Raw genomic sequence first — 53,228 nt, forward strand, 5'->3', positions numbered from 1 at the left:
TAGCGGACATGCTAACTCGTATCCGTAATGCCCAGATGGCTGAAAAGTCCGTCGTAAGCATGCCGTCTTCCACGTTGAAGGTGGCTGTAGCCAAAGTTTTGAAAGACGAAGGTTATATTGCGGGTTATCAGATCAGCGGCGAAGTTAAGCCGCAGCTGTCCATCGAGCTGAAGTACTTCGAAGGCCGTCCGGTTATCGAAGAAGTTAAGCGCGTAAGCCGTCCAGGCCTTCGCCAATACAAATCCGTCGATGATCTGCCGAAAGTTCGTGGCGGTCTCGGTGTATCCATCGTCTCCACCAACAAGGGTGTGATGACGGACCGCGCTGCGCGCGCTGCCGGTGTCGGCGGCGAAGTGCTCTGCACAGTGTTCTAAGGGGGGATAAGCATGTCTCGCGTTGCTAAGAACCCCGTAAAGCTGCCCGCTGGTGTTGAGATCAATCTCGCCGGCCAACAGCTTTCGGTGAAGGGTGCCAAGGGCACTCTCGAACTGAATGTTCACTCGTCCGTTGAAGTCCTGCAAGAAGCTGGTGAGCTGCGTTTCGCTGCTCGCAATGGCGATCAGCAGACTCGTGCAATGGCCGGTACCACTCGCGCCCTGGTCAACAATATGGTGATCGGTGTTAGCACTGGCTTTGAGCGTAAGCTGCAGCTGGTTGGTGTTGGTTACAAAGCGCAAGCCAAAGGTCAGGTGCTAAACCTCGCTCTCGGCTTCTCCCATCCGATCGACTATGAGTTGCCGGACGGTGTAGTAGCTGAAACCCCTACCCAGACCGAGATCCTGATTAAGGGTGTCGACAAACAACTGGTTGGTCAGGTGGCTGCGGAGATTCGTGACTTCCGTCGTCCTGAACCTTACAAGGGCAAAGGTGTTCGTTACGCTGACGAAGTCGTCCGCCGTAAAGAAGCCAAGAAGAATGCGTCGCGCTCGCAAAGCACGCCTGAAAATGCACGAGCTCGAAGCCGTGCGTCTCTGCGTGTATCGCTCTTCGCAGCACATCTATGCCCAGGTCATTTCGGCCGACGGCAGCAAGGTTCTGGCCAGCGCCTCTACCTTGGACAAAGCACTGCGTGACGGCGCCACTGGCAACGTCGACGCGGCCAAGAAAGTTGGTGAGCTGGTTGCCGAGCGCGCGAAAGCCGCTGGTGTAACTCAGGTTGCATTCGACCGTTCTGGCTTCAAGTACCACGGCCGCGTTAAGGCGCTGGCTGATGCTGCTCGTGAAGGCGGGCTGGAGTTCTAAGTTATGGCAAATAACGACCAAAAGCGCGACGAAGGCTATATCGAGAAGCTGGTACAGGTTAACCGCGTTGCCAAGACCGTTAAAGGCGGCCGTATCTTCACTTTCACCGCGTTGACCGTGGTAGGTGATGGTAAGGGTCGTGTTGGTTTCGGCCGTGGTAAATCCCGTGAAGTGCCTGCTGCCATCCAAAAGGCGATGGAGGCTGCTCGTCGCAACATGATTCAGGTAGACCTGAACGGCACCACGCTCCAGTACGCAATGAAGTCTGCTCATGGCGCCTCCAAGGTGTACATGCAGCCTGCTTCTGAAGGTACCGGCATCATCGCTGGCGGCGCAATGCGTGCTGTTCTGGAAGTTGCTGGCGTGCAAAACGTTCTGGCTAAGTGCTACGGCTCGACTAACCCTGTGAACGTGGTTTACGCCACTTTCAAAGGTTTGAAAGCTATGCAGTCGCCTAGTTCTGTTGCGGCCAAGCGTGGCAAGAGCGTCGAGGAGATTCTCTAATCATGGCTAACACCGTAAAAGTTACGCTGGTAAAAAGCATGACCGGTCGTATTCCAAACCACAAACTCTGCGTCAAGGGTTTGGGTCTGCGTCGTATCGGTCACACCGTAGAAGTGCTGGATACTCCTGAGAATCGCGGGATGATCAACAAGGCTTACTACATGCTGCGAGTCGAGGGTTAATTCATGTACCTGAACGATTTGAGTCCTGCGCCGGGTTCCCGTCGCGAGAAGCACCGTCCGGGCCGTGGTATCGGTAGCGGTTTGGGTAAGACTGGTGGCCGGCACTATTGCTCCGGGTTTTGAAGGCGGCCAGCAGCCTCTGCACCGCCGTCTGCCTAAGTTCGGCTTCGTTTCTTTGAAAGCTATGGATCGCGCCCAAGTGCGTACGTCCGAGCTGAATAAAATCGAAGGCGGCATTGTCACTCTGCAGTCGCTGAAGGATGCCAACCTGATTAACCAAAACGTACAGCGCGTGAAAGTCATGCTGTCCGGTGAGGTTACTCAAGCGGTCACCCTTAAAGGTATCGCCGTCACCAAAGGTGCGCGCGCGGCTATCGAAGCAGCTGGCGGTAAGTTCGAGGAATAAATGGCTAAGCAAGGTGCTCTCTCAGCGCTCAGCAATGGCGGGTTATCCGAGCTCTGGGCTCGTCGGATAGGTGCACACATCCCGGTTCCCGGTATCAACCCCGATCGGCTGGCAGACCTGTTTCGACAGAATGAGGGGACCATTCTTAGCTTGTTCAACATGTTTTCCGGTGGCGCGCTGGAGCGCATGAGTATTTTTGCATTGGGGATCATGCCGTACATTTCGGCGTCGATCATCATGCAGCTCATGACCGCTGTCAGCCCGCAGCTGGAGCAGTTGAAGAAGGAAGGTGAAGCTGGCCGTCGTAAGATTAGCCAGTACACCCGTATCGGTATGTCCGTTGGTTTGGCCAGTCAGGGCGTAGCGTTTTCAGTCGATTTTGGCTTCCACTTCGTTGCGATCACCACATTTGTGTCGGGCGCGATGTTCATGATGTGGCTTGGCGAACAAATCACTGAGCGCGGTGTTGGCAACGGTATTTCGATGCTGATTTTTGCAGGCATCGTGGCCGGTCTGCCGTCGGCAATTGGGCAGTCTTTTGAGTCTGCTCGACAGGGCGATATCAATATTTTTGCCCTGATTGCCATCGGTTTGCTGGCAGTAGCGATTATCGGTTTTGTGGTCTTCATTGAGCGTGGCCAGCGTCGCATTGCTGTGCATTACGCCAAGCGTCAGCAGGGCCGTAAGGTCTTCGCTGCGCAAACAAGCCACTTGCCGTTGAAGGTGAATATGGCGGGTGTTATCCCGGCCATTTTTGCCAGCAGCCTTCTGTTATTCCCGGCTTCGCTGGGTGCCTGGTTTGGTCAGTCTGAGGGTATGGGCTGGCTGCAGGATATTTCGCAGGCTATCGCTCCTGGTCAGCCGTTGAACATTTTGCTGTTTAGTGCAGGGATTATCTTTTTCTGCTTCTTCTACACAGCGTTGATGTTTAACCCGAAAGACGTAGCGGAAAACCTGAAGAAGTCCGGTGCCTTTATTCCGGGTATCCGTCCCGGTGAGCAATCGGCGCGCTATATCGATGGCGTGTTGCTTGTTGCCCCAGTTCTTGGTGGTGGCTGCCAACGTACCGTTCTATCTTGGCGGGACCTCGTTGCTGATCGTGGTCGTGGTTGTGATGGACTTTATGTCGCAAGTACAATCGCACCTCGTTTCGCACCAGTACGAATCCCTGATGAAGAAAGCCAACCTGAAGGGCTACGGCAGCGGCATGCTGCGCTGAAGTCCATAAGGTTCGAGGAGTTGGTGATGAAAGTTCGTGCATCGGTGAAAAAGCTGTGCCGTAACTGCAAAATTATTCGTCGCGAAGGTGTTGTGCGAGTGATTTGCAGCGCGGAACCGCGTCACAAGCAGCGCCAAGGCTGAGTGTGATTGAGCGTTACAAGCCCGGCAGCTAGTGCGCTGCCGGGTTGATTATTTGTTATTACAGCGTTAATATCTCGCGCCCTATTTCTTGGCTTCCGGGGCGTAGGTAGCTGTCAATTGGAGTTCCACTGAATGGCCCGTATTGCAGGCGTTAACATTCCGGATAACAAGCACACTGTTATCTCGTTGACCTACATCTTTGGTGTTGGTCGCACCACTGCACAGAAAATCTGTGCTGCTACCGGTGTTAATCCGGCAGCTAAAATCAAAGATCTCTCTGACGAGCAGATCGAGCAGCTGCGTGGCGAAGTGGCCAAGGTTAATACCGAAGGCGACCTGCGTCGTGAAGTGAACATGAAAATCAAGCGCTTGATGGACCTGGGTTGCTATCGCGGCCTGCGTCATCGTCGTGGTCTTCCGGTCCGCGGTCAGCGTACCAAGACCAACGCGCGTACCCGTAAGGGCCCGCGTAAGCCGATCCGCAAGTAATCGCATTCGCGCATCGACAGGAATCTAGTCATGGCAAAACCTGCTGCTCGTACTCGTAAAAAAGTAAAAAAGACGGTGGTTGATGGCATCGCCCACATCCACGCTTCTTTCAACAACACAATCGTGACCATTACTGACCGTCAGGGCAACGCCCTATCCTGGGCTACCTCTGGTGGTTCGGGTTTCCGCGGCTCGCGTAAAAGCACCCCGTTCGCTGCCCAGGTGGCTGCTGAGCGTGCTGGTCAAGCTGCGCTGGAATACGGTCTGAAGAACCTCGACGTTAACGTCAAGGGTCCAGGTCCGGGTCGTGAGTCCGCTGTCCGTGCTTTGAACGGCTGTGGCTATAAGATCGCCAGCATCACCGATGTGACGCCAATCCCGCATAACGGGTGCCGTCCTTCGAAGAAGCGTCGCGTGTAATCAGGAGACAGTGAGAAATGGCTCGTTACATTGGTCCCAAATGCAAACTGTCTCGTCGTGAAGGCACAGATCTTTTCCTGAAAAGGTATTCACGGTCAGCGCCGTGGCCGTCAGTCTGACTACGGCACCCAGCTGCGTGAGAAGCAAAAAGTTCGCCGCATCTATGGCGTACTTGAGCGTCAGTTCAGCGGTTATTACAAAGAAGCTGCCGGTAAGAAAGGCGCTACTGGTGAGAACCTTCTGCAACTGCTCGAGTGCCGTCTGGATAACGTGGTTTACCGCATGGGTTACGGCGCAACTCGCGCTGAATCCCGTCAGCTGGTATCGCACAAGTCGATCAGCGTAAACGGTAAAACTGTTAACGTTCCGTCCTACCAGGTTAAAGCTGGTGACGTTGTTGCAGTTCGCGAGAAATCGAAGAATCAGCTGCGCATTGTTCAAGCTCTTGAGCTGTGTGCCCAGCGTGGCCGCGTTGAATGGGTAGAAGTAGACACTGAGAAGAAATCCGGCGTGTTCAAAAGCGTTCCGGCTCGCAGTGATCTCTCCGCCGACATCAACGAAAGCCTGATTGTCGAGCTCTACTCCAAGTAAGGGCTAGAAAATAGGTGCATCCATGCAGATTTCGGTAAATGAGTTCCTGACCCCCCGTCACATTGATGTGCAGGTGGTCAGTTCGACCCGCGCCAAGATCACTCTCGAGCCTCTCGAGCGTGGCTTTGGCCATACGCTGGGCAACGCGCTGCGTCGCATCCTATTGACGGTGTACTCCATGAGTACAGCGCCATCGAAGGTGTTCAGGAAGACGTAATTGAAATCCTGCTCAACCTTAAAGGTCTGGCTTTCAAACTGCACGGTCGTGACGAAGTGACGTTGACTCTGGCGAAGAAGGGCTCGGGCGTAGTTACCGCTGCCGATATTCAGCTGGATCACGATGTCGAAATCGTCAATGGCGACCACGTAATCGCCAACCTGGCTTCCACTGGCGCGCTGAACATGAAGCTCACCATAGCTCGTGGTCGCGGCTATGAGCCGGCTGACGCTCGTCAGAGCGATGAAGACGAAAGCCGCAGCATTGGTCGCTTGCAGCTGGATGCTTCGTTCAGCCCGGTACGCCGTGTGTCGTACGTGGTGGAAAATGCTCGTGTTGAGCAGCGTACCAACTTGGACAAACTGGTTATCGACCTGGAAACCAACGGTACTCTGGATCCGGAAGAGGCTATTCGCCGTGCTGCAACCATCCTGCAACAGCAGTTGGCTGCATTCGTCGACCTCAAAGGTGACAGTGAGCCTGTTGTTATCGAGCAGGAAGATGAGATCGATCCGATCCTCCTCCGTCCGGTTGATGACCTGGAACTGACTGTACGTTCGGCTAACTGCCTCAAAGCAGAGAACATTTACTACATCGGCGATCTGATTCAGCGCACCGAAGTAGAACTGTTGAAAACGCCGAACTTGGGCAAGAAATCCCTGACTGAAATCAAGGATGTTCTGGCTTCTCGCGGTCTGTCCCTCGGTATGCGCCTCGACAACTGGCCGCCGGCAAGTCTGAAGAAAGACGATAAGGCGACTGCCTGATCGTCATCATCACCGAACGTGAGTTTGGTAAGGAATTGAACCATGCGTCATCGTAAAAGTGGCCGTCACCTCAGCCGCACCAGCGCACACCGCAAGGCCATGTTCCAGAACATGGCGGTATCGCTGTTCGAGCATGAGCTGATCAAAACTACTCTGCCGAAAGCCAAAGAGCTGCGTCGCGTTGCCGAGCCGCTTATCACTCTGGCTAAAGAAGACAGCGTTGCAAACCGTCGTCTGGCCTTCGACCGTACGCGTTCGAAAGCCATCGTTGGTAAGCTGTTTAACGATCTGGGCAAGCGCTACGCCACCCGTCAGGGCGGTTACCTGCGTATTCTCAAGTGCGGTTTCCGTACTGGCGACAATGCTCCAATGGCTTATGTTGAGCTGGTTGACCGTCCGGTCGCTGGTGCAGCGGTAGACGCTGAGTAAGTTGCAGGTTGTATGAAAAACCGGGCCTTGGCCCGGTTTTTTGTTATCTGGGCGTTGGTAATTAGTTCTGCTGGTGTTTTATGTGGCGGCCTGTAATTGGTTGCCCTGCTAATCTGCTTGGAGGCAATTGTTGGTTAGGTGCACTTAATGCAGCTCGATCAATGGTCACGTGCGCAGGTTGCAGGGTGGGTTGCCCCTTTTATTGTTGATATGCCCGATTTCGTGCCTGCAACGCTGTTTGGTTTTTAGCTTGACCGTTTTGCAGGCGCGCCACAGCATAGCCCCATGAATGATGTGTTTTTGTGAGGATTTGAGCCATGAAAGGTCATGCAGAAGTTATCGATTACTTGAAAATGCTGCTCAAGGGTGAGCTTGCGGCTCGTGATCAATATTTCGTGCACTCACGTCTGTATGAAGACTGGGGTTTCGCAAAGCTGTATGAGCGTATCAATCATGAAATGGAGGAAGAGACTCAGCACGCTGACGCCATCCTCAAGCGCATTCTGTTTCTTGAGGGTGCGCCGGATATGGTGCCTGACAGCTTCCATTTTGGTCAGACAGTCCCCGAGATGCTCAAGCTCGACCTAGCGCTTGAGTACCATGTGCGCGCCGCGCTGAGTAAGGGTATTGCGCTGTGCGAGCAGCACCAGGATTATCAAACCCGCGATATTTTGTTGGTTCAGCTCAAAGACACTGAAGAAGATCATGCTTATTGGCTGGAAGCCCAATTGGGATTGATCGAGAGAGTGGGTCTGGAGAATTATTTGCAAAGTCAGATGTAAGCGTTAAAGCGCGTGGCCGTGCTTACAGGTCTTACTCGGCAAAAAGTGTGCAAGTGAAAAAGCCAGAGCGGAGGTGATCCGCTCTGGCTTTTTTGTGGCGTGCTGCTTGAGTTTTTTTCTGTAGTTAGTCTCGATCGCGCTCTAGCAATGGCTTGAGGAAGAAGCCTGTGTGCGATTGCGGCATTTCGGCGACTTCTTCTGGCGTGCCGACGGCGATGATCTGGCCGCCTTTTGATCCACCCTCGGGGCCGAGATCCACCAGCCAGTCGGCTGTTTTGATCACGTCCAGGTTGTGCTCAATAACCACGACCGTGTTGCCGTGATCACGCAGGCGATGCAAGACGTCGAGCAGTTGCTGGATATCGGCAAAGTGCAGGCCCGTTGTCGGCTCGTCGAGGATGTACAGGGTCTTGCCGGTATCGCGCTTGCTCAGCTCACGGCTCAGCTTGACCCGCTGTGCCTCGCCGCCGGACAGAGTGGTCGCACTCTGGCCCAGCTTGATATAAGACAGGCCGACATCCATCAGCGTTTGCAGCTTGCGCGCCAGGGCGGGCACGGCATCGAAGAACACGCGCGCTTCTTCGATGGTCATGTCGAGTACTTCGGTGATGCTCTTGCCCTTGTACTTAACCTCTAGGGTTTCGCGGTTGTAGCGTTTGCTTTTGCACACATCGCAGGGCACGTAGATGTCCGGCAGAAAGTGCATTTCCACCTTGATCAGGCCATCGCCTTGGCAGGCTTCGCAGCGTCCGCCTTTGACGTTGAAGGAGAAGCGTCCAGGGCCGTATCCGCGCGAGCGCGACTCCGGCACCCCGGCGAACAGCTCGCGGATTGGCGTGAAAAGCCCGGTGTAGGTCGCAGGGTTGGAGCGCGGCGTGCGGCCAATTGGGCTTTGATCGATGTCCACTACCTTATCCAGGTGCTGAAGGCCGTCGATGCTGTCGTGGGCAGCCGCTTCCAAGGTGGTTGCGCCATTCAGTGCCGTGGCGCTCAGCGGGAATAGGGTGTTGTTGATCAGCGTCGACTTGCCGGAGCCGGAAACACCGGTGACACACGTGAGCAGGCCGATCGGGATTTCCAGGTCGACATTGCGCAGGTTATTGCCGCGCGCGCCCTTGATCTTCAGCAAGAGTTTTTTATCGCGCGGGTGACGCTTGGCAGGTACGGCGATTTTCACGCGCCCGGACAAGTACTTGCCCGTAAGCGAGTCCGGATGAGCCATGACTTCGGCTGCGGTGCCTTGGGCGACGATTTGTCCGCCATGCACGCCGGCACCAGGGCCGATATCCACCACGTAGTCGGCCATGCGGATGGCGTCTTCGTCGTGTTCGACCACGATCACCGTGTTGCCGATGTCGCGCAAGTGGCGCAGGGTGCCGAGCAGGCGTTCGTTGTCGCGCTGATGCAGGCCGATGCTCGGTTCGTCGAGGATGTACATCACACCGACGAGGCCGGCGCCGATCTGGCTGGCCAAGCGAATACGCTGCGCTTCACCACCAGAAAGGGTGTCCGCGCTGCGGTCGAGGGTCAGGTAATCGAGGCCGACGTTGACCAAGAATTGCAGGCGTTCGCGGATTTCCTTGAGGATCTTTTCCGCAATTTCACCGCGACGTCCCGGCAAAGCCAAGCTGCCGAAGTACTCGGTAGCGTCGCCAATGGGCATGCCGCTGACTGCCGGCAGCGTCTTCTCGCCAACCCATACGTGGCGCGCTTCGCGGCGCAGGCGGGTGCCGCGGCAGTCCTGGCAGGCTTGGGTGCTGAGAAACTTGGCCAGTTCTTCACGTACGCTGGACGATTCGGTTTCGCGGTAGCGCCGCTCCAGATTCGGCACGATGCCTTCGAAGGGATGCGAGCGCTTAACGATGTCGCCACGGTCGTTGAGGTATTTGAAATCGACGTTTTGCGTACCGCTGCCAAACAGAATGCATTTCTGGTGTTCGGCGCTGAGTTCGTCAAACGGCACTTCTAGGCTGAATCCGTAATGTGCAGCCAAAGAGCCGAGCATCTGGAAGTAATAAACGTTGCGCCTGTCCCAGCCGCGGATCGCGCCTTCGGCCAGGGTCAGTTCGCCGTTGACCAGGCGCTTGGTGTCGAAGAACTGCTTAACGCCGAGGCCGTCGCAGGTCGGGCAGGCACCGGCCGGATTGTTGAAGGAGAACAGCTTGGGTTCAAGTTCACTGATCGAGTGGCCGCACACCGGGCAGGCAAAGCGGGCAGAGAAGATGATCTCTTCACCGATTTCCCCCTCCATTGGTGCGATCAGGGCCAGGCCGTCGGCGAGCTTTAGTGCTGTTTCGAAAGATTCAGCCAGGCGCTGCTGCATATCGCCGCGCGCCTTGAAGCGGTCAACCACGGCATCAATGCTGTGCTTCTTCTGCTTGTCGAGCTTCGGCAGTTCGTCCAGTTCGTAAATCTTGCCGTTGATCCGCACGCGGACAAAACCCTGCGCGCGCAGTTCATCAAAGACCGCAAGGTGTTCACCTTTGCGTTCGCGAATTACCGGGGCGAGCAGCATCAGTTTGCTGCCTTCGGGCAGGGCCAGCACCTGATCGACCATCTGGCTGACGGTCTGCGCTTCCAGCGGCAGATCGTGGTCCGGGCAGCGCGGAATGCCAGCGCGGGCATATAGCAGGCGCAGGTAGTCGTAAATTTCGGTGATGGTGCCGACGGTGGAGCGTGGGTTGTGTGAGGTGGACTTCTGCTCGATGGAAATCGCCGGCGAAAGGCCTTCGATGGTATCGACGTCAGGCTTTTCCATCATCGAGAGAAACTGCCGGGCGTAGGCCGACAGCGACTCAACGTAGCGGCGCTGTCCTTCCGCATAAAGGGTGTCGAAGGCCAGCGATGATTTGCCCGAGCCAGATAAGCCAGTGATGACAATCAGCTTGACGCGCGGCAGGGTCAGGTCGATGTTTTTCAGGTTGTGGGTGCGAGCACCCCGAATCAGTATCTTGTCCACAAACAACAGCCTCGCATGGCGGGCGGAAAACCACCGAGTATACGGCTCCGAGGACCAGCGCGGCAAAGCGTCACTGCTGTGCCAGGTGCGATCAGGCTGCTAGAATCGCCGCCTGTTTTTAATAGAGCGTTTTCCATGCACGATCAGCACAGTGAGCGCATGAGTGGCGGCGAAGCCCGAGCAGCCAGCGGTTTGGCGTTGGTGTTTGCGTTCCGCATGCTTGGCCTGTTTATGGTGCTGCCGGTGATGGCAACCTACGGCATGGAGTTGCAAGGCAGCACGCCGGCTTTGATTGGATTAGCCATTGGCGCTTACGGCCTGACTCAGGCCGTGCTGCAGATTCCCTTCGGTATGCTCAGTGATCGTATTGGCCGGCGTCCGGTGATTTATGTCGGGCTGCTGATTTTTGCCGCTGGCAGTTTGTTGGCGGCGAATGCGGACAGCATTTGGGGTGTAATTGCCGGCCGAGTCTTGCAGGGGGCGGGTGCTATTTCGGCTGCAGTGATGGCCCTGCTGTCCGACCTCACCCGTGAGCAGCATCGCACCAAGGCGATGGCCATGATCGGCATGAGCATTGGTCTGTCGTTTGCCGTGGCGATGGTGGTGGGGCCATTGCTGACGCGTGCCTTTGGTCTTTCCGGTTTATTTCTCGCAACGGCGGCGATGGCGCTGCTGGGTATCGTTGTCGTAGCCGGCTGGGTGCCGCGTGCATCCAGCGCGCTGCAGCATCGGGAGTCGGGCGTGGCCAGTCAGGCCCTTTTACCCACCTTGAAAAATTTTGATTTGCTGCGGCTGGATTTTGCCATCCTGGCTCTGCACGCCATCTTGATGGCCAGCTTTATTGCCCTGCCTTTGGCGTTAGTTGAGCAGGGCAGCTTGGCCAAGGAAGAGCACTGGTGGGTTTATCTGACGGCCTTGCTGGTGGGCTTTTTCGCCATGGTGCCGTTCATCATCTACGGTGAGAAAAAACGCCGGATGAAGCAAGTGTTGATCGGCGCTGTGCTGGTGTTGCTGGTCTGTGAGTTGTTCTTTGTGATGGTCGAGCAAAACCTGCGCACGTTGGTGCTGGGTATGGTGGTCTTTTTCACGGCCTTTAATCTGCTTGAGGCATCGCTGCCTTCTTTGGTTAGCAAGGTCGCGCCGGCGGGCGGCAAGGGCACTGCCATGGGGGTTTACGCCACCAGTCAGTTCCTTGGTGCGGCCATTGGCGGCATTCTCGGCGGCTGGCTGTATCAGCATTACAGCTTGTCGGGCGTGTTTCTTGGTTGCGCGGGCATGGCTCTTCTTTGGTTGGGCTTTGCTGTTACTATGCGCGAACCGCCTTATGTCACCAGCTTGCGCCTGCCGCTTTCGTCTGCGGCCTTGGAGGATGCAAGCCTAGCCGAGCGTTTACAGGCTGTGCCCGGAGTGGCGGACGCCGTAGTGGTGCGTGATGAAGCCGCCATTTATATCAAAGTCGATACCCAACAATTGGACCGCACGTCCCTTGAGCGCCTCATAGAGCCGGCGCCGGTGACGTGCTGATAGCCTAGGAGAACGTTATGGCCCGTGGGGTTAACAAAGTCATTCTGGTAGGTACCTGCGGACAGGATCCGGAAACCCGCTACCTGCCAAGCGGCAATGCGGTTACCAACCTGAGCCTGGCGACCAGCGAGCAGTGGACCGACAAACAAACCGGTCAGAAGGTCGAGAAAACCGAGTGGCACCGTGTGTCGCTGTTCGGCAAGGTCGCCGAGATTGCTGGCGAGTACCTGCGTAAAGGTTCGCAGGTCTATATCGAAGGCAAACTGCAAACCCGCGAGTGGGAAAAAGATGGTGTGAAGCGTTACACCACTGAAATCATCGTCGATATGCAAGGCACCATGCAGTTGCTCGGTGGTCGTCCGGATAACGCCGGTGGTGATTCTGCGCCACGTCAGCAGCGCCCGGCACCGCAGCGCGAAGCGCAGCAGTCAGCGCCACGCCCGGCGCCTCAGCAAGCCCCGCAACCGGCTGCTGATTTTGACAGCTTTGATGACGACATCCCGTTTTGATCGCCTGAGTTAGCGTTCGATTATGCGTATGCGGCTTATGCTGCTGGGCGGTGGCAATGCGTTGGGGCAAGCGCTTATTCGGCTGGGTGCTGAAGAAGATATTGGCTTCCTCGCACCCAAGCCGCCTGAAGCTGGCTGGGAACCCGCCAGCCTGACCCAGTTGCTGGATGACACCCGTCCTGATGCCCTGATCAACCTCGCTTACTACTTCGACTGGTTTCAGGCCGAGACGGTGAGTGAGGCGTCTTTTGCTGCGCAGGCGCGGTCTGTCGAACGATTGGCCGAGTTGTGTCAGCACCATCAGATCCGTTTGGTGCAACCATCCAGCTACCGCGTATTTGATGGTGCCCGCGCCACCGCCTACAGCGAAAAAGAAGATCCTGTACCGCTTGGTGTGCGAGGGCAGGCGTTGTTGCGGTTTGAGCAGTGTGTCCGCGCCACCTGTCCGCGGCATGTCCTGCTGCGCTTCGGCTGGTTACTCGACGACAGCGCCAAAGGCCTGCTGGGCCGCTTTTTAAGTCGTGCGGAACAAGCATCGCCGCTGTTACTGGCCGATGATCGGCGGGGCAATCCAACACCTGTCGATGATGCTGCGCGGGTGATTCTGGCCGTGCTCAAGCAGCTGGATTGCCAAACCCCGTTGTGGGGCACCTATCACTACGGCGGGCACGAGGCAACGACGTCCCTGGCATTGGGGCAGGCGGTGCTGAATGAGGCTCGTCAGTTCCGCAGCAATTTGCTCGATGAGCTATCGCCGCAGGCGCACAGTGCGCGCTCGGATGCGGCTGAAGAGCCGCAGCATGCCGTACTGTCCTGCAAGAAAATTCTTCACACCTTCGGCATCAAGCCGCGTGCTTGGCGTTCGGGGCTGCCGGCCTTATTGGATCGTTATTACCGCCATGTCTGATTCTCGTCCTGTGCTGGTGACTGGTGGCGCCGGTTTTATTGGCTCTCACTTGGTGGATGCCTTGCTGGCGCAGGGGCACGCCGTGCGCGTGCTGGACAACCTGTCCATGGGCTCGTTGGCCAACTTGCCGTTGGCTAATCCGCAATTGCAGTTTATCCAAGGCGATGTGGCCGATGCCGCCGTGGTCGCGCAGGCGGTTGCCGGTTGCTCGGCTGTTGCGCATCTGGCGGCGGTGGCTTCGGTGCAAGCGTCGGTGGATGACCCGGTGGCCACTCATCAGAGTAACTTTGTTGGCACCCTAAATGTCTGTGAAGCCATGCGCCTGAATGGCCTTTCGCGCGTCGTATTTGCTTCCAGTGCGGCTGTTTATGGCAACAACGGCGAAGGCACCTCAATTGATGAGCAAACGCCAAAGGCGCCATTAACGCCTTATGCGGCCGATAAATTATCCAGCGAGCATTACCTGGATTTTTATCGCCGCCAGCATGGGCTTACGCCGGCTATCTTTCGGTTTTTTAATGTTTTTGGGCCGCGCCAGGATCCGTCTTCGCCGTACTCCGGGGTGATCAGCATTTTCACCCAGCGTGCGCAGCAGGGCTTGCCGATTACTGTGTTTGGTGACGGCGAGCAGACGCGCGACTTTTTCTATGTGGCGGATCTGGTGCAGTTGCTGGTGCAGGCGCTGCAGATGCCGCAGGTGGTAGAGGGCGCGGTCAATGTGGGCTGGAATCAGGCCGTGAGCCTTAACCAGTTGCTGGCGGCTGTCGGCCAGCTCTGCGGCGGCTTGCCGGAGGTTGCTTACTTGGCGTCGCGCCCTGGCGATATCCGCCATTCGCGTGCATCAATTGAACGATTGCAGGCCGCCTACTCATTGCCTGCACCAACGCCTTTGGTTGAAGGGCTGCGCCGCTTACTGCAGGTGTGAGTGTGCGCTGCAGGCTATGCCAGTAAATGGGCGGATAACAGGCACAAAAAAGCCGGCTGCAAGCGCCGGCTTTTTTGCAGGTGTCGGGCTTAGAACTTGTAGCCCAGGCCAACCATGTAAACGAACGGGTCTACGTCGACGTCTACTTTGACTTTGTCGCCAAGGATGTTGGTAGTGCCGGTGGTTTCAATATCGATGTAACGCACTTGGGCGTTCAGCATGATGTTGTCGGTCAGCATGTAATCCATACCGACCTGAGCAGCCAGGCCCCAAGAATCTTTCATGTCTAAGCCACTGAAACCATTGTCTTTAGCGGTGCTGCTCAACTCTGTATCAAAGAACCATGTGTAGTTGATGCCAGCGCCGACATAAGGCTGGAAGGCCGAGCTGGCGTCAAGAGGGTAGTACACCACGCTCAGGGTCGGCGGCAGGTGTTTGAGTTCGCCCAGGTTTCCGTCTAGACCGCCCAGACCTTTGACGCCCACGTTATGGCTAAACGGTGTGACAGCCAGCAATTCGATACCGATGTTGTTAGTCAGCATGTAGGCGAAGTTCAGGCCCAGCTGTGTGTCGCTGTCTAGGGTCGCCTTGGTGCCGGCTACATCGCCGCCGAGCGCTCCAACCCAGATATCGCTGCTGCTTTCCTGCGGATCAACGGTGATTGCACCGGCACGCACGATGATGTCGCCAGCTTGGTGTGCCTGCGCCAGTGGGGCGGCAATTGCCAGGGCCAGCAGTGAAGCGGTAAAGAGTGAAGTACGCATGATGTGCTCCCTAAAGCATCGGTTCGTATTAGCTGGGTACGATGTTAGGGGGCGCTGAAAAAATGACTGTTGATCCAGCTCAATAAAGTAGTGAGCTAACAAAATTTAGCGCCAGCTGTTTTTGGGGGGGGGTAGACAGACCTCCCCGCGATTGCCCGAGGGTGTTGGCAGTCCTAGAGTTGCGCGACAAAGACGCATTCCCGTCCCCATTCGTTGATTGGCTAGCTGCTTTATATGAGTGAGCTGCTCAACCAGTTTGTCTATGGTTTATCGCCGCTGCGCTCACGCGGCGTTCATCACTGCGCTAAATTCTGACGACTGTTTACTCGTGACCTGCCGTTGCAGTGCTTAGGCATGCATTTATAAGGTTGCTTGGTGATGGTGGTGCAGTTGATAATAGTTCTCTTTATGTACGTTCTGCTCACAAGGAATGCCCTCATGATCCCTCTGCCGAAGCGCCTGCTGGCAGTCGCTCTGGTTCTGGCCAGCGCGCCGCTCGCGGCGACCCCTTTGGATGCTGCGCTGGATGAAAGCCAGCAACTGGCGGCCGATGCCAAGGCTTCGCAAGCACGAATCGAACAGCTGGATGACGCCAGCCGGGAAATGCTCACCGAGTACCGCAATGCGCTGCAGCAGGCGGAGGCCTTGCAAGGTTATAACGCCCAGTTGCGCGAGTTGGTCGCCGCGCAGCGTAAAGAGCTGACGGGCTATCAAGAGCAGCTGGAGGGTATTGAGCGCACTCAGGAAGCCGTGACGCCACAGATGCGCCGCATGGTCGAAGTGTTGGGCGAGTTTATCGCGGCCGATTTACCCTTCCTGCCGGATGAGCGCAGTGACCGTTTGGCGCAGTTGCAGGATCTGCTGCCGCGCGCCGATGTCAGCTTGGCAGAGAAGTACCGGCGCATCTTGGAGGCCTATCAGGTCGAGAGCGACTACGGCCGCACTGTGGAAGCCTGGCGTGGCGAACTACCTGCTGAAGGAGGTTCGCGCAGTGTCGAGTTTCTCCGTTTGGGTCGCGTGATGCTGTATTACCAAACCCTGGATGGCCATGAAAGTGGCTGGTGGAACCCGCAAATCCGCAGCTGGCAGCTGCTCGACAGCAATGCACGGCGACCACTGCACCAGGCTATTGCCATTGCTCGCCAAGAGCAGGCTCCGGCCTTGCTTGACCTGCCCGTGAAGACCCTGGCGCTGGAGGCCAAGCCATGAATCGTCGCGTTCTTGCTTTTACCCTGGCGCTGCTGCCTGCCTTGGCTGGCGCTGCCGAACCATTGAGCCCAGATCAACTGCTGCAACGTATTCGCAGCGAGCGTGCTGCTGAAGTTAGCGCCATGCAAAGCCGTGAGCAGGCTTTTATTGCCGAGCGTGGCGAGCGTGCTCAGTTGCTGGCCAGTGCGCGCAGTGCCCTGGCTACGCAGAAGGCTGAAGCTGAACAGCTAAAGGCCGAATTTGATCGTCAGGAAAGCCAGTTGGCCGAACAGGAAAAACTCCTAACCCAGCGGGCGGGTCATCTGGGCGAGTTGTTCGGCGTCGTCCGTCAGAGCGCCGGCGATGTCGCCGGGCAATGGCAGGACAGTCTGCTCAATGCGCAATTTCCCGAGCGTCTGACTCGCCTTAACACGCTTGCTGAAAGCCGCACCCTGCCGTCTGCCGCTGACCTTGATGGCTATTGGATGCTGCTGCTTGAAGACCTCACCGCCAGTGGTCGGGTTGAGCAATTGCAGTTGCCAGTGGTCGCCGCGGATGGCCAGCGCAGCAACGCAAACGTATTGCGCGTGGGCACTTTCTCCGCCTACAGCGATGACGCCTTTCTCCGCTACGACGCCGATGCCGGTGAGTTGCTGGCTCCGCCACGCCAGCCTTCCGGTCTGGGCGACGTGGCCGACTTTCTGAGCAGCACGGCGGCGGTTAGCCAACTGCCCGTGGACCCGAGCCGTGGCACGTGGCTGGCGCAATTGCAGCGCCAGCCACAGCTGTGGGATCGCGTGCAGCAGGGCGGTCTGGTCGGCTGGGTGATTCTCGCCTTGGGCGCGTTTGGTTTGCTTTTGGCGTTGTGGCGCATGGTCTACCTGACCCGCGTAGGGCGCAGCGTGAATGCGCAGATGCATGACCTGAGTGCGCCGCGCGCGGATAACCCGCTAGGGCGGATCATCGGCGTGCTGGGTCCTAAACCGCAGTTGGCGGATCTGGAAACCCTCGAGCTGAGACTCGACGAAGCCATTCTGCAGGAGACGCCGCCGTTGGAAAAAGGCCAGGGTCTGCTCAAGTTGCTCAGCGCGGTCGCGCCGCTGCTCGGTCTGCTCGGCACCGTGACTGGCATGATCGTCACCTTCCAGGCGATTACCCAGGGCGGTGGTGGCGATTCGCGACTGATGGCTGATGGTATCTCGCAAGCACTGGTCACTACGGTGCAGGGCTTGGTGGTGGCGATTCCGCTGCTGTTCCTGCACACCCTGCTGGCCAGCCGCAGCAAGAGCCTGATCCAGTTGCTGGAGCAACAAAGCGCCGGTCTGATCGCCTTGCATCTATCCGGGGCGCCGCGCCGTGACTGATTGGGCGGTGCTGTGGTGGCGCGTGGTCGACAGTGGCCATGCGCTGTTCGATTTTATGAGCGCTGGCGGCGTGGTGATGTGGGCGCTGGCGGTGTTGTGCGTGGTGTTCTGGACCCTGGTCTTCGAGCGCTTCTGGTACATGCGCCGCGTGTTCCCAGAGTGGGTCAGCGAGCGTCGCCAGGCCTGGCAGCAAGTGCTCAGCGATGACCCCGGCAACTGGCAGCGTGCCGTACGCAGCGCTTGGTTGGCGCAAGCACAGCAGCGCCTGCTGGGGCCATTGCGGGTGAGCAAAAGCCTGGTGGCGATGTACCCGCTGCTGGGGTTGTTGGGCACCGTCACTGGCATGGTCGCCGTGTTCGATGTGTTGGCCATCAGCGGTACCGGCAACCCGCGCGGTATGGCTGCTGGCGTTTGGCAAGCGACCCTGCCGACCATGGCCGGCATGGTGCTGGCAATTACTGGATTGTTCAGCCTGGCGCGTCTTGAACGTGACGCCCGTCGGGCTTTAGAGCGGCTGGCTGATCAGCTGCGACACGACTGAGATAACCCCCATGAGAATGCGCCGTCACCATCAGCAAGACGAAGACACCGGTATCGACCTGACGCCGATGCTCGACGTGGTCTTTATCATGCTGATCTTCTTTATCGTCACCAGCTCGTTTATCAAAGAGTCGGGTGTCGACGTGCAGCGGCCTCAGGCAGAAACCGCCAGCCCGCAGGACAAAGGCAACATCCTGATCGCAATTACCGCAGACGGTCAGGTCTGGATGGATAAAAAAGTGGTGGATGTACGCAGCGTGCGTGCCCATGTCGAGCGCATGCGTGTCGACCAGCCGGACGGTGCGGTGGTGGTGCAGGCCGATCAAGATGCGCGCACCGGTCTGGTGGTGCAGGTGATGGATCAGGCGCGCCTGGCCGGCGTGCAGGATGTGGCCCTGGCCGCCACGGCGGGAGCGCTTTAATGCGTCTGCCCCTGTCCTTTGCGGCGGCCTGTTTAATGGCGCTGGCGCTGTTCGGCCTGATGCTTTACATGGTCGCGCCGCCCAGCAGCAAGCCCAGCGATGAACCGCTGACGGTGGCGAACTTTGTCCGTCTGGATGGCGATACCAGCGACACCGCCACGCGCACCCGTCAGCAAGCACCGCAGCCGCCGCAAGCGCAAACGCCACAGACGCCAACCCCGCCGACACCGATGACCGCAACGCCAAGCGCTAATCTGCCAGCACTGGACCTGCCTGTGCCGAGCCTGAGCAGTGGTATTGCCGTCAACAGTGCGCCGACCCCGAGTTTAAGTGGGCTGGCTGCAGGCGCATCAGCTCCAAGCGTACCTGCGCCCAGTGACGCCGGTGGTGGCCAGCCGGGCGGCCCGGAAAGTGAAGTGATGCCGCTCAACGATGTCAGCCCGGAATACCCGCGTTATGCCTTGCAGCGTGGTATTGAAGGGCACGTCAAATTGGCCTTCACCATCAACCGCGCCGGCTCGGTGGAAAACGTGCGCGTGATTGAAGCCAGCCCGCAAAACGTATTTGAACGTGAAGCCCGTCGTGCCGCCGTGCGCTGGCGTTTTGCCCCGCGTACCGAAGGTGGGTTGGCTGTTTCGCGTGAAGCGGTGAAAACCCTGTACTTCCGCCTGGAAGGAGCTCGCTGATATGTATCGCCTGGTTTTACTGATCGCGCTGTGTGCTGCTGGTGCTGTGCAGGCAGCAGACTTGACGGTTGACCCCGCGGTTTTCCGCGCGCTGGACAGCGCGCAGGCCGCGCAGAAAAACGGCGATTATTCGGCCGCCCAGCGTGCGCTCGACAGCGTTACCGGTGCCCCTGGCAGCCTTGAAGAGAGCTTGTTATGGCGCAGTCGGGCGTATCTGGCCTGGGCGCAGGGGCAGAATGCGCAGGCCATCGCGCTACTCGATAAGGTCATCCAAGGCGGCAAACTGGATGCCGGGTTGCAGGCCGAAGAAAGCCTCAATTTGGCGCGCCTGAACCTTATCGAACAGCGTTATGCCCGCGTTGTAGCCTTGCTTGCACCCCAGCAGGCCAGTGCTGGCGAAGAGGTGCTGCAGATGCTGGTGCAGGCCTATCAAGGGCTTGGTCAGCCCGCCAAAGCGCTGCCATTGGCCGAGCGCTATGTGCAGGCCAACCCCCGTGCTGCCGACAGTTGGCTGCAGTTTTTGGTGGCGATGAATGCTGATCTTAAGCGTTATGCCATGGCCGAACGTTGGCAGCGCCAGTTGCTGGCGCGCCAGCCCAACGAGGTCAAGGGCTGGCGTCAGCTGGCGGCGCTGCAGCAACTGAGTGGTCAGCACGACAAAGCCCTGGCTACGCTGCGTGCGGCTTACCAGAAAGGCCTGCGCTTCAGCGAAGGCGAGTTGGATAATCTGGTGCTGCTGGCTGGGTCGGCCGACCAGCCTTGGCAGGGGGCTAAGTTGCTCTCCGGCATGCTGGAGCAAGGGTTGTTGCCACGCACCAGTGCCCGTGAAGAGCGCTTGGGCCTGCTGTGGTGGCAGGCGCGGGAACGGCAACAGGCCGCGCAGATCTACCGCGAATTAGCCGCGCGCTCGGGCAGTGCCAAACATTGGTTGCAGTTGGCGCAGCTGGAGCTGGAACAGGCGCGCTGGCAGGCCGGGCTGGATGCGTTACGTCAGGCCGAGCGTGCCGGTGCCGAGCGCAGCAAAGTGCGCGCCTGGCGCAACTGGGCAGAAAGCGAGATGAGTTTTCAGCGCGAAAAGCGCGTGGCCAGCGCGGGCTAATCGACTTCCAGCTTGTTGCAGCCAAGTGGCTTTGTAGCCCGGATGCAATCCGGGAAAGGCTGCTTATGCGCTAACGTGCCCCTGGATTTCATCCAGGCTACGAAAGGCCGTTCACCTGTTTTGGCTGAACGGCTTCGACCTTAAGGCCTTACTCAACTATCCGGCAGCTCATAGGCGTAAATCTTTTGCGCTTCCATCTGGTAGCCGGCTTCGGCCAACTCGCTGCTGGTCTGTTCGACTTTCATCGGGCCTTCGATCCAGAACGGTTGATACAGCGCATCCAGCATCACGCCGAGTTCACTGGTGACATGCACAATCTGATTGGACGGTGGTGGTGGCACGTGGATGCACGCGCCGAAGAAGGGCACCAGCAGAAATTCAGTCACGCGACCTTCGTCAGTCACATCCAACGGGACGATGTAGCCGGGTAGCTTCACCGATTGGCCATTCAAGGCCTGCACCACTGGGGCGTTGGGCGACTGTTGCATGGCTGCCGGGCCGGACTCGGACAAGGCGTCGGCCAACTGTGCGAGATCATGGATGGGGGCGGGTTCGACGATCTGCGGCGGCGCGTCAGGTGGAACCATTTCTGACCAGGTCAGCTCGCGCACCTCGCCTGCGAACAATGGCAGGCTGAAGGTCAGCAGTAGGGTGGCAAGCAGTGAGCGTTGCATGGGCAGCCTCATAAACGAATCGATAAGCCATCAGCCAGAGATTGGCGGTATGCCCGCCAGGCCGGTACACAGCCCATCATCAGGGCGGCGCTCAGGATAGCGCCGAGCAGAGTCCACTCATAGCGGCTTGGCATGTTCAACGGCAGGTACAGGCCGTAGTTGGCTTGGACGAAGCCTTGCGCGCCAGCAATCCCGACATAAAGCAGCAGCACGCCCAGCAATACGCCCGCCAGGGCCAAGGCGAAGGCTTCGACAATCAGCAGGCTGGCGATATGCCAGGGGCGGGCGCCCACCGAGCGCAATATGGCCATTTCCCGACGGCGTTCGTTGAGGCTGGTGAGAATCGCCGTAAGCATGCCGATCAGGCCGGTTAGCACGACGAATAGCGAGACCACAAACAGTGCTTTCTCGGCTGTGCCCATCAGGCTCCAGAGTTCTTGCAGGGCGACGCCGGGGAGGATGGCCAGCAACGGCTCGCCGCGAAATTCATTGATTTCACGTTGCAGGCTGAAGGTGGCAATTTTGCTGTTCAGGCCCAATAGCACAGCCGTAATTTGCGTGGGCTGCAGGTCCATGGCCCGCGCCTGCTCAGCGCTGACCTTGGCAGCGCCGCGCGCGGGCATGCCGTTTTGCCAGTCGACGTGCAGGGCTTCCATCCCCGCGAGTGAGATGTGCAGGGTGCGGTCCACCGGCGTGCCGGTGCGATCAAGAATGCCCACGACCTTGAACGGTTTGTCGTCATGTTTAAGCAGGCTGATGGCAGCCACGCCATGGGCCAGCACCAGTTCATCGCCGAGTTTGTAAGCGAGCGCCTGCGCCACTTCCGCGCCGAGCACCACCTCAAAAGGGTCATCGGCAAAGGCGCGACCGCTGCTCAGCTGCAACTGTTGAGTACGTGAGTAGCGGTAGTGCTCGAAATAGGCGGTGTTGGTGCCCATGACCCGGTAGCCACGGTGTGAGTCACCGAGCGAAATCGGGATCGCCCATTTCACCTGGCGGTGCTTGGCCAGTTGCTCGTAGCTTTCCCAGCGGATGTTGTTGGTGGCGTTGCCGATGCGGAACACCGAGTACAGCAGCAAATTGACGCTGCCCGAGCGCGCCCCGACGATCAGGTCGGTGCCGCTGATGGTGTTGGCAAAGCTGGCGCGCGCTTCGGTGCGCACCCGCTCCACGGCGAGCAGCAGGCAGACAGAAAGGGCAATGGCGAACACGGTCAGCCAGGCGGTGAATCGACGGTTGCCCAGGCTGGCGAGAGCGAGACGAAGTAGGTACATCGTTAAATCTCCGCCAGTCGGGTGGCTTTGTTGAGTTCGGCCAACGACAGGCTGCGGTCGAACAGGTGCGCCAGGCTCTGGTCGTGGCTGACAAACAACAAGCTGGAACCGGCCGCACGGCATTCGGCGAACAGCAGCTCAAGAAAGGCTTCGCGGGCGTCGGCATCCAGTGCGGAGGTGGGTTCGTCCGCGATTACCAACTCCGGCTGGCCGATCAGCGCGCGGGCGGCCGCCACCCGTTGCTGCTGACCGATGGACAGTTCGCCTGCACGGCGCTGCAGCAGTTCTGCTTGCTGCAAGCCCAGGTGGGCGAGCAGGGCGCGGGTGGCTTCGGCTACGCTGCCGTGTCGCTGCACTGCACGGCTGGCGCGCAGCTTTGAGAAGTGACAGGGCAGCTCGACGTTCTCGCGTACTGAAAGAAACGGCAGCAGGTTGAACTGCTGAAAAACATAGCCGGTGTGATCGACGCGAAAGCGGTCACGTGCGCCGGCACTCAACTGGCTTAAATCCTGCCCCAGCAATTCGATACGGCCGCGGTCAGGCTTTTGTACGCCGCCGAGCAGGCCGAGCAGAGTGGTCTTGCCGCTGCCGCTCGGGCCTTTGAGGAATAGGCTTTCGCCGCGTTGCAGGGTGAAGGCGTCAATGTCCAGCAACTCGGGATGGCCGGGCCAGGCAAAGCCGAGGTTGGACAGTTGGATCAGGGCTGAACTCATGGGGAAACTCGTTTGTGGCGTAGGGTGGTGTGGCGCACCTAACTGATGCGCCTTTTATCCACCGCAAAACTGCAAGGGTGGATGGGTGAAGCGTCGGCTGCGCGCCCCGAGCCACCCTACGTTAAATCAGTAAATCAGAAGCTCAGGGTCGGCTGAGCGGGCGTCAACTCTAGCCCTTGCTGGCCATTGGGGCCGATCAGTTGTACCTGAATTTTCTCGGTGCTGGGGAAGCGCTTGAACAGTTCAGCCAGGTCAAGTTGTTTCAAATCGTCAGGCTGTTGGCATTCCAGCATGTAGTGGGCCTCAATGTCGCTGTGTTCGCCGTCGTGGGCTTTCTTGTGGTCGTGGTCATGGTCGTGCTTTTCGGCAGGCGCTGAGGCGCTGAACAGCGGGCTTTCCAGTGATTTCTTAGTCAGCGCGCAGTCCCCCGTGGTGAGCCCAAAGAGTGCGTGCGGCTTTTCCAGTTCGCTGCGCGCAGCGCTGACCTTGGCTTTGTCGGCGTCACTCTTGGCGGCATGCTCGAAGCCGACCAGGTTCATGGCTGGGCTGTCCAGTTGCAGCTCCAACGCCTTGCCATCGAGTACAACGTTGAGCTGGGCAGCGCCGTGTTCATGGGCATCCAGGCTGCCGTGTTCGGCATGGTCGTGCTCGTGGTGATGGTCTTTGTGTTCGTGTTCGTTCGCGGTAACAGGGCTGGTCAGGGGCAGCAGAGCAAACGGCAGGGCAAGGAGCAGGCGGCGCATGGTGATCTCCGGGGCTGGAAAAGTAGTCGTTACGTTATAACAATTTTCGGCTGTGCAAGGCCAGCCTTGCTTGGCGCGCATGCGTGCTCGTGGGAGCATGGGTGCTGTTTTACGTGAGGATGATCAGATGGTGCGAATTCGGGGGCAAATCGGTGACTGGCCGGTGGATTTGACGGTTGAGCTGGATGCGCAGGATTGGGCGCAACTCGCTCAGCATGTGCGCGCCGAAGCGCTGCCCGCGACAGCCGTTGAGCCCCCCAAACCGGCCGATGCGCCGGCGGCCAGTGACGCACTGTGGCAAACCACGTTGCAGTTGGTGCGCCAAGCCGGACAGGTGGAAGGGCCACAGTTGCTCGCCCAACTGGCCGGGCTAGCTGGTAGCGAAGCCGCAGGTAAACGCCTGCTGGTGCGCCTGCGGCATTGCGCGCAGGTGCGCATGGAGGCGGGCGTGGATGCGCCGATTTATCACTGGGTTGTTCAATAAGTGCCAACGCGGCGCAGAGGCAAGTGATCGATCATTTGACCTGTCGCGGCTAAAGCGAAGTACCGCCAGCCCCTTCCACGGGGCGAGCAGCACCCGTGGGAGGGGCTTTAGCCGCAGGGAGTTGCCTAGTAAATGGCTTGATACAACTTGCGCCGGTAGGTCGTGACCAGTGGATGGTCGTTGCCCAGCAGGTCGAAGACTTGCAACAAGGTTTTGTGCGGCAGGCCGTCGGCGTAGCTGCGGTTGCGGACAAACAGCTTAAGCAGCGCATCCAGTGCCGGCTCATAGTGCTGGCGGGACAGTTGCTGAATGGCCAGTTGGTAGCTGGCTTCATCGTCATCGGCGTTTTGCGCTAGGCGGGTTTTCAGGCTGGCCACGTCAGGCATCTCGGCGGCCTGACGCAGGAACGTCAATTGCGCCCGCGCGCCGGCCAGGGCCTGCTTGTGTTCGTCACCTTTCACGGCGTTCAGCACCAATTCGGCTTCGCCCAGTTCACCGCGTTCGGCCAGGCAGCGGGCATACAGAATCAGCGCGGCGGCGTGTTCGTTGTTTTCCGTCAGCAGCACCTTGAGCAGGGCTTCGGCATCGGCAAAGCGCCCTTCGCTGAACAGTGCCTGCGCCGCCTCCATTGGATCAGCCGCTTCTGGTGCGGGTTCTGCCACGTGGGGCTTGAGCATTTCACGGATGGCCGATTCAGGCTGTGCGCCGGCAAAACCGTCCACAGGCTGACCATCTTTGAACAGCACCACGGTCGGCAGGCTGCGAATGCCGAAGCGGGCGACGATCTCTTGCTCGATGTCGCAGTTGACCTTGGCCAGCAGCAGTTCGCCGCGATACTCCTCGGTGATTTTCGCCAGCAGTGGCATCAGTGCTTTGCACGGCGCGCACCATTCGGCCCAGAAATCCACCAGCACGGGTGTCTCGAATGAGTTTTCAATCACCAGTTGTTCGAAGTTGCTACTGCCAGCGATATCAAAAATGTAAGGCGTGTCGCTCATGGTCGGTCTCGTCTGGGCGAAGAATGGAATGGACTATAAATGCGGGCGCGGCGCGGCGGATACAAGGGCGTTTAGGTGCGTTCGGCGAAGTACAGGCTGACATGGCGAAACTCAGCCGGCTCGGCCAGGTCTGGCCAGGTACAGGCCTCCAGCATGCCCAGGCGCTGATACAGCGGATGCTGAAAATCACGCACCCGTGAGTCGGCCACTAACGCTTGGCGGCCTCGACTGAGGAACTGGTCGAGCAGCGGCAGGTTGGCACGGTCGTAGAGCACGTCGGCGACGATGATCAGATCAAAGCGGTCGGCTTCGGCAAAGAAATCGGCCGAGTAGCTGAGCGTGACCTCATTCAGTGCTGCATTGGCTTTGCAGGCTTCCAGCGCCAGTGGGTCGAGGTCGCAGGCCACCACTTCGAGTGCGCCGGCCTTGGCCGCCGCAATGGCCGCCACGCCCGAACCCGCACCGAAATCCAGCACGCGTTTGCCGTGCACCCATTGCGGGTTTTGCGCCAACCAGCGCGCGAGCACCAAGCCGCTGGCCCAACAGAAACACCAGTAGGGCGGCTCTTCAAGAATGCGCCGGGTTTCTTCTGGGCTGAAGGCACGGTGCATGTTGTTGGCGTCGATCAGCCACAGTTTGATGTCGGTGCCAGGCAGGGTTTCTGCCGACAGTTGCGCATCACCCAGCAGCGCGCTCAGCGCCTGTTGCAGTGCGGCTGGGGCACTCATGGCGCGGGCACCAGGTGCAGCGCGCCGAGGGTTTGGCTGTTTGCCTGAATAATGGGCTGAGGTGGCAGGCGCAGGATCAATTTGCCCGCTTGATTGGCGCGGCCGTGCAGCTCCACACGGCTGTGTTTGGAGAAGGTTTGAGGGTCGAAGACCAGGCGAAAATCCAGCGGCGTGCCGTTGCTGCGCAGTTGGGCGGTGCCGAGTGTGGCGTGCGGTCGACCGCGTTGATCGACCGCCAGCAAGGCCAGTTCCACCTCGGCGGCGAGCGGTATGTTTAGCAGGCTGCCGGTTAATTCACGTTGGTGCGCCTGCAGCGGAGTCGGGGCGGCTTGCACGGGTGGCGCGGCTACCGCCACCGGCTGCTCTGGGGTGTCACGCGTGCAGGCGCTCAGCACAGCAAGCAGGCTAAGCAGGATCAATGGGCGAAACGGCGTAGGCGCTTTCATCAGGGCAATCACTGGGCTGCGTTGGATGGGCGCTTGTATACCGCAAAGGCCTTGGCTTGTCTTGCCTGCGGGATGCGCTACCATGCCCTCTTTGGGTCTAAGGCTGACATTATCTATGCACTGTCCCTTCTGCGGTGCCAATGACACTAAAGTGATCGACTCGCGCCTGGTGGCTGAAGGCGAGCAAGTGCGTCGCCGTCGCGAATGCCTGGCGTGCGAGGAGCGCTTCACCACCTTTGAAACCGCCGAATTGGTCATGCCGCGGCTGATCAAGCAAGACGGCAGCCGTCAGCCTTTCGATGAAGACAAGCTGCGTGCCGGCATGCAGCGCGCCCTGGAAAAACGCCCAGTTAGCATTGAGCGGCTGGAAGCGGCCATTGCCCACATCAAGCACAAGCTGCGGGCGACCGGTGAGCGCGAAATCAAATCGCTGGTGCTGGGTGAGCTGGTCATGGCCGAGCTGCAAAAGCTCGATGAAGTGGCCTATATCCGTTTTGCTTCCGTGTATAAGCGCTTTCAGGACCTCAACGAGTTCCGCGAGGAAATCGACCGCTTATCCCGCGAGCCCGCCAAAGGCTGATGATGAATTCCGATCACGCCTTCATGGCGCGCGCTCTAGAGTTGGCTCGCAAAGGCCTGTACTCGACTCATCCCAATCCCCGTGTCGGCTGTGTGATTGTGCGCGACGGCGAAGTTGTCGGCGAAGGCTGGCATGCGCGCGCCGGTGAGCCGCATGCCGAAGTGCACGCGTTGCGCCAAGCCGGCGAGCGGGCGCGCGGCGCGACGGCTTACGTCACGCTCGAACCCTGCAGTCACCACGGGCGCACACCGCCCTGTGCGGACGCGCTGATCAATGCTGGTGTCGCCCGCGTAGTGGCGGCCATGCAAGACCCTAATCCGCAGGTCAGCGGCAATGGTTTACTGCGTTTGATGCATGCGGGTATCGCCGTGCAGAGCGGTGTGCTGGAGGCCGAGGCGCGGGTGCTGAATGCCGGCTTTATCAAACGCATGGAGCATGGCTTGCCGTTCGTGCGGGTTAAGTTGGCGATGAGCCTCGATGGTCGCACCGCCATGGCCAGCGGCGAGAGCCAATGGATCACCGGTGCAGCGGCGCGTTCGGCGGTGCAACGGTTACGCGCTCGTTCCAGCGTAGTGGTGACGGGGGCTGACACAGTACTGGCTGATGGTGCGCGCCTGACCCTGCGCGAAAGTGAATTGGGTCTAAACCCGGAACAAACCTTTATGGCCCTGTCGCGCCAGCCGCAACGCTTGCTGATCGATGGTCGTTTGCGCGTGCCGCTGCATGTGCCGTTTTTTCAAGCGGGCGCGGCCATGGTGGCAACCTGTGCGGCGGCGTCGGCGCGTTTTCGCTATCTGGACGATGGCCACGAACTATTGGCCTTGCCCGGTAGTAACGGGCATGTTGATCTGCGCCGCTTGCTTATGGAACTGGCGTCGCGCGGTGCCAATGAAGTGCTGGTGGAAGCCGGGCCGCGGTTGGCTGGCGCATTCGCTCGCCAAGGGTTGGTGGATGAGTACCAGCTGTTCGTGGCGGCCAAGTTTCTCGGCTCCAGCGCTCGTCCGTTACTGGACATGCCGCTGGCGCGCATGGCCGATGCCCCGGCGCTGAAGATCGTCGATATGCGGGCGGTGGGTGAAGATTGGTTGATTGTCGCGGTGCCGCAGCCGTCGGAATAACGGCGTGCAACGGCAATAACCGGCCATTCAGCGTGTTGTTCGTCGGTACAGGCACAGTGCAATCTGTGGTAAAACGCGTCTCGGTCTGCAAATGGCCGCAACGTTCTCAGGGCGGGGTGTAATTCCCCACCGGCGGTAATGGCTGCTTAGCCTAGCCCGCGAGCGCTTGGCACTGGGTGTAAACCGGGTGGCAAGGTCAGCAGACCCGGTGTGATTCCGGGGCCGACGGTTAAAGTCCGGATAAAGAGAGAGCGGGATTGCCTCAGCAAGGCGCGCTCAGGCGTGCCTGTAAATCCCTATCGATCAAACGTGCCCTGTTTTTCTATAAAACAGGAGTTGTTGTGCATGTCTGAATTTAATTTTGCACCCCGTGCGGTTGGCATCGTTTGCCAAGGCATCGCGGTGGGTGCGGCACAGGGGGATCTATGTTTACCGGCATAATCGAAGCCATTGGCAGCATTCGCGCGTTGACGCCCAAGGGCGGCGATGTGCGGGTCTATGTAGAAACCGGCAAGCTGGATTTGGCTGACGTCAAACTGGGCGACAGTATCGCCGTAAATGGCGTGTGTCTGACGGCGGTGGAATTACCTGGCGACGGCTTTTGGGCCGATGTCAGCCGTGAAACCCTGGCGCATACCGCGTTTATCAGCTTGAAAGCGGGCAGCAAGGTCAACCTAGAAAAGGCGCTAACGCCTACCAGTCGTCTGGGTGGTCATTTGGTCAGCGGCCATGTCGATGGCGTCGGTGAAATCATCGCCATGGCGGAAAACGCCCGGGCTTGGCAGTTCACCATTCGTGCGCCGCGTGAGTTGGCTAAGTACATCGCCCACAAAGGCTCTATCACGGTGGATGGCACCAGCCTGACCGTCAACTCGGTGAATGGCGCTGAGTTCGAATTGACCATCGTCCCCCACACCCTGGCTGAAACCATCATGCTGGATTACCGCCCAGGTCGGCAGGTCAACCTGGAAGTGGACCTTCTGGCGCGTTACCTGGAGCGTTTGCTGCTCGGTGACAAAGCCGCCGAGCCGAAAGCCTCGGGCATGACGGAAAGTTTTTTGGCCGAACACGGCTACATGAAGAATTAAGGAATCGCCAGCATGGCTCTTAACAGCATCGAAGAACTGATCGAAGACATCCGCGCCGGCAAAATGGTCATCCTCATGGATGACGAAGACCGCGAGAACGAAGGCGATCTGATCATCGCCTCCGAATGCGTCACCGCTGAACACATCAACTTCATGGCGCGCTTTGCCCGTGGCCTGATTTGCATGCCGATGACTCGCGAGCGCTGCGAAACCCTCAAGCTGCCGTTGATGGCACCGCGCAACGGTTCCGGTTTCGGCACCAAGTTCACCGTCTCTATTGAAGCGGCTGAAGGCGTGACCACCGGTATTTCCGCTGCCGACCGCGCGCGCACCGTGCAAGCGGCGGCCGCCAAAAACGCCAAGGCTGATGACATCGTCAGTCCCGGACACATCTTCCCGCTGATGGCCCAGCCCGGCGGTGTGCTGGCCCGGGCCGGTCACACCGAAGCGGCCTGCGACCTGGCGCGCATGGGCGGTTTTGAGGCGAGCGGGGTGATCTGCGAAATCATGAATGATGACGGCACCATGGCCCGTCGCCCTGAGCTTGAGGTGTTTGCCGCTGAGCATGGCATCAAGATCGGCACCATCGCCGACCTGATCCATTATCGCCTGATCCACGAGCGCACCGTTGAGCGCGTCAGCGAGCAGGTGCTGGACAGCGAGTTGGGCACGTTCAATCTGGTGACCTACCGCGATTCCCTGGAAAACGATGTGCACATCGCCCTGACTCTCGGTGCGATCTGCGCCGACGAGCCGACGCTGGTGCGCGTGCACAACATGGACCCGCTGCGCGACCTGTTTATGGTCAATCAGCCGGGTCGTTGGAGTATGCGTGCGGCTATGGCGCAGGTGGCCAAAGATGGCAGCGGCGTGGTTTTGCTGTTGGGCAATCCGCTGACCGGGCCAGATCTGCTGGCGCACTTGGAGCGGCAGTTGGGCGGGGATGCCAAACCGGCGAATCCGACCACCTACAGCACCGTCGGCGCCGGTTCGCAGATTTTGCGTGACCTGGGCGTGCGTAAAATGCGCCTGATGAGTTCGCCGATGAAGTTCAATGCAATATCCGGTTTCGACCTGGAAGTTGTAGAATACCTGCCCGCTGAATAACCATCGCCGAGCTTATGCTCGTTTGCAGGCCGTGATGCACCCTGTTTGGCGCAGCCGTTTACTGGTGTAGGCGGCTCTAGCCGGCAGGTTTGCCACTGATCTGTACGATGCTCGCTCCGCGCTGTTTTGTTGGGCTATACATTGCTTGCCCGCAGGCTCTTTAACGCTATATGAGAATTGTTCCATGACCCTGAAGACCATCGAAGGTACGTTCATCGCCCCCAAGGGCCGTTTTGCCCTGGTTGTCGGCCGCTTTAACAGCTTTGTTGTCGAAAGCCTGGTAAGCGGTGCCGTTGACGCGCTGGTTCGCCATGGCGTGAGCGAAAACGACATCACCATCATCCGCGCACCGGGTGCCTTCGAAATTCCGTTGGTCGCACAGAAAGTCGCTCAGCGTGGTGATTTCGACGCGATCATCGCCCTTGGCGCAGTGATCCGTGGCGGCACCCCGCACTTTGAATATGTGGCTGGTGAATGCACCAAGGGCCTGGCCCAGGTGTCCATGGAGTTCGGCGTGCCGGTAGCATTTGGCGTCCTGACCGTTGATTCTATCGAACAAGCCATTGAGCGTTCCGGCACCAAGGCTGGCAACAAAGGCGCCGAAGCAGCACTGTCTGCTCTGGAAATGATCAGCCTGCTGGCGCAGTTGGAGGCCAAGTGAGCCAGAACGACAGCACCGGGCAGCCGCCGCAAGCGCCGAAAAAAGGCCCTAGCACCAAAACTCTGGCGCGTCGTCAAGCACGCTCGCTGGCCATGCAGGCGCTGTATTCCTGGCACATGGCCGGGCAGGCTCTGAACGAAATCGAAGCGCAGTTTCGCGTAGACAACGATTTCACCTCGGTGGACGGTGCTTACTTCCACGAGATCCTGCACGGTGTACCGCGTCAGAAAACCGAAATCGACGGCGCGTTCGAGTCGCTGCTAGACCGTCCGCTGCATGAGATTGACCCGGTTGAACTGTCGATTCTGCGGCTGTCGACCTTCGAACTGAAAAACCGCATCGATATCCCGTATCGCGTGGTGATCAACGAAGGCATTGAGCTGGCTAAAGTGTTTGGCGCCACTGACGGGCACAAGTTCGTCAACGGTGTGCTGGACAAGCTGGCACCGCGTTTGCGCGCGGATGAAGTTCGCGCCAACAAGCGTTAAGGCCTGTCGTGGTGCTTGACTTACGATCTTGCGAGCTAGAGTCCTGCAAGGCAAAAACAGGCGAGGACGCGGAGTTTACTGGTGTAAATGAGCAGTCCGAGCCTGTTTTGACTTGCTCCGCTCGCCCTTCGGGCCAGCCTTCGGCTGTTACTCCCGCTGGTCGTTGCAACGCAGCAGGGCCGACGCGCAGCAGATCGTTGCTATCTCATGGGTGAGTTTGAGCTGATCCGCCAATACTTCGCCGCTGCGCCCTGTGCGCAGGCTGGCGAAGGCGTGGCCTTGGGCATCGGCGACGATTGTGCCTTGCTGCAATTGCCGGTTGGCGAGCAACTGGCCATTTCTACCGACACCCTGGTGGCTGGGGTGCATTTCCCCGATGCTGCTGATCCATTTTTGCTAGGCCAGCGCGCGCTGGCAGTTTCTGTTAGCGACCTGGCTGCCATGGGCGCTACGCCGCTCGGTTTCACCTTAGCCTTGACCCTGCCCCAAGCCGAAGCGCATTGGCTGCAAGCGTTCGCCCGTGGTTTGGATCACATGGCGCAGCACTGCGCGATCCGCTTGATCGGTGGCGATACCACGCGCGGCCCCCTGAGCTTGACCCTGACCGTCTTTGGTCGCCTCCCCGCGGGCATGGCATTGACGCGTCACGGCGCACGCGTGGGCGATCTGCTGTGTGTCGGTGGCGAGTTGGGTGACGCGGCGGGCGCGTTGCCGCTGGTGCTGCAGCAGCGCCGCGCTGAACCGGCCATCGCCGAGGCATTGCTGTCGCGTTATTGGTCACCACTGCCGCAGCTTGATTTGGGGCTGGCGCTGCGAGGCAAGGCCAGTGCGGCGCTGGACATCTCTGATGGCTTATTGGCGGACTGCGGGCATATTGCGCGCGCTTCATCGGTGCAACTGATTATCGAGCAAGCGCAGGTGCCCGTTTCGTCGGCCCTGCGCGCTTTTGCCGGCGAGGCCGGTGCGCTGCAGTGCGCGCTAAGCGGCGGCGATGATTATCGGCTGGCCTTTACTCTGCCCCCCCAATACCTCGACGATTTGCTGCAGGCTGGTTGGCCGCTGCGGGTGATCGGGCGCGTAGCCGTTGGGCAAGGCGTGCTGTTGGTGGAGGAGCAGGGCCGTCCGGTCTCGCTCCCGCAACATGGATATCAACACTTTGGATAACCCCCGTGACTAAGCAACCTGAACACGCTGCAACCTTGCGCGTAGCGCCGTCTGTTTGGCGCAACCCCTGGCATTTCCTGGCATTTGGCTTTGGTACGGGCACTCTATCCAAAACCCCTGGCACCTGGGGTTCACTGGCGGCCCTGCCGTTTATTCCGTTGCTGCAGTTGTTACCCGACTGGGGTTACTGGCTGATGCTGTGCGCAACCATGCTGTTTGGCTTCTGGTTGTGCGGCAAAGTGGCTGATGACCTGCGCGTACACGACCACGAAGGCATTGTCTGGGATGAAATGGTCGGCATGTGGATCACCCTTTGGCTGGTGCCAGAGGGTTGGGGTTGGTTAGTGCTAGGCTTTGTATTGTTTCGACTGTTCGACATCCTCAAGCCTTGGCCGATCAGTTGGATCGACCGGCATGTACATGGCGGTGTCGGCATCATGCTCGACGATGTGTTGGCAGGGGTACTTGCTTGGATATCCCTGCAGCTGGTCGTCTGGGGTTGGGCCAACGGCCTGGCGGCAACGCTGGGGTTCTAGCGGGGAGTGTGTCGATGGGGCGCTGCTGTCGCTGGTTGTTTGTTGCCGTACTGAGCCTGTTTAGCGCAGCGGGCAGCGCCGTTGAGTTGCAGCATGTGCGCATCGCTGGCGAGGCTTGGCCGGGTCATACCGCCGCCGACGGCAGCGGCCTGGCCTGGGATATCTTCCGGCTGGTGTTTGAGCCAGCCGGCGTGCGCGTGCAAATAGAAAGCGTGCCTTATATGCGCTCTATTGGCTTGGTGCAGCGCGGCGAGGCGGATGCCTGGGTCGGCTCCTACCTGAATGAAGTGGACCAGCACGTGATCTATCCGCGCTGGCACTATGACGCTGACAAAATCGTCGCGCTTGGACTGAAAGGCGCTCCGTCACCCAGCGTGGACACCTTGGGGCAGTTTCGTCTGGCCTGGGTGCGTGGTTATGAATATCAGCGTTATTTACCCAACGTGCGCCATTACCGTGAAGTGATGCGCCGCGACGGCATTCTGCGCATGCTTGATCTTAACCATGCAGATTTCTATCTGGATGCACAGACCGAAGTGAACGACGTGCTTGAAACCAGCGCTGACCGATCGCGCTATCGTGTTACCCCGTTGACCACGCTGCCGCTTTACCTCGGCTTTGCCGATAACGCCCGTGGCCGCGCGCTGGCAGAATTGTTTGATAAGCGCATGGGTGAGGTGGTCGCCAATGGCAGTCTGCGGCCACTCTTCAAGCACTGGCAAGAACCCTATCCGTTTGACTGATGACGTCGAGAGTGAACATGCGTGTATCTAGCCTGTGTGTGGCCCTGAGTGTGGCGCTGGCTGCCAGCTTTTTATTCGCTGCACCCCATGTGCGCGTTGTCGGGTTGTTCCCAGGCGCAGCCGTTTTGAACGTGGACGGCCAGCGCAAACTGGTCAAGGTTGGGCAGGTCGGGCCCGCTGGCGTGGTTGTGGTCAGTGCGGATAGCCGTGCTGCTGTGTTGCGCGTGGATGGCGTGGAGCGCACCTACACCCTTAGCCGCGAATACAGCGAGGGTTTTGCCGAACCGCAGAAGAAACAACTAAGTGTGGCTAAAGGCAGTGGCGGGCATTACTGGATCACCGGCTCGGTAAACGGGCAAAACGTGCAGTTTCTCGTCGATACCGGAGCCACCTCCATCGCGCTTAATGATGGCCATGCCCGCATCCTTGGCATTGATTACCGTTCCGTTGGTTCTCCCTTGCAGGTCAGCACCGCCAGCGGCACCGCACGCGGCTGGCGGGTGACGCTGGATCGGGTCAAGGTCGGTGAGTTGGAAGTCCTGGGCGTTGAGGCGGTGGTGTTGGAAGGTAGCTCGCCGACCGAAGCGCTGCTGGGCATGAGCTTTCTTAATCGGGTTGGCTGGAAAGTCGAACGGGACATGCTGGTGCTGGAATCCAAGTACTGACGGTGCCACCCGCCCAACGATCAGCTTGATCATTATCATCAGTCATTCAAGCTGACCGCCTCATCGGCCCTGCTGTTACAATGCGGCCACTTTCTTACTGCCTTATTCTTTAGGAGCCTCCGGTGTCCGTCGTGTTTGTCGCCGCCTCCCAGCTGCCTACGCCCTTTGGCGTGTTCACCATGCATGGTTTTCTTGAGCAAGCCACCGGCAAGGAGCATGTAGCCCTGACCTTTGGTGATGTGGCCGATGGCGCCCCTGTGCTGGGCCGCCTGCATTCCGAATGCCTGACCGGTGATGCCCTGTTCAGCCTGCGCTGTGATTGCGGTTTTCAGCTCGAAGCTGCCCTGCGCGCCATCGCCGCTGAAGGCCGTGGCGTGCTGCTGTACCTTCGCCAGGAAGGCCGTGGCATTGGCTTGCTGAATAAAATCCGCGCCTATGAGTTGCAGGACGGCGGCGCCGATACCGTGGAAGCCAATGAGCGTCTGGGGTTTGGGGCTGACCAGCGCGACTACGCGATCTGCCTGCCGATGCTCGAGCACCTCGGCATCAGCCAGCTCAAGCTGATGACCAATAACCCACGCAAGGTCAAAGCGCTGGGCGACATGGGCATCAATGTGGCCACCCGTGTACCGCTGCAGATTGATCACAACCCGCATAACCAAAAGTACCTCGCGACCAAAGCCGGCAAGCTTGGGCACATGCTCGGCAGCCTGCATCAGGGCGAGGCCGAGGAGAGCCTGTGACCCGTGCTCAAGTGCGCCGCCGACTGGCGCTGGAGTGGTGGCGGCATCTGGGCGTGGCCCTGGCACCACTGTTTATCCTCAATCTGCTGTTTGGTGCTGATCAACAGACTGGCCTGCTGACCATGCCGCTGTTTATTGCCGGGCTGGCCGCCATGTTCGTCAGCCTGCCGCTGTTCAGCGCCTACAAGCGCGCACTGGTGGCCACCGAAAAAGCCCTCGATACAGCGGACGAACATGATGCCTGGCTGAACCTGGCGCGGGTCAGGCGTCCGGGGCTGTTGGGCGCCTCGTTACCGGCCTGGATTGCCGCACTGGCAGTGTTTGCCGGGCTGGAGGCGATTCCGCTGATCCTCTTGGCGATTTCCAGCATCGTTCAGCTGTACCTCTACCGCATTCCGCCGCAACTCGGCTAATGCGTGGCCTGACACTCTGCGTGCTGCTGTCGCTGGTATGGCCAGCGACAGCCGTCGAGCGAGTGATCACTCTGGCCCCTTCTTTGACTGAAATTGTCCTAGAGCTCGATGCGGGCGACCTGCTGGTTGGCGTACTCGACGGCGGTGAGCGTCCGGCTGCGGCGCAGCATGTGCCCTCGGTTGGCCGGCTCGGCCAATTGGAGCTGGAAAGTTTGCTGCAGTTGCAGCCAGATCTGGTGCTGCTCTGGCCTGACAGCATCAGCCGCGGCCAGCGCGAGCAATTACAGCGCTTCGGGATTGATGTGCTGGTGGTTGAGCCGCGCAAGTTAGGCGATCTGGCTGAGCAGTTTGTGGACATTGGCCAGCGTATTGGCCGCGCAGAACAAGGCCGCGCACTGCAACAACAATTCCTCGCAGGCCTGCTTGCGTTGCGCAAACAGTACGGCCGCGACACACCGCTGCGGGTGTTTTATCAGGTGTGGGATGCGCCGCTGTATACCCTCGGCGGGCAGCAGATTATCAGTGATGCCTTAACCGTCTGTGGTGCGCGCAACGTTTTTGCCGAGCTGAGCCTGCCTGCACCGCAAGTCAGTGTCGAAGCCGTGCTGCAAGCCAACCCAGAGGTGATTCTGGCCAGCAGCCCGGCGCAACTCGACGCCTGGCGTATCTGGCCGGGACTGGCGGCGGTTGAGCGCGAACAGCTCTGGGTGGTGCCGGATAGCGGCCTGGAACGCCCCAGCTTTCAGATGCTGGGGGCGTTGGCGAGATTGTGTGAGCAGTTGAGCGAGGCGCGTTAAATGCCCCTGAGGAGTAGGGCTCAGGGGCGGGTTTTCAGAAGCGGTAGCCGACGCTCAGTTGCACCTGTTCCTCGGCCGCGGGGTAGCGACTGTTGGCGCTGGCAAAGGCGTCATAGCGTTTGCCCGTGAGGTTGTTGACACGCAGCTTGCTGCTGAACTGCTGATAGTCGTAGCTCAACGCTGCATTGAGCACGGTGTAACCACCGGCCTTTTGCTGGCTATTGGCATCGTCACCGGAGTAGTAACGGCTGCCGGTGTAAACGGCTTCTAGATAGCTGCGCAGGCCTGGGATGATCAGATATGAGAGGTTCGTACTGGCTGTATGGCGCGCCACCCAAGGCACGGTGTTGCCCTCAAAGGTGCCTGTGCGCAGTGTGGCATCGGTAAAGCTGTACTGACCGCCGATGCTCAAGCGTTCGTTCAATTGGCGCTGCGCCTCAAGCAACAGGCCATCACGCCGGGTTTTATCCAGATTGATATTCGCGCCGCGACCGTTCCAACTGTTGGGGTTGGCAATCATCGCGTCGTAGAGCAACTCATCTTGCAGATCCAGCCGATACAGGGTCGCTTGGTAGCGCTGAATGTTGTCCTGCCATTCAATGCCGCTTTCCCATGACACGCCGGTTTGCGGCTTGAGAAATTCGACCCCCGGTAGAACGAATGCGTTGTCGTCCACGTTGGCCCAGCGCAGCACATCCTCGCGTTTGATAAACAGGCGTGTCTCTTGGGAGGCTTGCCAGCTCAGGCCAAGGCTGGTGCTGTCTTCACGGTCTTTATGCTGTTGGCTGATTGCCTTGTTGTTGTCGTCAGCTTGGCTGCTGCGGTAGCCCAGCGTCAGCGTCACATCCTCGCCAAGACCCTGACTTAGCTGGCTGTACCAGTCGCGTTGAGTCTGTTGGAAGTCGGTGCCCCAAGAGGCTTGCGTGTCACTTTGTATGTGGTCGTGCCCGAGCAGCCACTCGCCTGCGCCCAGTACGCTGTCGTAACGCGCGCTCAGTCTGGGGCTGAGGCTTTCACTGCGGGTGTCTTGAGTGAAACGGCTGGGGGCGGAAAAGCTGCCCGCGCCATCTTGATCGCTGTGGCTGTAGTCGAGATTGGCGGTCCAGGTGTCATTCAGGCGCTGCTCAATGGCCGTGCGATGTACCTGCGTCTTGCGGTCGTTCCAAGCGGTTGAGGCGCTTTGCTTACGATCCGCATGACGCTGCGCTCGGGTCATGGCATTGGGATACAGCAACTCATCGTCCACCGTCTGATACTCGTACAGGGCATGGCCGCTGTCATGGTCGTAGCGCAAGCGGGCGAAGGCGTTGCTGTAACTGCCGTTGTTATGGTCGCGATAATTGTCGGTTGTGCGTGATTCGCCGCTGAGGTAGGTCGAAAACCCCGCACCGAGTTGCTGGTGGATATGGCCGCGTAACGCTTCCAGATCATGGCTGCCTCGGCTGGCTTCCAAGTAGCCTTCATTACTGCTCGGGGTGCGCGTGACGATATTGATCACCCCACCTACGGCCTGATCGCCATACAGCACGGTGCCTGCGCCACGGATAATCTCAATACGCTCAATATTGCCCAGCGGCACGCTGCTTAGGTCGGCCCCGGCTTGGCTCGGCTGATTGAGGCGGCGGCCGTCAACCAGTATCAAGGTGTTGTTCACGGCGTTCTCGCCAAAGCCACGCAAACTGAAGGTGGCCCGGCTGCCGTCACCGATCATGTCGCGTATTTGTATGCCGGCCTGGCTCCTGAGTACGTCGAGCAGCGAGGCGGCGGCGCTGTCTTCAATTTGCTGGCGGTCAATAACTTTGACACTGGCCGGTGCCGGTGCTTTGAGCGGTGTGGCACGGGTGATTACCAGTGGCGGCAATTCCACATCGCGTGCATCTGGGGCGGCAATGGCAAGGCTGGGTGCGAGCGCCACAGCCAGAGCAATACGGGACAACTTCATCTAGAGAATCCTCAAAAGGTCGGAAGACTTTTGAGGAGGGCAGGGGCAAGAACGGGCGTGCGCAGACGCAGCCTGAGCTTGACGGTGATGCCCTCCGCAACACCAGTCACATCCAGCAAGGCCGGTCTCCGGACTCTCGACATACGTGGCCTCGTCCTTCCCAGATTGCTCCAGTGGACAGCGTGAGGCGACGTGCAGAATAGCTCTGCGGTCGATTACCGTTGCGGGGGCAGTGCCGGGATGGCTCGTTGGAGCGCACCGGCTTCCCGTTTAACGCCGCTTCACGGATGAAGGGCGCACCTTGGCGGAAGTAAAACGCCGCGCACCTTAATGCGCGGGTGCAATCATTACAAGAGAGTCGTGTGCAACGCCGAACTTAGCGCCGCTCAGCAGACAAGAGGCTCAGGCGCTGGCGCACGGCGGCTTCGATGCCGGCAGCATCCAGGCCGCACTCGGCGAGCATTTGTGCCGGTTTGGCGTGTTCCACGTAATAGTCGGGCAAGCCCAGGTGCAGGATGGGCGTCAGGCTGTTTTCTGCTGCGAGAAATTCGCTGACAGCACTGCCGGCACCGCCCATCACGCTGTTTTCTTCCACCGTGACCAGCAGTTCATGCCCGGTCGCCAACTGGCGCACTAAGGCCTCGTCCAGCGGTTTGACAAAGCGCATGTCGACCACGGTGGCGTTGAGGGTTTCACCGACCTTGAGCGCTTCGCTCAGTTGCACGCCGAACACCAGCAGGGCGACGCCTTGGCCGGCACGGCGGATCACGCCCTTGCCGATTTCCAGCGGCGTCAATTCCGCTTCAATCGTGGCGTTAGGGCCTGTGCCACGCGGGTAGCGCACGGCCGCCGGGCCATTGAACAGGTGGCCTGTGGTGAGCATGCGGCGCAATTCGTTTTCGTCGCTGGGCGTCATCACCAGCATGCCGGGGATGCAGCGCAGGTAGGAGATATCAAAACTGCCGGCGTGGGTCGGGCCGTCTTCGCCGACCAGCCCGGCGCGGTCGATGGCGAACAGCACATCGAGGTGCTGCACGGCCACGTCATGGATCAGCTGGTCGTAGGCGCGTTGCAGAAAGGTGGAGTAAATCGCCACCACCGGCTTGGCCCCTTCACAGGCCATGCCTGCGGCCAGGGTCACGGCGTGCTGTTCGGCAATCGCCACATCGAAATAGCGTTCGGGGTAGCGCTCGCTGAACGCCACCAGGTCCGAGCCTTCCTTCATCGCCGGGGTGATGCCGATTAAGCGCGGGTCTGCAGCGGCCATGTCGCACAGCCATTGGCCAAACACGCTGGAATATTTCGGCCCGCTGGCTTGTTTGGGCGGCGCGATGGGCGCGTTGATCGGTTCCAGCTTGGTGATGGCGTGGTAGCCAATCGGGTCGGCCTCGGCCGGGGCAAAACCTTTGCCTTTTTTGGTCACCACATGCAGGAACTGCGGGCCGTCGAGGTCACGCATGTTGCGCAGGGTGGCCAACAGGGTGGGCAGGTCGTGGCCGTCGATGGGGCCGACGTAGTTCCAGCCCAGCTCCTCGAACAGGGTGCCGGGTACCAGCATGCCTTTGGCGTGCTCTTCGACCTTGCGCGCGATTTCCCAGGCGCCGGGCAGGTGCGAAAGGATCTTTTTGCTGCCTTCGCGCATGTTCGAGTAGGTGCGGCTGGAGATGATCTTGGCCAAGTAGTTGGACAGACCGCCCACGTTCTTGGAGATCGACATGTCGTTGTCGTTGAGGATCACCAGCATATTGGCGCCCACATCGCTGGCGTGGTTCAGCGCCTCGAAGGCCATGCCGGCGGTGAGTGCGCCATCGCCGATCACGGCCACGGCTTTGCGCTTGCTGTTTTGCAGCTTGGCGGCGATGGCCATGCCCAGTGCGGCACTGATACTGGTGCTGGAATGGCCGACGCCGAAGGTGTCGTACTCACTTTCACTGCGGCGGGGGAAGGCGGCGATACCGTCTTTCTGACGCAGGCTGCCCATCTGCTCGCGGCGACCGGTGAGGATCTTGTGCGGGTAAGCCTGATGGCCGACGTCCCATACCAGGCGGTCGTCCGGGGTGTCGAAGACGTAATGCAGGGCTACGGTCAGCTCAATCACGCCCAGGCCCGCGCCGAAATGCCCGCCGGTCTGGCCAACGGTGTACAGCAGGTACTGGCGCAGCTCGTCGGCAAGGGTTTCCAGCTCGGCTTCGCCCAGGCGACGCAGCTCGTCCGGCGTATTGGCGCGGTCTAGAAGTGGCGTCAGCGGGCGCTCACGGGGAATCTCGTGGAAGGTCGTCGGCATCAGGCAGATCGTTATAGGTGTAAAAGATGCGGCAGTTTACCTGAAACTGGCGACAAGCTTTAAGCAAGACGCTGCATGGCGAATGCGGGGGATTGTCGCGCTGCCTTTGGCGGCGTTTTGTCGGGGATAAAACCTTAATGCGCCGCGGGTTTGCTGAGCTGGCGGGTTCATGCGCCAGCATTTACTTCGTTATTACTTGGGTTGGCGTGGCTTAACTGCGCCGTTCGACGATAAACCGGGCCAACTCGCGCAGTGGCTCCGCCGCCTGGCCGAACGGACGCAAGGCGTGCAGGGCCAAATCGCGAAGCTCAAGGGCATAAGCCTTGGCAGCGTCCAGGCCGAGCAGGGCCGGGTAGGTGGGTTTGTCGTGGGCCTGGTCCTTGCCTTGAGTTTTGCCCAAGGTGGCGGTGTCGCTTTCCACGTCGAGGATGTCGTCCTGCACTTGAAACGCCAGGCCGATGGCCCGGGCGTAGGTGTGCAGGGCTCTGAGGGCGTGATCGTCAGCCTGGCCGCTGGCCAGTGCACCGAGCTGAACGCTGGCTTCGATCAAGGCGCCGGTCTTGTGCCGGTGCATGATTTCCAGGGCGTTCTGGTCGAGTTGCTGACCAACTGAACCTAGGTCGATGGCCTGACCGCCGACCATGCCAGCCGGTCCGGCTGCGCGGGTTAGGGCGCTGAGCATGGCCAGGCGCAGGTCGGCGTCATGCGGGTTGTGCACCGGGTCTGTGAGCACTTCAAACGCCAGGCTTTGCAGGCCATCCCCGGCGAGAATCGCGCAGGCTTCATCAAATGCAATGTGCGTGGTCGGCTGGCCACGGCGCAGGTCGTCATCGTCCATCGCCGGTAAATCGTCGTGCACCAGCGAGTACGCGTGAATCAGTTCGACGGCGCAGGCGGCGGCATTGGCGCGCTCAGGCGTGCCGCCGAGGGCTTCGCAGGCGGCGTACACCAGCAGGGGGCGCACGCGTTTGCCACCATTAAACAGGCTGTAGCGCATGGCGGCGTAAAGGCGTTCCAACTCGGGGAGCGGACTATGAAGAAGGGCCTCCAGCGCGGCATCCACACGCTGCTGGCAGCTGCTCTGGTAGGCCGCAATCATGCGGACTGTTCCGCGTCGAAGGGGGCTTCCTCCAGTTCGCCGTCGCGCTCCATAAGGATTTGCACTTTTTGCTCGGCTTGGGCCAGAGCTGCTTGGCAGTCGCGGGTCAGGCGCACGCCCTGTTCGAAGGCGGTCAGCGAGTCTTCCAGCGACAACTCGCCATTTTCCAGACGTTCGACCAGGTTTTGCAGATCAGTCAGGGATTGCTCGAAGTCGAGCGTGGCTTTTTTGCGGGCGGCCATGGCGGGTATCTCGGGGTGGATCAGGGAATCGGAACCGGCGCGACACTAGCAGAGCCGCGCCGCACGGGCAAATCAGTGGGCGTGATCTGGGCCTGTGGGAGGCGCTTTCGGCTCTGGCTCCTGCTTCGCCCTACCTCCTGCATCCATGCAGTCGTAGTGGCGGGGTGTTATCGCGGCTAAAGCCCCTCCCACAAGGCGGTGACTTAATGAGATGGCTATCAGTCGATCACGCCATGCCCGCGCGCCATCAGCACCGCCAGCAGCGGGATGATCAACAGCAAGAGCAGCTCCAGACGGATCACGCCGGTCACCAGCTTCGCCTGCCGGGCGCTGACCGATGGCACGTCACCGGCCTGCAGGCTGTTGCGCCAATTGAGGAAGACAAAAGTCGGTATGACGGAAATCAGCCCAATGACGATAAACAGGCCGACTTTGGCATGAAACAGGCTGTTGCCCAGGTAGTAATCCAGTCCTTTGCCGTACCACAGCACGCGCGCCAGCCCGGTGAACAGCACCACCCCGGCGCACACGCCATAGGCCAGGTCGGTGATGATCAGGTTGCGCGCACGGCGCAAATCCAAGGGCAGCTTGAACTGCACATGCTCAATACTGAGTAGGGCAAACAGCAGGAAAATCGACAGGTAATGCAGATACACGACGAGGGAGTGGGCCATCAAGTGTCCTTATTGTGCGGGTTAAACCACAGGTCGCGGCGAGTCAGGTGGTAAGCATAGCCGCCCAGGCATAGGCCGCGCAGGGCCATAAAGGTGAGCAAGGCCAGCCACAGGCCGTGGTTGCCCAAGGGTTGCAGCCACCACGCCAGCGGCAGGCTGAGCAGCAGGGCAATGAGCATGGCGTTACGCATTTCGCGGGCGCGGGTGGCGCCGATAAACAGACCGTCGAGCAGGTAGCTCCACACGCCGATCAACGGCAGCACGGCCAGGTAGGGCAGGTAGGTCAGGGCGGTGCTGCGTACGCTGTGGATGGAGGTCTGCAAGCTGACAAACCACGTCCCGCCCAGCCAGAACAGCAGGGCGAAGAGCAGGCTGGCCAGCAGTGACCAGGTCCCAGCCACCAGCAGGCTGCGGCGTAACGCCTGCCTGTCCCGCGCACCCAGGGCATGGCCGCCGAGCGCTTCCACGGCATGGGCTAAACCATCCAAGGCGAAGGCGCTGAGCATCAGACCGTTGATCAGCAATGCGTTGGCCGCCACAGTGGCGTCGCCCAGACGCGTGCCTTGTACCGTGACCAGAAAGAACGCCGCTTGCAGGGCCAGGGTGCGGATAAAAATATCGCGGTTGACCGCCAACAGCGGCCGCCAGCTACGCCACAGACGCAAGGCCGGCCAATGGATACGCCCCGCCTGACGCGTGATGGCCTGGCGCGCCAGATATAACCCGAGCAGTGCGCCGCTCCACTCCGCCAGCACCGAGCCCCAGGCCGCGCCAGCCACCTCCCAACCCAGCCCGAGGACCAACAGCAGGGTCAGGACCACGTTGAGCAGGTTGGTACCGAGCATGATCAACAGCGGACCGCGCGCACTTTGCGTGCCCAGCAGCCAGCCGATCAACGCATAGCTGGCCAGCGCCCCGGGCAGGCCGAACAGCCGGATATGCAGGTACTGGCGCGCCAGTTCATCCAACTGCGCCGAGGGCTGCATCAGGTCCAGAATCGGTGCGCTGAACAGGCGCATGAGCAGACCGAGGATAAGCGCCAAGCCGCCACCCAGGAGCAAGGCCTGCAGCAACACCTGGCGCAGCGCGCTGCCGTCTTCGCGCCCAGCGGCCTGGGCGGTAAAGCCCGTGGTGCCCATGCGCAAAAAGCCCACGCTACCGACCAGCAACCCATACAGGCTGGCACCCACCGCCACTGCGGCCAACTGATGGGCGTGCGGCAGATGGCCGATCACCGCGCTGTCGACCAGCGCCACCAGCGGCACCGACAGGTTGCACAGGATCATCGGCGCAGCCAGCGCCCAGACCCGTTTGTGAGTCGGCGTGTGCTGCCAGGCGTCGCGTAAGGTGTTGATCACATCAAACTCAATATTCAGCTACAGGGCTGCAACAAACGGCGCGGGGGCGTGTCACAGGCGGACTATTAAACACCGATCGGCGGGCGTGCGCTGCTGAGCAATTTTGCGGGCGCGCGCTTAGATCTCCTTGGGCCGCTCGACTATAGTGTCAGGCCTCTGCACCCACCCTTGTTGGAGCCCCGCAATGCCGAAGAATGGACTGCTTCTGGCACTTGTCCTGAGTCTGCTCAGCGCCTGTGATTCATCCACCCCTGTGCCCGCCGAGGTCACGGCCACCCAAACCTCTGCAGCCAGTTCGGAGTCGGCCAGGCCGGCGATTGACCGCCAGGCACTGGCCGAGCGCTACGCGGGCCGCGAGCTGACTGTGGTCGATGTCTCGGAGGTGCAGTTGGATGGCGCGAGCACGCTGTCGATCAGCTTCTCCGTACCGCTCGACCCGGAGCAAAAACTTGCCGAGCGCCTGCACTTGGTCGACAGCAAAGACGGCAAGGTCGACGGGGCCTGGGAGCTGAGCGACAACCTGATGGAGGTGCGCCTGCGCCACCTGGAGCCGCAGCGCAAGCTGGTGCTGACGGTGGATGCCGGGCTGCTCGGGCTGAATGGCAAAAGCCTCGCCACCGAGCAGGTCACTCGCCTGGAAACCCGCGACCTGCAAGCCAGTGTCGGTTTCGCCAGCCGTGGCTCCTTGCTGCCGACCCGCTTGGCTGAAGGCTTGCCGGTGATTGCGCTGAACGTCGACAAGGTGAATGTCGAGTTCTTCCGCATCAAACCTGAGTCGCTGCCGGCTTTTCTTAACCAATGGGGCCGTTCGAGCAACCTGGATAACTGGGAGGCGCGCAGCCTGTTGCCGATGGCTGAGCTGGTTTACGGCGGCCGTTTTGACCTGAACCCGGCGCGCAACACCCGCGAAACCCTGCTGCTGCCGATTGCCGGTCTGGAGCCGTTCAAACAACCCGGCGTGTACCTGGCGGTGATGCGTGAAGCGGGCAGCTACAACTACTCGCAACCGGCCACGCTGTTCACCCTCAGCGATATCGGCTTGTCTGTGCGCCGCTACCAGAACCGTCTGGATGTCTTTACCCAAGCGCTGGCAGGGGGGGATGCCCTGGGCGATGTCCGCCTGGAAATCCTCAATGGCGAAGGTCAGGTGCTGGCCGAAGGCCAGACCGACAGCCGTGGGCATGCCGAGCTACCGCTGCCTGCCAAAGCTGAGGTGTTACTGGCCCATCAGGCGGAGCAAACCAGCTTGCTGCGTTTGAATAGCGCAGCGCTGGATCTGGCCGAGTTCGACATTGCCGGCGCTGTGGCTCATCCGCTGCAGTTCTTTGTGTTCGGCCCGCGTGATCTGTATCGTCCCGGCGAAACCGTGCTGCTCAATGGCTTGCTGCGTGATGCCGATGGCCGCGCGGTGAATGCCCAGCCGGTGAATGTGGAAGTGCGCCGCCCGGATGAGCAGGTCAGCCGCAAATTCGTTTGGCAGGCCGATGACAACGGCCTGTACCAATACCAACTGCAACTGGCCGATGAGGCGCCGACTGGGCGTTGGCAGCTGCTGTTTGAGTTGGGCGATGGCCGTCAGCAGTTGTATGAATTCTCCGTGGAAGACTTCCTGCCCGAGCGCATGGCGCTGGAGCTAAAAGGCAGCGACGCGCCTTTTAATCCGGGCGAGAACGCCCAGTTCGAGGTGACCGGACGTTACCTGTACGGCGCACCGGCCGCTGGCAATCGGCTCAGTGGCCAGCTCTATGTGCGCCCGCTGCGTGAGGCGGTGCCGAGTTTGCCGGGCTACCAGTTCGGCTCCATCACCGAAGAAGAACTGAGTGAAGACATTGAGCTGGATGAAGCCAGCCTCGACGAGCAGGGCAAGGCCAGCTTGGATATCGAAAGTCGCTGGGGCGATGCCAAGTCGCCGCTGCGTCTGATTCTGCAAGCCAGCCTGCAGGAATCCGGCGGCCGTGCAATTACCCGGCGGATTATCCAGCCGGTCTGGCCAGCCGAGCGCTTGCCAGGCGTGCGTGGCTTGTTCGATGGCGAAGAAGTGGACGCCGACAGCCTGGCCGAGTTCGAAGTGCTGGTGGCTGATGCTGAGGGCAACAAGCTGGCCGCTGATCAGCTCAGCGTGCGCCTGATTCGCGAGCGCCGGGACTACTTCTGGAACTTCTCCGAAAGCGAGGGCTGGAGCCACAACTACACCGAGAAATTCCTCACACTCAACGAGGAAACTCTCAAGGTCGCAGCCGGTGGCACCGCCAAAATCAGCTTCCCGGTGGAGTGGGGCCCGTACCGCGTCGAAGTGATTGATGCGCAAACCGGCCTGCTCAGCAGTCTGCGCTTCTGGGCCGGCTACCGCTGGCAGGACAACGCCGATGGCGGTGCGGTACGCCCGGATCAAGTTAAGCTGGCGCTGGATAAGCCCGCTTATGTGGATGGCGACACCGCTCAGGTCACCGTCACCCCGCCGGCTGCGGGCAAGGGCTACCTGATGGTGGAGTCCAGCGAAGGGCCGCTGTGGTGGCAAGAGATCGACGTGCCGGCCGAGGGCAAGACTTTCGAGATCCCGATTGCCAAGGACTGGGCGCGGCATGACCTGTATGTCAGCGCGCTGGTGATTCGCCCCGGCGAGCGCACGAGCAATGCCACGCCTAAACGTGCTGTCGGCCTGCTGCACCTGCCGCTGGAGCGCGCGCCGCGCAAATTGGCGCTGACCCTGACCGCTGCGGAGAAGATGCGCCCCAACCAGCCACTGAAGGTCAAGGTGCAGGCGCGCAACGCCGACGGCAGCATCCCGAAACAGGCGCAGGTGATGGTGGCCGCGGTTGATGTCGGCATCCTCAATATCACCGAGTACGCCACGCCCGATCCATTCGCCAACTTCTTCGGTCGCAAGGCCTATGGCGCGGATCAGCTGGATATCTACGGGCAGTTGATCGAAGCCGGCCAAGGCCGCGTGGCCAAACTGGCCTTCGGTGGTGACGCAGCATTAGCCGGTGGCGGCAAACGCCCGGACACCAGCGTGCTGATCGTCGCGCTGCAGAGCCAACCGCTCACGTTGAATGAGCGTGGTGAAGGTGAAGTCAGCTTGTCTATCCCCGACTTCAACGGCGAATTGCGTCTGATGGCGCAAGCCTGGATCGATGAGCATTACGGCATGGGCGAAGGCAAAACGGTGGTCGCTGCGCCGCTGATCGCCGAGCTGTCCGCGCCACGCTTCCTCGCTGGCGGTGATGAAACCACCCTGGCCCTGGACCTGAGCAACCTGTCCGGGCGCGAGCAGAAACTCGATGTGCAACTGAGTGCCGAAGGTCAGCTGCGTCTGGCGCAGAACCCCGGTGCGGCGGTGGCACCGATCACCCTGGCCGATGGCCAGCGCACCATTTTGCGCATTCCGGTGACTGCATTGGGCGGTTATGGCCAAGGGCGCTTCAAAGTCAGCATCAACGGCCTGGCTCTGCCGGGTGAAGAGCTGCCGCCGTTCAGCCGCGAGTGGACGCTGGGCATTCGTCCGGCCTACCCGGCGCAGTTGCAGCATTTCCGTGCAGTGCTCAAAGATGAGCCCTGGTTGCTCCCGGCTGATGCCCTGAGCGCCTTTGAAACAGCCGGTCTGGAAGCGCGCTTGGCGATCTCCAGCCGTCCGCCGCTGAATCTGGGCGAGCAGATCCGCGCGCTGAAAGCCTATCCCTATGGCTGTCTGGAGCAGACCACCAGCGGTCTGTACCCGTCGCTGTACGCCGATGCGGCCACGCTGAAGCGCCTAGGCGTAGAAGCCGAGCCGGATGAGCAGCGCAAGCGCGCCATCGAGCTGGGCATCGAGCGGTTGCTGAGCATGCAACGCTACAACGGCAGCTTCGGCCTGTGGGGGGCGGACAGTGATGAGGAATACTGGCTGACCGCTTATGTCAGCGACTTCCTGCTGCGCGCCCGTGAGCAAGGCTTCGGTGTGCCGGAAGACGCGCTGAAAAAAGCCAATGAACGCCTGCTGCGCTACCTGCAGGAACGTCACCTGATTGAGGTCAACTACAGCGATAACGCCGAACACAGCCGCTTTGCCGTGCAGGCCTACGCCGGTTATGTGCTGGCGCGCAGCCAGCAGGCGCCGCTGGGTGCTTTGCGCAGCCTGTATGAGCGGCGCAGCGATGCGCTGTCCGGCTTGCCGCTGGTGCACCTGGCCGTGGCCCTGGAGAAAATGGGTGACCAACCGCGTGCCGATGAACTGCTTAGCGCTGGCCTGGCCCGTGGTCGTGACAGCAACAGTTGGCTGGCCGACTACGGCAGCCCGCTGCGCGATCAGGCGCTGATTCTGGCGCTGCTGGAAGAGCACGGCCTGGCCGGCAACCGCACCGAAGAGCGGCTGTTCAACCTGGCCGACGAAGTGGCCGGGCAGCAGTGGCTGTCGACCCAGGAACGCAACTCGCTGTACCTGGCCGGGCGCAACCTGCTGAGCAAGCCGGAGCCAAACTGGAGCGCCGCGCTGCAAAGCGGCAGCCTGGCCTTCGACCTGAGCAATGCCCAGCCGGGCCTCAAGCTGGATGGGGCTGATCTAACCGCACCGTTGAGCATCCGCAACTCAGTGAGCAATCCGGGCGATACGCCGCTGTATCAGCAGCTGACCCTATCCGGTTATCCCAGTCAGGCCCCAGCTGCCGGTGGCGAGAACCTCAGCATTTACCGCGAATACTTAGGCATGGACGGTGAGCCGCTGGACATGAGCAACCTGCAAAGCGGCGAGCTGGTGTTGGTGCACCTAGCAGTATCCGCCCAGCAGCGTGTGCCAGATGCCCTGGTGGTCGATCTGCTGCCGGCGGGTCTGGAACTGGAAAACCAGAACCTGGCACAAAGCGCTGCCAGCCTCGACGATGCCAGCAGTGCGGTGAAAGAGTGGCGCGAATCGATGCAGAACGCGGCGATCAAGCACCAAGAGTTCCGTGGTGATCGCTACGTTGCAGCGCTGGACGTCAACGGCTACGACACCACCCACCTGCTGTACCTGGCCCGCGCCGTCACGCCCGGCAGCTACCGCGTGCCGCCACCGCAGGTGGAGTCGATGTACCGGCCGAACTGGCAAGCGCTGGGCGAAAGCCCGGGGCGTTTGGTGGTTAAGGAGCGTTGATTTTATGCCCCGGATTTCATCCGGGCTACGTGCTAGTCGCGCACAGCAAGCTAGGTAGCCCGGATGCAATCCGGGGCAATCTTGCGGACAAGGAGGTCTGCGTAATGGTGAATTACCGACGCGCGAGAGTGGCGGGAGCTTGTTATTTCCTGACCCTTACCCTGCAAGACCGGTCTTCAGACCTGCTTGTCAGGCATCGCCTCGAACTGGGCAGGGCTTTGCGGCACATGCAGCAGCACAAGCCCTGCCGCTTACCTGCAATTGTCCTACTGCCAGATCATGTGCACCTGTTGATGAGTTTGCCTGAGGGTGATGCCGACTATTCATCGCGCATTCGCCTGTGCAAAGCCAGCTTTGTCCGTGAGATACGCGGGCGAGACGATGTCGATATCAGGTTGAATGCCAAAGGCGAAGCGAACGTGTGGCAGCGTCGGTTTTGGGAGCACTTGATTCGCGACGAACAGGACTTCGCCGCGCATGTGGATTACATCCATATCAATCCGCTAAAACACGGGCTGGTCGAGAGGGTACAAGATTGGCGGTTCTCCAGTTTCCACAGCTATGTTCGCTCTGGCTTGCTGCCTGCACACTGGTCCGGAGGGGCAGAGCCTGCGGTCGTTCATGCGGGGGAGTGATGGCGTTCCCGGATTTCATCCGGGCTACAGATGGTGAACTTAACTGATCAGACCGCTCAGCAACCATAAACCGAGCACCAACCAGATCACCCCGGCGATGATCGAGCGGCGGATAAAAGCGCGTACCGCCAGGTACAGCAGCCACAGGCCGACCACCAGCACCACAATACTCAGCAAGGAGGGCGTCACCCCCAAGGCCTTGGACATGCCCGCAATAAAGCTGCTGATGGCCGAGCCGAAAACGTCAAGGAAGCCGCTCAGCCCTTCCACGATAAAACGGATCACCGAGCCGACCGCTTCACCCAATGATTCAAAAAAACCGTCTACACCCATTATTCGTGTTCCACCTAACTGGCGCTTGATGACTGCTGCGCGCCAGTGTGACAGGCATTTGGCACAATGGCAGCGCTGTTGGCAGTTTGCCCGCACAGTACGCGATACAAGGACTGGACCCGCGCATGAGCCGTGTTAAAGCGTTGTACCTCTTGGCTATCAGGCTGTGGCGTGAGCGACTGTGGCCGCTGCTGCGCCGTCCCTGGCTGGCTATTCCGCTGTGCCTGCTGCTGATTCTGGCGCTGGCCGACCGGCTGTTCCCGCTGCCTCTGCCCAGCGATGATCTGGCGCGTGTGGTGTTGGCTGAGGACGGTACGCCGCTGTGGCGTTTTGCTGATGCTCACGGTGTGTGGCGCTATCCGGTGAGCCCCTCGGAGGTGTCGCCGTATTACCTTGACGCGCTGTTGGCCTATGAGGACCGCTGGTTCTATCAGCATCCCGGCGTTAACCCACTGGCACTGGGCCGCGCCGCCTGGCAGAACCTGCAGGGCGGACGGGTGCTGTCCGGGGGCAGCACTTTGTCGATGCAGGTGGCGCGCCTGCTCGATCCGCATGCACGCAGCTACAGCGGCAAACTCAAGCAACTGTGGCGCACGCTGCAGTTGGAGTGGCATCTGTCCAAGGATGAGATTCTCACCCTCTACCTCAACCGCGCACCCTTTGGCGGCACGCTGCAAGGGGTGGCGGCGGCCAGTTGGGCGTATCTGGGTAAATCACCGAGCCAGCTGACCCGCGCCGAAGCGGCGTTGCTCGCGGTGCTGCCGCAAGCGCCGAGTCGTTTGCGCCCGGATCGTCACCCTGAGCGTGCGCAGGCGGCGCGCGACAAAGTGCTCAAGCGTCTGGCCAGCTTCGAGGTATGGCCGCTGTTGGCGATCAACGATGCGCTGGAAGAGCCGGTACTGCTCGCCCCGCGTCAGGAACCGCGCCTGGCACCGCTGCTGGCGCGGCGATTGAATAAGGCCGGCAGCCCGCCACTGATTCGCACCACCCTTGATGCCGCCTTGCAGCGCCGTCTGGAAGACCTGTTGCTCGGTTGGCGGGCGCGCTTGCCGGAGCGCACCTCAGCAGCGATGTTGGTGGTGGAACAGTCGAGCATGGCGGTGCGCGCTTATGTGGGCTCAATTGATCTCGGCGATGCCAAGCGCTTCGGCCATGTCGACATGATCAACGCAGTGCGCTCGCCCGGCTCGACGTTGAAGCCCTTTCTCTACGGCATGGCGCTGGATGAAGGGCTGATCCATTCCGAATCGCTGCTGCAGGACGTGCCGCGCCGTTATGGTGATTACCGGCCGGGCAACTTTGCAGCGGGTTTCAGCGGTGCAGTGTCGGCCAGTCAGGCGTTGGCCACATCCTTGAATCTACCGGCCGTGCAACTGTTGGAGGCTTATGGACCGAAGCGCTTTGCCGGTGAGTTGCGCAGCGCTGGCGTGCCGCTGTTGCTGCCGCCACTGGCCGAGCCCAACCTGGCGCTGATTCTCGGTGGCGCGGGCAGCCGGCTGGAGGACCTGGTCAGCGGTTACAGTGCCTTTGCCCGTGGCGGCATGGCCGCACGTTTGCGCTTTCAACCGCAGGATGGCCTGCACGAGCGGCGCTTGCTGTCGCCAGGTTCCGCGTGGATTGTGCGGCGCATCCTCAGCGGTCAGGCGCGCCCGGACCGCGACCCGCGAGCGCAACTGGTGCAGCGCCCGACCCTCGCCTGGAAGACCGGCACCAGTTACGGTTTTCGCGATGCCTGGGCGATTGGCGTGGCACCGCGTTACCTGATAGGCATCTGGATCGGTCGCCCCGATGGCACGCCGGTGTCCGGGCAGTTCGGCTTGGCCTCGGCGGCACCGTTATTGCTGCAGGTGCATGATCTGTTGGTCAATCGTGACAGCCAGCGCGGCATCGCTCTGCCGATTGACCCGCAGCCTGCCTCGGTCGGTGTGGCCGCGATCTGCTGGCCGCTGGGCCAACCGCTCGACAGCCGTGACCTCAACTGCCGTCGCCAACGCTTTGCCTGGACGCTGGATGGCACCACGCCACCGACCTTGCAGGCGCTTGATCAGCCGCTGGGCTTGGGTTTACAGGAAACCATCTGGGTCAATGCCGCCGGACTGCGTGTTGATGCCAGCTGCTCTGGGGCCATAGCACAGCGCTTGGCGCTATGGCCTGCGCCGCTGGAACCTTGGCTGCCGCGTCGTGAGCGGCGCAGCGCACGGCTGCCAGCGTTAGATCCGCACTGCCCTCCGCCGCAGGTGACGGCCAGCGCGCCGCTGTCGATTGTCGGCGTGCGTGAGGGGGATCGCTTGCGCCGTCCGTCCGGCAGTGCCGAGCCGCTGAGCTTGCAGCTTTCTGCTCTCGGCGGCAGTGGTCGGCGCTGGTGGTTTATTGATGGGCAGCCGGTTGCAGAAACCCGTGTCGACGCGCCGCTACGCCAGCACTTTAGCCGTGTCGGGCGCTACCAACTGAGTGTGCTGGATGAGAGCGGGCAGACGGCTGCCGTGAGTTTTACCCTGCAGAATTGAGTAAATCGCTGCTTATTCGCCGCTGATCATGGTCATGCGCAGGAGCGTCGCGTTGCGGTTCGTCGCGCCAACACTCAGGGGGTAGCTGGCTGGTCTAAAACCAATAGTGGGTGTGCTGCGTTGAATCTATACATAAGCCCGTGAGGTCAACATGCTGACATGGCGAGGGTTGGGTGGATTGCTTGGGGTCGTTCTGGCATTGAACGGGCACGCTGGCGTGTTTCCCGAGCGACCCCTGACCATGGTGATCGGTTATGCGGCAGGCGGCAGCACGGATGTGCAGGGCCGCGTGCTGGCCGAGGTGTTAGCCGAGCAGCTGGGCCAGCCGGTTACGGTCAGTAATCTGCCTGGCGCGGGCGGGGCAGTGGCGGCTTCGATGCTGGCCAGCAGCACTGAGCAGGGCTATGTCTTTCAGTACGGCATTTCTTCGACCATCAGCATTTCGCCCTTGCTGGCACCGGCGTCATACAACCTCGACAGCTTTACCTATGTGGCGGGGCTGTCACTCGTGTGGGAGGAAAATAAAGTGTCATCCTAACTACAGGACCCTGCAACGTAGCAATTCCTGCAAAAATCCATTTAAAACAATGACTTATTTCAATTCTG

53 protein-coding genes, 5 pseudogenes and 2 riboswitches are annotated in these 53,228 nt (G+C 60.2%); of the genes and pseudogenes, 42 read left to right on the top strand and 16 right to left on the bottom strand.

Annotated elements, in window-relative coordinates:
* The 14 genes and pseudogenes from rpsH to bfr all read left to right on the top strand — a co-directional run.
* On the top strand, positions 1 to 374 hold a 374-nt coding region (gene rpsH / locus AUK77_RS16925; RefSeq protein ID WP_296132035.1), incomplete at its 5' end, for a 30S ribosomal protein S8.
* 12 nt (positions 375 to 386) lie between these two features.
* Positions 387 to 914: pseudogene (rplF, locus tag AUK77_RS16930) on the top strand (50S ribosomal protein L6); the annotation flags it as partial.
* 1 nt (position 915) lies between these two features.
* Positions 916 to 1,242, top strand: a complete 327-nt coding sequence (gene rplR / locus AUK77_RS16935; RefSeq protein WP_296132036.1) for a 50S ribosomal protein L18 — start codon at positions 916 to 918, stop codon at positions 1,240 to 1,242.
* Positions 1,243 to 1,245: 3 nt separating this feature from the next.
* Positions 1,246 to 1,746, top strand: a complete 501-nt coding sequence (gene rpsE, locus AUK77_RS16940; RefSeq protein ID WP_108487729.1) for a 30S ribosomal protein S5 — start codon at positions 1,246 to 1,248, stop codon at positions 1,744 to 1,746.
* A 2-nt stretch (positions 1,747 to 1,748) separates the two neighbouring features.
* Entirely contained in the window at positions 1,749 to 1,928 is a 180-nt protein-coding gene (gene rpmD / locus AUK77_RS16945) for a 50S ribosomal protein L30 (RefSeq protein WP_296132040.1), read from the top strand.
* Between the two features lie 3 nt (positions 1,929 to 1,931).
* Positions 1,932 to 2,334, top strand: a pseudogene (gene rplO / locus AUK77_RS16950) (50S ribosomal protein L15).
* Positions 2,335 to 3,553: pseudogene (gene secY / locus AUK77_RS16955) on the top strand (preprotein translocase subunit SecY).
* 26 nt (positions 3,554 to 3,579) lie between these two features.
* Positions 3,580 to 3,696: a 50S ribosomal protein L36 gene (rpmJ, locus tag AUK77_RS16960; protein ID WP_002555468.1), complete on the top strand. Its 117-nt coding sequence runs from the start codon at positions 3,580 to 3,582 to the stop codon at positions 3,694 to 3,696.
* Positions 3,697 to 3,828: 132 nt separating this feature from the next.
* Positions 3,829 to 4,185, top strand: a complete 357-nt coding sequence (gene rpsM / locus AUK77_RS16965) for a 30S ribosomal protein S13 (protein ID WP_010487012.1) — start codon at positions 3,829 to 3,831, stop codon at positions 4,183 to 4,185.
* A gap of 30 nt (positions 4,186 to 4,215) precedes the next feature.
* The gene (rpsK, locus tag AUK77_RS16970) at positions 4,216 to 4,605 is read left to right on the top strand and encodes a 30S ribosomal protein S11 (RefSeq protein ID WP_013789773.1); all 390 of its coding nucleotides are present in this window, start codon (positions 4,216 to 4,218) and stop codon (positions 4,603 to 4,605) included.
* An 83-nt stretch (positions 4,606 to 4,688) separates the two neighbouring features.
* Positions 4,689 to 5,196: pseudogene (gene rpsD, locus AUK77_RS16975) on the top strand (30S ribosomal protein S4); the annotation flags it as partial.
* Between the two features lie 22 nt (positions 5,197 to 5,218).
* Positions 5,219 to 6,180 (top strand): annotated as a pseudogene (gene rpoA, locus AUK77_RS16980) (DNA-directed RNA polymerase subunit alpha).
* A gap of 42 nt (positions 6,181 to 6,222) precedes the next feature.
* Positions 6,223 to 6,609: a 50S ribosomal protein L17 gene (rplQ, locus tag AUK77_RS16985; protein WP_069519894.1), complete on the top strand. Its 387-nt coding sequence runs from the start codon at positions 6,223 to 6,225 to the stop codon at positions 6,607 to 6,609.
* A gap of 317 nt (positions 6,610 to 6,926) precedes the next feature.
* Complete coding sequence (gene bfr, locus AUK77_RS16990) at positions 6,927 to 7,391, top strand: bacterioferritin (protein WP_296132043.1); 465 nt, start codon at positions 6,927 to 6,929, stop codon at positions 7,389 to 7,391.
* A gap of 124 nt (positions 7,392 to 7,515) precedes the next feature.
* On the opposite strand, the gene uvrA is transcribed toward bfr, so the two are convergent.
* Positions 7,516 to 10,350 (bottom strand): excinuclease ABC subunit UvrA, encoded by a 2,835-nt coding sequence (gene uvrA, locus AUK77_RS16995; RefSeq protein WP_296132045.1) that lies wholly within the window; start codon positions 10,348 to 10,350, stop codon positions 7,516 to 7,518.
* 135 nt (positions 10,351 to 10,485) lie between these two features.
* Between uvrA and AUK77_RS17000 the strand changes: the two genes are divergently transcribed.
* Genes AUK77_RS17000 through AUK77_RS17015 form a run of 4 tightly spaced genes read left to right on the top strand, consistent with a single transcriptional unit; the run spans position 10,486 to position 14,215 of the window.
* Positions 10,486 to 11,874, top strand: a complete 1,389-nt coding sequence (locus tag AUK77_RS17000) for an MFS transporter (protein WP_296132047.1) — start codon at positions 10,486 to 10,488, stop codon at positions 11,872 to 11,874.
* Positions 11,875 to 11,891: 17 nt separating this feature from the next.
* Positions 11,892 to 12,383: a single-stranded DNA-binding protein gene (locus AUK77_RS17005; protein WP_296132049.1), complete on the top strand. Its 492-nt coding sequence runs from the start codon at positions 11,892 to 11,894 to the stop codon at positions 12,381 to 12,383.
* 22 nt (positions 12,384 to 12,405) lie between these two features.
* Positions 12,406 to 13,290 (top strand): sugar nucleotide-binding protein, encoded by an 885-nt coding sequence (locus AUK77_RS17010; protein ID WP_296132052.1) that lies wholly within the window; start codon positions 12,406 to 12,408, stop codon positions 13,288 to 13,290.
* Positions 13,283 to 14,215 carry an NAD-dependent epimerase/dehydratase family protein gene (locus AUK77_RS17015; protein WP_296132055.1) on the top strand — a complete coding sequence of 311 codons (933 nt, stop codon included), beginning with the start codon at positions 13,283 to 13,285 and terminating at the stop codon, positions 14,213 to 14,215. Before AUK77_RS17010 ends, AUK77_RS17015 begins: the two co-directional genes overlap by 8 nt.
* A gap of 89 nt (positions 14,216 to 14,304) precedes the next feature.
* On the opposite strand, the gene AUK77_RS17020 is transcribed toward AUK77_RS17015, so the two are convergent.
* Positions 14,305 to 14,979 (bottom strand): OmpW family outer membrane protein, encoded by a 675-nt coding sequence (locus tag AUK77_RS17020; protein WP_296132057.1) that lies wholly within the window; start codon positions 14,977 to 14,979, stop codon positions 14,305 to 14,307.
* A 438-nt stretch (positions 14,980 to 15,417) separates the two neighbouring features.
* Here AUK77_RS17020 and AUK77_RS17025 point away from each other — a divergent pair, with 438 nt between their 5' ends.
* Genes AUK77_RS17025 through AUK77_RS17050 form a run of 6 tightly spaced genes read left to right on the top strand, consistent with a single transcriptional unit; the run spans position 15,418 to position 20,278 of the window.
* A complete protein-coding gene (locus tag AUK77_RS17025; RefSeq protein WP_296132060.1) occupies positions 15,418 to 16,188 on the top strand; it encodes a DUF3450 domain-containing protein in 771 nt (256 codons plus the stop codon).
* On the top strand, positions 16,185 to 17,531 hold the full coding sequence (locus tag AUK77_RS17030) for a MotA/TolQ/ExbB proton channel family protein (RefSeq protein ID WP_296132063.1): 1,347 nt from the start codon (positions 16,185 to 16,187) through the stop codon (positions 17,529 to 17,531). The genes AUK77_RS17025 and AUK77_RS17030 overlap by 4 nt, the downstream gene beginning before the upstream one ends.
* 55 nt (positions 17,532 to 17,586) lie before the next feature.
* Entirely contained in the window at positions 17,587 to 18,072 is a 486-nt protein-coding gene (locus AUK77_RS17035; RefSeq protein ID WP_296132154.1) for a MotA/TolQ/ExbB proton channel family protein, read from the top strand.
* Positions 18,073 to 18,082: 10 nt separating this feature from the next.
* Entirely contained in the window at positions 18,083 to 18,493 is a 411-nt protein-coding gene (locus AUK77_RS17040; protein ID WP_296132064.1) for a biopolymer transporter ExbD, read from the top strand.
* On the top strand, positions 18,493 to 19,179 hold the full coding sequence (locus AUK77_RS17045) for an energy transducer TonB (RefSeq protein WP_296132066.1): 687 nt from the start codon (positions 18,493 to 18,495) through the stop codon (positions 19,177 to 19,179). Before AUK77_RS17040 ends, AUK77_RS17045 begins: the two co-directional genes overlap by 1 nt.
* A gap of 1 nt (position 19,180) precedes the next feature.
* Positions 19,181 to 20,278 (top strand): hypothetical protein, encoded by a 1,098-nt coding sequence (locus AUK77_RS17050; RefSeq protein WP_296132069.1) that lies wholly within the window; start codon positions 19,181 to 19,183, stop codon positions 20,276 to 20,278.
* A gap of 152 nt (positions 20,279 to 20,430) precedes the next feature.
* Here the strand turns inward: AUK77_RS17050 and AUK77_RS17055 are convergent, their stop codons facing one another.
* The 4 genes from AUK77_RS17055 to AUK77_RS17070 form a co-directional block, all read right to left on the bottom strand.
* Positions 20,431 to 20,952: a DUF3299 domain-containing protein gene (locus AUK77_RS17055; RefSeq protein ID WP_296132072.1), complete on the bottom strand. Its 522-nt coding sequence runs from the start codon at positions 20,950 to 20,952 to the stop codon at positions 20,431 to 20,433.
* 8 nt (positions 20,953 to 20,960) lie between these two features.
* The gene (locus AUK77_RS17060; RefSeq protein WP_296132075.1) at positions 20,961 to 22,226 is read right to left on the bottom strand and encodes an ABC transporter permease; all 1,266 of its coding nucleotides are present in this window, start codon (positions 22,224 to 22,226) and stop codon (positions 20,961 to 20,963) included.
* A gap of 2 nt (positions 22,227 to 22,228) precedes the next feature.
* A complete protein-coding gene (locus tag AUK77_RS17065; RefSeq protein ID WP_296132078.1) occupies positions 22,229 to 22,939 on the bottom strand; it encodes an ABC transporter ATP-binding protein in 711 nt (236 codons plus the stop codon).
* 134 nt (positions 22,940 to 23,073) lie between these two features.
* Positions 23,074 to 23,682 carry a DUF2796 domain-containing protein gene (locus AUK77_RS17070; protein WP_296132081.1) on the bottom strand — a complete coding sequence of 203 codons (609 nt, stop codon included), beginning with the start codon at positions 23,680 to 23,682 and terminating at the stop codon, positions 23,074 to 23,076.
* A 127-nt stretch (positions 23,683 to 23,809) separates the two neighbouring features.
* Between AUK77_RS17070 and AUK77_RS17075 the strand changes: the two genes are divergently transcribed.
* Positions 23,810 to 24,166 carry a hypothetical protein gene (locus AUK77_RS17075; protein ID WP_296132084.1) on the top strand — a complete coding sequence of 119 codons (357 nt, stop codon included), beginning with the start codon at positions 23,810 to 23,812 and terminating at the stop codon, positions 24,164 to 24,166.
* Between the two features lie 125 nt (positions 24,167 to 24,291).
* Here AUK77_RS17075 and trxA read toward each other — a convergent pair whose 3' ends face one another.
* The 3 genes from trxA to AUK77_RS17090 form a co-directional block, all read right to left on the bottom strand.
* On the bottom strand, positions 24,292 to 25,164 hold the full coding sequence (trxA, locus tag AUK77_RS17080; RefSeq protein ID WP_296132086.1) for a thioredoxin: 873 nt from the start codon (positions 25,162 to 25,164) through the stop codon (positions 24,292 to 24,294).
* A 71-nt stretch (positions 25,165 to 25,235) separates the two neighbouring features.
* Entirely contained in the window at positions 25,236 to 25,892 is a 657-nt protein-coding gene (locus tag AUK77_RS17085) for a 50S ribosomal protein L11 methyltransferase (RefSeq protein ID WP_296132089.1), read from the bottom strand.
* Entirely contained in the window at positions 25,889 to 26,338 is a 450-nt protein-coding gene (locus AUK77_RS17090; protein ID WP_296132092.1) for a YbaY family lipoprotein, read from the bottom strand. Before AUK77_RS17090 ends, AUK77_RS17085 begins: the two co-directional genes overlap by 4 nt.
* 115 nt (positions 26,339 to 26,453) lie before the next feature.
* On the opposite strand from AUK77_RS17090, the gene nrdR reads away from it, so the two are divergent.
* From nrdR to AUK77_RS17155, 13 genes are all read left to right on the top strand, one after another.
* Complete coding sequence (gene nrdR / locus AUK77_RS17095; RefSeq protein WP_296132095.1) at positions 26,454 to 26,918, top strand: transcriptional regulator NrdR; 465 nt, start codon at positions 26,454 to 26,456, stop codon at positions 26,916 to 26,918.
* Positions 26,918 to 28,036 (top strand): bifunctional diaminohydroxyphosphoribosylaminopyrimidine deaminase/5-amino-6-(5-phosphoribosylamino)uracil reductase RibD, encoded by a 1,119-nt coding sequence (ribD, locus tag AUK77_RS17100; protein ID WP_296132098.1) that lies wholly within the window; start codon positions 26,918 to 26,920, stop codon positions 28,034 to 28,036. The genes nrdR and ribD overlap by 1 nt, the downstream gene beginning before the upstream one ends.
* A 98-nt stretch (positions 28,037 to 28,134) precedes the next feature.
* Positions 28,135 to 28,293: riboswitch (FMN riboswitch) on the top strand.
* A 168-nt stretch (positions 28,294 to 28,461) separates the two neighbouring features.
* Positions 28,462 to 29,124, top strand: a complete 663-nt coding sequence (locus AUK77_RS17105) for a riboflavin synthase (RefSeq protein ID WP_296132099.1) — start codon at positions 28,462 to 28,464, stop codon at positions 29,122 to 29,124.
* A 12-nt stretch (positions 29,125 to 29,136) separates the two neighbouring features.
* Entirely contained in the window at positions 29,137 to 30,231 is a 1,095-nt protein-coding gene (gene ribBA, locus AUK77_RS17110) for a bifunctional 3,4-dihydroxy-2-butanone-4-phosphate synthase/GTP cyclohydrolase II (protein ID WP_296132101.1), read from the top strand.
* Positions 30,232 to 30,415: 184 nt separating this feature from the next.
* On the top strand, positions 30,416 to 30,892 hold the full coding sequence (ribE, locus tag AUK77_RS17115; RefSeq protein WP_296132103.1) for a 6,7-dimethyl-8-ribityllumazine synthase: 477 nt from the start codon (positions 30,416 to 30,418) through the stop codon (positions 30,890 to 30,892).
* Positions 30,889 to 31,380 (top strand): transcription antitermination factor NusB, encoded by a 492-nt coding sequence (gene nusB, locus AUK77_RS17120; protein WP_296132106.1) that lies wholly within the window; start codon positions 30,889 to 30,891, stop codon positions 31,378 to 31,380. The genes ribE and nusB overlap by 4 nt, the downstream gene beginning before the upstream one ends.
* A gap of 207 nt (positions 31,381 to 31,587) precedes the next feature.
* Positions 31,588 to 32,544 (top strand): thiamine-phosphate kinase, encoded by a 957-nt coding sequence (gene thiL, locus AUK77_RS17125; RefSeq protein WP_296132107.1) that lies wholly within the window; start codon positions 31,588 to 31,590, stop codon positions 32,542 to 32,544.
* A gap of 5 nt (positions 32,545 to 32,549) precedes the next feature.
* Positions 32,550 to 33,080, top strand: a complete 531-nt coding sequence (locus tag AUK77_RS17130) for a phosphatidylglycerophosphatase A (protein WP_296132110.1) — start codon at positions 32,550 to 32,552, stop codon at positions 33,078 to 33,080.
* 14 nt (positions 33,081 to 33,094) lie between these two features.
* A complete protein-coding gene (locus tag AUK77_RS17135; RefSeq protein ID WP_296132112.1) occupies positions 33,095 to 33,823 on the top strand; it encodes a transporter substrate-binding domain-containing protein in 729 nt (242 codons plus the stop codon).
* Between the two features lie 17 nt (positions 33,824 to 33,840).
* A complete protein-coding gene (locus tag AUK77_RS17140; protein ID WP_296132116.1) occupies positions 33,841 to 34,488 on the top strand; it encodes a TIGR02281 family clan AA aspartic protease in 648 nt (215 codons plus the stop codon).
* A 122-nt stretch (positions 34,489 to 34,610) separates the two neighbouring features.
* Positions 34,611 to 35,231: a GTP cyclohydrolase II gene (gene ribA / locus AUK77_RS17145; RefSeq protein WP_296132117.1), complete on the top strand. Its 621-nt coding sequence runs from the start codon at positions 34,611 to 34,613 to the stop codon at positions 35,229 to 35,231.
* On the top strand, positions 35,228 to 35,644 hold the full coding sequence (locus tag AUK77_RS17150; RefSeq protein WP_296132119.1) for an MFS transporter: 417 nt from the start codon (positions 35,228 to 35,230) through the stop codon (positions 35,642 to 35,644). Before ribA ends, AUK77_RS17150 begins: the two co-directional genes overlap by 4 nt.
* Positions 35,644 to 36,441: a cobalamin-binding protein gene (locus AUK77_RS17155; RefSeq protein ID WP_296132124.1), complete on the top strand. Its 798-nt coding sequence runs from the start codon at positions 35,644 to 35,646 to the stop codon at positions 36,439 to 36,441. The genes AUK77_RS17150 and AUK77_RS17155 overlap by 1 nt, the downstream gene beginning before the upstream one ends.
* 34 nt (positions 36,442 to 36,475) lie before the next feature.
* Here the strand turns inward: AUK77_RS17155 and AUK77_RS17160 are convergent, their stop codons facing one another.
* From AUK77_RS17160 to AUK77_RS17185, 6 genes are all read right to left on the bottom strand, one after another.
* Positions 36,476 to 38,383, bottom strand: a complete 1,908-nt coding sequence (locus AUK77_RS17160) for a TonB-dependent receptor (protein WP_296132127.1) — start codon at positions 38,381 to 38,383, stop codon at positions 36,476 to 36,478.
* Positions 38,384 to 38,484: 101 nt separating this feature from the next.
* Positions 38,485 to 38,702, bottom strand: a riboswitch (cobalamin riboswitch).
* Between the two features lie 57 nt (positions 38,703 to 38,759).
* Positions 38,760 to 40,667 carry a 1-deoxy-D-xylulose-5-phosphate synthase gene (gene dxs, locus AUK77_RS17165; protein ID WP_296132128.1) on the bottom strand — a complete coding sequence of 636 codons (1,908 nt, stop codon included), beginning with the start codon at positions 40,665 to 40,667 and terminating at the stop codon, positions 38,760 to 38,762.
* A gap of 211 nt (positions 40,668 to 40,878) precedes the next feature.
* On the bottom strand, positions 40,879 to 41,766 hold the full coding sequence (gene ispA / locus AUK77_RS17170; protein ID WP_296132130.1) for a (2E,6E)-farnesyl diphosphate synthase: 888 nt from the start codon (positions 41,764 to 41,766) through the stop codon (positions 40,879 to 40,881).
* Entirely contained in the window at positions 41,763 to 42,008 is a 246-nt protein-coding gene (locus tag AUK77_RS17175) for an exodeoxyribonuclease VII small subunit (RefSeq protein ID WP_296132133.1), read from the bottom strand. The genes ispA and AUK77_RS17175 overlap by 4 nt, the downstream gene beginning before the upstream one ends.
* A 218-nt stretch (positions 42,009 to 42,226) precedes the next feature.
* Positions 42,227 to 42,682 (bottom strand): DUF2214 family protein, encoded by a 456-nt coding sequence (locus AUK77_RS17180; RefSeq protein WP_296132136.1) that lies wholly within the window; start codon positions 42,680 to 42,682, stop codon positions 42,227 to 42,229.
* Positions 42,682 to 44,037, bottom strand: a complete 1,356-nt coding sequence (locus tag AUK77_RS17185; RefSeq protein ID WP_296132157.1) for an MATE family efflux transporter — start codon at positions 44,035 to 44,037, stop codon at positions 42,682 to 42,684. The genes AUK77_RS17180 and AUK77_RS17185 overlap by 1 nt, the downstream gene beginning before the upstream one ends.
* Positions 44,038 to 44,224: 187 nt before the next feature.
* Between AUK77_RS17185 and AUK77_RS17190 the strand changes: the two genes are divergently transcribed.
* Complete coding sequence (locus AUK77_RS17190) at positions 44,225 to 49,147, top strand: alpha-2-macroglobulin (RefSeq protein ID WP_296132140.1); 4,923 nt, start codon at positions 44,225 to 44,227, stop codon at positions 49,145 to 49,147.
* A gap of 104 nt (positions 49,148 to 49,251) precedes the next feature.
* The gene (locus AUK77_RS17195) at positions 49,252 to 49,782 is read left to right on the top strand and encodes a transposase (RefSeq protein WP_296132142.1); all 531 of its coding nucleotides are present in this window, start codon (positions 49,252 to 49,254) and stop codon (positions 49,780 to 49,782) included.
* A 39-nt stretch (positions 49,783 to 49,821) separates the two neighbouring features.
* On the opposite strand, the gene AUK77_RS17200 is transcribed toward AUK77_RS17195, so the two are convergent.
* Positions 49,822 to 50,115: a hypothetical protein gene (locus tag AUK77_RS17200; protein WP_296132145.1), complete on the bottom strand. Its 294-nt coding sequence runs from the start codon at positions 50,113 to 50,115 to the stop codon at positions 49,822 to 49,824.
* Positions 50,116 to 50,240: 125 nt separating this feature from the next.
* Here AUK77_RS17200 and pbpC point away from each other — a divergent pair, with 125 nt between their 5' ends.
* Positions 50,241 to 52,622: a peptidoglycan glycosyltransferase PbpC gene (pbpC, locus tag AUK77_RS17205; RefSeq protein ID WP_296132149.1), complete on the top strand. Its 2,382-nt coding sequence runs from the start codon at positions 50,241 to 50,243 to the stop codon at positions 52,620 to 52,622.
* A 151-nt stretch (positions 52,623 to 52,773) separates the two neighbouring features.
* Complete coding sequence (locus AUK77_RS17210; RefSeq protein WP_296132152.1) at positions 52,774 to 53,160, top strand: tripartite tricarboxylate transporter substrate-binding protein; 387 nt, start codon at positions 52,774 to 52,776, stop codon at positions 53,158 to 53,160.
* Positions 53,161 to 53,228: the final 68 nt, after the last annotated feature.

It is taken from the genome of Pseudomonas sp. Ga0074129 (assembly GCA_001465025.1).
In the GTDB taxonomy this organism is placed as follows: Bacteria; Pseudomonadota; Gammaproteobacteria; order Pseudomonadales; family Pseudomonadaceae; genus Aquipseudomonas.

What these genes read in the sequence shown, in the direction of transcription:
- AUK77_RS17045 (WP_296132066.1), top strand. Translation starts at nt 18,493, where the DNA reads ATGCGTCTGCCCCTGTCCTTTGCGGCGGCCTGTTTAATGGCGCTGGCG.
- ribD (WP_296132098.1), top strand. Translation starts at nt 26,918, where the DNA reads ATGATGAATTCCGATCACGCCTTCATGGCGCGCGCTCTAGAGTTGGCT.
- rpsM (WP_010487012.1), top strand. Translation starts at nt 3,829, where the DNA reads ATGGCCCGTATTGCAGGCGTTAACATTCCGGATAACAAGCACACTGTT.
- AUK77_RS17035 (WP_296132154.1), top strand. Translation starts at nt 17,587, where the DNA reads ATGAGCGCTGGCGGCGTGGTGATGTGGGCGCTGGCGGTGTTGTGCGTG.
- AUK77_RS17155 (WP_296132124.1), top strand. Translation starts at nt 35,644, where the DNA reads ATGCGTGGCCTGACACTCTGCGTGCTGCTGTCGCTGGTATGGCCAGCG.
- bfr (WP_296132043.1), top strand. Translation starts at nt 6,927, where the DNA reads ATGAAAGGTCATGCAGAAGTTATCGATTACTTGAAAATGCTGCTCAAG.
- AUK77_RS17105 (WP_296132099.1), top strand. Translation starts at nt 28,462, where the DNA reads ATGTTTACCGGCATAATCGAAGCCATTGGCAGCATTCGCGCGTTGACG.
- AUK77_RS17020 (WP_296132057.1), bottom strand. Translation starts at nt 14,979, where the DNA reads ATGCGTACTTCACTCTTTACCGCTTCACTGCTGGCCCTGGCAATTGCC.
- nrdR (WP_296132095.1), top strand. Translation starts at nt 26,454, where the DNA reads ATGCACTGTCCCTTCTGCGGTGCCAATGACACTAAAGTGATCGACTCG.
- AUK77_RS17180 (WP_296132136.1), bottom strand. Translation starts at nt 42,682, where the DNA reads ATGGCCCACTCCCTCGTCGTGTATCTGCATTACCTGTCGATTTTCCTG.
- dxs (WP_296132128.1), bottom strand. Translation starts at nt 40,667, where the DNA reads ATGCCGACGACCTTCCACGAGATTCCCCGTGAGCGCCCGCTGACGCCA.
- AUK77_RS17195 (WP_296132142.1), top strand. Translation starts at nt 49,252, where the DNA reads ATGGTGAATTACCGACGCGCGAGAGTGGCGGGAGCTTGTTATTTCCTG.
- AUK77_RS17160 (WP_296132127.1), bottom strand. Translation starts at nt 38,383, where the DNA reads ATGAAGTTGTCCCGTATTGCTCTGGCTGTGGCGCTCGCACCCAGCCTT.
- AUK77_RS17090 (WP_296132092.1), bottom strand. Translation starts at nt 26,338, where the DNA reads ATGAAAGCGCCTACGCCGTTTCGCCCATTGATCCTGCTTAGCCTGCTT.
- thiL (WP_296132107.1), top strand. Translation starts at nt 31,588, where the DNA reads ATGGGTGAGTTTGAGCTGATCCGCCAATACTTCGCCGCTGCGCCCTGT.
- AUK77_RS17070 (WP_296132081.1), bottom strand. Translation starts at nt 23,682, where the DNA reads ATGCGCCGCCTGCTCCTTGCCCTGCCGTTTGCTCTGCTGCCCCTGACC.
- rpmJ (WP_002555468.1), top strand. Translation starts at nt 3,580, where the DNA reads ATGAAAGTTCGTGCATCGGTGAAAAAGCTGTGCCGTAACTGCAAAATT.
- AUK77_RS17050 (WP_296132069.1), top strand. Translation starts at nt 19,181, where the DNA reads ATGTATCGCCTGGTTTTACTGATCGCGCTGTGTGCTGCTGGTGCTGTG.
- AUK77_RS17000 (WP_296132047.1), top strand. Translation starts at nt 10,486, where the DNA reads ATGCACGATCAGCACAGTGAGCGCATGAGTGGCGGCGAAGCCCGAGCA.
- AUK77_RS17200 (WP_296132145.1), bottom strand. Translation starts at nt 50,115, where the DNA reads ATGGGTGTAGACGGTTTTTTTGAATCATTGGGTGAAGCGGTCGGCTCG.
- AUK77_RS17175 (WP_296132133.1), bottom strand. Translation starts at nt 42,008, where the DNA reads ATGGCCGCCCGCAAAAAAGCCACGCTCGACTTCGAGCAATCCCTGACT.
- ribBA (WP_296132101.1), top strand. Translation starts at nt 29,137, where the DNA reads ATGGCTCTTAACAGCATCGAAGAACTGATCGAAGACATCCGCGCCGGC.
- AUK77_RS17040 (WP_296132064.1), top strand. Translation starts at nt 18,083, where the DNA reads ATGAGAATGCGCCGTCACCATCAGCAAGACGAAGACACCGGTATCGAC.
- AUK77_RS17085 (WP_296132089.1), bottom strand. Translation starts at nt 25,892, where the DNA reads ATGAGTGCCCCAGCCGCACTGCAACAGGCGCTGAGCGCGCTGCTGGGT.
- rplQ (WP_069519894.1), top strand. Translation starts at nt 6,223, where the DNA reads ATGCGTCATCGTAAAAGTGGCCGTCACCTCAGCCGCACCAGCGCACAC.
- rpmD (WP_296132040.1), top strand. Translation starts at nt 1,749, where the DNA reads ATGGCTAACACCGTAAAAGTTACGCTGGTAAAAAGCATGACCGGTCGT.
- rpsE (WP_108487729.1), top strand. Translation starts at nt 1,246, where the DNA reads ATGGCAAATAACGACCAAAAGCGCGACGAAGGCTATATCGAGAAGCTG.
- AUK77_RS17075 (WP_296132084.1), top strand. Translation starts at nt 23,810, where the DNA reads ATGGTGCGAATTCGGGGGCAAATCGGTGACTGGCCGGTGGATTTGACG.
- AUK77_RS17135 (WP_296132112.1), top strand. Translation starts at nt 33,095, where the DNA reads ATGGGGCGCTGCTGTCGCTGGTTGTTTGTTGCCGTACTGAGCCTGTTT.
- ribE (WP_296132103.1), top strand. Translation starts at nt 30,416, where the DNA reads ATGACCCTGAAGACCATCGAAGGTACGTTCATCGCCCCCAAGGGCCGT.
- rpsK (WP_013789773.1), top strand. Translation starts at nt 4,216, where the DNA reads ATGGCAAAACCTGCTGCTCGTACTCGTAAAAAAGTAAAAAAGACGGTG.
- AUK77_RS17055 (WP_296132072.1), bottom strand. Translation starts at nt 20,952, where the DNA reads ATGCAACGCTCACTGCTTGCCACCCTACTGCTGACCTTCAGCCTGCCA.
- AUK77_RS17065 (WP_296132078.1), bottom strand. Translation starts at nt 22,939, where the DNA reads ATGAGTTCAGCCCTGATCCAACTGTCCAACCTCGGCTTTGCCTGGCCC.
- pbpC (WP_296132149.1), top strand. Translation starts at nt 50,241, where the DNA reads ATGAGCCGTGTTAAAGCGTTGTACCTCTTGGCTATCAGGCTGTGGCGT.
- trxA (WP_296132086.1), bottom strand. Translation starts at nt 25,164, where the DNA reads ATGAGCGACACGCCTTACATTTTTGATATCGCTGGCAGTAGCAACTTC.
- AUK77_RS17140 (WP_296132116.1), top strand. Translation starts at nt 33,841, where the DNA reads ATGCGTGTATCTAGCCTGTGTGTGGCCCTGAGTGTGGCGCTGGCTGCC.
- AUK77_RS17015 (WP_296132055.1), top strand. Translation starts at nt 13,283, where the DNA reads ATGTCTGATTCTCGTCCTGTGCTGGTGACTGGTGGCGCCGGTTTTATT.
- AUK77_RS17005 (WP_296132049.1), top strand. Translation starts at nt 11,892, where the DNA reads ATGGCCCGTGGGGTTAACAAAGTCATTCTGGTAGGTACCTGCGGACAG.
- AUK77_RS17210 (WP_296132152.1), top strand. Translation starts at nt 52,774, where the DNA reads ATGCTGACATGGCGAGGGTTGGGTGGATTGCTTGGGGTCGTTCTGGCA.
- AUK77_RS17030 (WP_296132063.1), top strand. Translation starts at nt 16,185, where the DNA reads ATGAATCGTCGCGTTCTTGCTTTTACCCTGGCGCTGCTGCCTGCCTTG.
- AUK77_RS17025 (WP_296132060.1), top strand. Translation starts at nt 15,418, where the DNA reads ATGATCCCTCTGCCGAAGCGCCTGCTGGCAGTCGCTCTGGTTCTGGCC.
- AUK77_RS17060 (WP_296132075.1), bottom strand. Translation starts at nt 22,226, where the DNA reads ATGTACCTACTTCGTCTCGCTCTCGCCAGCCTGGGCAACCGTCGATTC.
- rplR (WP_296132036.1), top strand. Translation starts at nt 916, where the DNA reads ATGCGTCGCGCTCGCAAAGCACGCCTGAAAATGCACGAGCTCGAAGCC.
- AUK77_RS17010 (WP_296132052.1), top strand. Translation starts at nt 12,406, where the DNA reads ATGCGTATGCGGCTTATGCTGCTGGGCGGTGGCAATGCGTTGGGGCAA.
- ispA (WP_296132130.1), bottom strand. Translation starts at nt 41,766, where the DNA reads ATGATTGCGGCCTACCAGAGCAGCTGCCAGCAGCGTGTGGATGCCGCG.
- AUK77_RS17190 (WP_296132140.1), top strand. Translation starts at nt 44,225, where the DNA reads ATGCCGAAGAATGGACTGCTTCTGGCACTTGTCCTGAGTCTGCTCAGC.